General features: G+C 70.6%; 46 protein-coding genes and 12 pseudogenes (1 of these 58 cut by a window edge). 16 read left to right on the top strand and 42 right to left on the bottom strand.

The window, feature by feature from the left end; translation table 11 throughout:
* The 5 genes and pseudogenes from crcB to M878_RS95380 all read right to left on the bottom strand — a co-directional run.
* On the bottom strand, window positions 1-250 hold the 5' portion of the coding sequence (gene crcB, locus M878_RS87065; protein WP_023552918.1) for a fluoride efflux transporter CrcB. The gene continues 212 nt to the left of window position 1, outside the view; 250 of the gene's 462 nt are visible here — the first part of the coding sequence; the start codon lies at window positions 248-250; its stop codon lies off the left edge, out of view.
* Window positions 251-338: 88 nt separating this feature from the next.
* Window positions 339-1,310, bottom strand: a complete 972-nt coding sequence (locus M878_RS87060) for an SMP-30/gluconolactonase/LRE family protein (protein ID WP_023552917.1) — start codon at window positions 1,308-1,310, stop codon at window positions 339-341.
* A gap of 122 nt (window positions 1,311-1,432) precedes the next feature.
* Window positions 1,433-1,720, bottom strand: coding sequence for a helix-turn-helix transcriptional regulator (locus M878_RS87055; RefSeq protein WP_023552916.1), 288 nt, complete (start codon window positions 1,718-1,720; stop codon window positions 1,433-1,435).
* 189 nt (window positions 1,721-1,909) lie between these two features.
* Complete coding sequence (locus M878_RS87050) at window positions 1,910-3,472, bottom strand: glycosyl hydrolase 53 family protein (RefSeq protein ID WP_023552915.1); 1,563 nt, start codon at window positions 3,470-3,472, stop codon at window positions 1,910-1,912.
* Between the two features lie 109 nt (window positions 3,473-3,581).
* Window positions 3,582-3,740 (bottom strand): annotated as a pseudogene (locus M878_RS95380) (Beta-galactosidase C-terminal domain); the annotation flags it as partial.
* Between M878_RS95380 and M878_RS87045 the strand changes: the two are divergent.
* A pseudogene (locus M878_RS87045) lies at window positions 3,733-4,158 on the top strand (LacI family DNA-binding transcriptional regulator); the annotation flags it as partial. The pseudogenes M878_RS95380 and M878_RS87045 overlap by 8 nt on opposite strands.
* A 219-nt stretch (window positions 4,159-4,377) precedes the next feature.
* On the opposite strand, the gene M878_RS87040 reads toward M878_RS87045, so the two are convergent.
* Both M878_RS87040 and M878_RS87035 read right to left on the bottom strand, forming a co-directional pair.
* Window positions 4,378-5,061: a response regulator gene (locus M878_RS87040; RefSeq protein ID WP_023552912.1), complete on the bottom strand. Its 684-nt coding sequence runs from the start codon at window positions 5,059-5,061 to the stop codon at window positions 4,378-4,380.
* Window positions 5,058-5,930 carry a sensor histidine kinase gene (locus M878_RS87035; protein WP_023552911.1) on the bottom strand — a complete coding sequence of 291 codons (873 nt, stop codon included), beginning with the start codon at window positions 5,928-5,930 and terminating at the stop codon, window positions 5,058-5,060. Before M878_RS87035 ends, M878_RS87040 begins: the two co-directional genes overlap by 4 nt.
* Window positions 5,931-6,070: 140 nt before the next feature.
* On the opposite strand from M878_RS87035, the gene M878_RS87030 reads away from it, so the two are divergent.
* The 4 genes from M878_RS87030 to M878_RS87015 all read left to right on the top strand — a co-directional run bounded on the left by M878_RS87030 (window position 6,071) and on the right by M878_RS87015 (window position 10,051).
* Window positions 6,071-6,778: an ABC transporter ATP-binding protein gene (locus M878_RS87030; protein WP_023552910.1), complete on the top strand. Its 708-nt coding sequence runs from the start codon at window positions 6,071-6,073 to the stop codon at window positions 6,776-6,778.
* The gene (locus M878_RS87025) at window positions 6,775-9,087 is read left to right on the top strand and encodes an ABC transporter permease (RefSeq protein WP_023552909.1); all 2,313 of its coding nucleotides are present in this window, start codon (window positions 6,775-6,777) and stop codon (window positions 9,085-9,087) included. Before M878_RS87030 ends, M878_RS87025 begins: the two co-directional genes overlap by 4 nt.
* Window positions 9,088-9,216: 129 nt before the next feature.
* A complete protein-coding gene (locus tag M878_RS87020) occupies window positions 9,217-9,567 on the top strand; it encodes a VOC family protein (RefSeq protein WP_023552908.1) in 351 nt (116 codons plus the stop codon).
* Window positions 9,568-9,652: 85 nt separating this feature from the next.
* Window positions 9,653-10,051, top strand: coding sequence for a MarR family winged helix-turn-helix transcriptional regulator (locus tag M878_RS87015; RefSeq protein ID WP_023552907.1), 399 nt, complete (start codon window positions 9,653-9,655; stop codon window positions 10,049-10,051).
* 136 nt (window positions 10,052-10,187) lie between these two features.
* Here M878_RS87015 and pqqB read toward each other — a convergent pair whose 3' ends face one another.
* From pqqB to M878_RS86970, 8 genes are all read right to left on the bottom strand, one after another.
* A complete protein-coding gene (gene pqqB / locus M878_RS87010) occupies window positions 10,188-11,084 on the bottom strand; it encodes a pyrroloquinoline quinone biosynthesis protein PqqB (protein ID WP_023552906.1) in 897 nt (298 codons plus the stop codon).
* A gap of 62 nt (window positions 11,085-11,146) precedes the next feature.
* On the bottom strand, window positions 11,147-12,259 hold the full coding sequence (locus tag M878_RS87005) for a hypothetical protein (protein WP_023552905.1): 1,113 nt from the start codon (window positions 12,257-12,259) through the stop codon (window positions 11,147-11,149).
* Between the two features lie 115 nt (window positions 12,260-12,374).
* A complete protein-coding gene (locus M878_RS87000; RefSeq protein ID WP_023552904.1) occupies window positions 12,375-12,773 on the bottom strand; it encodes an SseB family protein in 399 nt (132 codons plus the stop codon).
* A gap of 709 nt (window positions 12,774-13,482) precedes the next feature.
* The gene (locus tag M878_RS86990) at window positions 13,483-14,190 is read right to left on the bottom strand and encodes a GntR family transcriptional regulator (RefSeq protein WP_023552902.1); all 708 of its coding nucleotides are present in this window, start codon (window positions 14,188-14,190) and stop codon (window positions 13,483-13,485) included.
* Window positions 14,187-14,738, bottom strand: coding sequence for an isochorismatase family protein (locus M878_RS86985; RefSeq protein ID WP_023552901.1), 552 nt, complete (start codon window positions 14,736-14,738; stop codon window positions 14,187-14,189). Before M878_RS86985 ends, M878_RS86990 begins: the two co-directional genes overlap by 4 nt.
* Complete coding sequence (locus tag M878_RS86980; protein WP_023552900.1) at window positions 14,735-16,249, bottom strand: purine-cytosine permease family protein; 1,515 nt, start codon at window positions 16,247-16,249, stop codon at window positions 14,735-14,737. The genes M878_RS86985 and M878_RS86980 overlap by 4 nt, the downstream gene beginning before the upstream one ends.
* Window positions 16,250-16,317: 68 nt before the next feature.
* Window positions 16,318-18,021 (bottom strand): purine-cytosine permease family protein, encoded by a 1,704-nt coding sequence (locus M878_RS86975; RefSeq protein WP_023552899.1) that lies wholly within the window; start codon window positions 18,019-18,021, stop codon window positions 16,318-16,320.
* A gap of 70 nt (window positions 18,022-18,091) precedes the next feature.
* Window positions 18,092-19,342, bottom strand: coding sequence for an MFS transporter (locus M878_RS86970; RefSeq protein ID WP_078630493.1), 1,251 nt, complete (start codon window positions 19,340-19,342; stop codon window positions 18,092-18,094).
* A 46-nt stretch (window positions 19,343-19,388) separates the two neighbouring features.
* Between M878_RS86970 and M878_RS86965 the strand changes: the two genes are divergently transcribed.
* Entirely contained in the window at window positions 19,389-20,150 is a 762-nt protein-coding gene (locus M878_RS86965; RefSeq protein ID WP_037730257.1) for an AraC family transcriptional regulator, read from the top strand.
* Window positions 20,151-20,737: 587 nt separating this feature from the next.
* Entirely contained in the window at window positions 20,738-21,811 is a 1,074-nt protein-coding gene (locus M878_RS86955) for an NAD(+)/NADH kinase (protein ID WP_023552896.1), read from the top strand.
* Window positions 21,812-21,870: 59 nt separating this feature from the next.
* On the opposite strand, the gene M878_RS86950 is transcribed toward M878_RS86955, so the two are convergent.
* Window positions 21,871-22,941, bottom strand: a complete 1,071-nt coding sequence (locus M878_RS86950) for a hypothetical protein (RefSeq protein WP_245238292.1) — start codon at window positions 22,939-22,941, stop codon at window positions 21,871-21,873.
* 67 nt (window positions 22,942-23,008) lie between these two features.
* Window positions 23,009-23,530 carry a peptide-methionine (S)-S-oxide reductase MsrA gene (gene msrA / locus M878_RS86945; RefSeq protein ID WP_023552894.1) on the bottom strand — a complete coding sequence of 174 codons (522 nt, stop codon included), beginning with the start codon at window positions 23,528-23,530 and terminating at the stop codon, window positions 23,009-23,011.
* A 377-nt stretch (window positions 23,531-23,907) separates the two neighbouring features.
* Between msrA and M878_RS86940 the strand changes: the two genes are divergently transcribed.
* Complete coding sequence (locus M878_RS86940) at window positions 23,908-25,611, top strand: carbohydrate binding domain-containing protein (RefSeq protein ID WP_023552893.1); 1,704 nt, start codon at window positions 23,908-23,910, stop codon at window positions 25,609-25,611.
* A gap of 26 nt (window positions 25,612-25,637) precedes the next feature.
* Here the strand turns inward: M878_RS86940 and M878_RS86935 are convergent.
* The 3 genes and pseudogenes from M878_RS86935 to M878_RS000000100585 all read right to left on the bottom strand — a co-directional run.
* A pseudogene (locus M878_RS86935) lies at window positions 25,638-26,099 on the bottom strand (GNAT family N-acetyltransferase); the annotation flags it as partial.
* A gap of 236 nt (window positions 26,100-26,335) precedes the next feature.
* Window positions 26,336-27,352 carry a hydroxyacid dehydrogenase gene (locus tag M878_RS86930; protein WP_023552890.1) on the bottom strand — a complete coding sequence of 339 codons (1,017 nt, stop codon included), beginning with the start codon at window positions 27,350-27,352 and terminating at the stop codon, window positions 26,336-26,338.
* Window positions 27,353-27,435: 83 nt separating this feature from the next.
* A pseudogene (locus M878_RS000000100585) lies at window positions 27,436-27,654 on the bottom strand (Gfo/Idh/MocA family protein); the annotation flags it as partial.
* A 455-nt stretch (window positions 27,655-28,109) separates the two neighbouring features.
* Here M878_RS000000100585 and M878_RS49875 point away from each other — a divergent pair.
* Entirely contained in the window at window positions 28,110-29,129 is a 1,020-nt protein-coding gene (locus tag M878_RS49875) for an NAD-dependent epimerase/dehydratase family protein (RefSeq protein ID WP_209445589.1), read from the top strand.
* 133 nt (window positions 29,130-29,262) lie between these two features.
* Window positions 29,263-30,486 carry a hypothetical protein gene (locus M878_RS000000100580; protein WP_245238291.1) on the top strand — a complete coding sequence of 408 codons (1,224 nt, stop codon included), beginning with the start codon at window positions 29,263-29,265 and terminating at the stop codon, window positions 30,484-30,486.
* Here M878_RS000000100580 and M878_RS86920 read toward each other — a convergent pair.
* Window positions 30,405-31,235: a TetR/AcrR family transcriptional regulator gene (locus tag M878_RS86920; RefSeq protein ID WP_023552886.1), complete on the bottom strand. Its 831-nt coding sequence runs from the start codon at window positions 31,233-31,235 to the stop codon at window positions 30,405-30,407. The two genes, M878_RS000000100580 and M878_RS86920, sit on opposite strands and share 82 nt — an antisense overlap.
* Window positions 31,236-31,472: 237 nt before the next feature.
* On the opposite strand from M878_RS86920, the gene M878_RS86915 reads away from it, so the two are divergent.
* On the top strand, window positions 31,473-33,188 hold the full coding sequence (locus M878_RS86915; protein ID WP_023552885.1) for an MFS transporter: 1,716 nt from the start codon (window positions 31,473-31,475) through the stop codon (window positions 33,186-33,188).
* A gap of 155 nt (window positions 33,189-33,343) precedes the next feature.
* Here the strand turns inward: M878_RS86915 and M878_RS86910 are convergent, their stop codons facing one another.
* From M878_RS86910 to M878_RS86885, 5 genes are all read right to left on the bottom strand, one after another.
* A complete protein-coding gene (locus tag M878_RS86910; protein ID WP_023552884.1) occupies window positions 33,344-33,538 on the bottom strand; it encodes a hypothetical protein in 195 nt (64 codons plus the stop codon).
* A 57-nt stretch (window positions 33,539-33,595) separates the two neighbouring features.
* The gene (locus M878_RS86905) at window positions 33,596-34,399 is read right to left on the bottom strand and encodes an IclR family transcriptional regulator domain-containing protein (protein WP_023552883.1); all 804 of its coding nucleotides are present in this window, start codon (window positions 34,397-34,399) and stop codon (window positions 33,596-33,598) included.
* A gap of 93 nt (window positions 34,400-34,492) precedes the next feature.
* Window positions 34,493-35,443 carry a quinone oxidoreductase family protein gene (locus M878_RS86900; RefSeq protein ID WP_031226934.1) on the bottom strand — a complete coding sequence of 317 codons (951 nt, stop codon included), beginning with the start codon at window positions 35,441-35,443 and terminating at the stop codon, window positions 34,493-34,495.
* A 636-nt stretch (window positions 35,444-36,079) separates the two neighbouring features.
* The gene (locus M878_RS86890) at window positions 36,080-37,699 is read right to left on the bottom strand and encodes a type 1 periplasmic-binding domain-containing protein (RefSeq protein ID WP_023552880.1); all 1,620 of its coding nucleotides are present in this window, start codon (window positions 37,697-37,699) and stop codon (window positions 36,080-36,082) included.
* Window positions 37,700-37,704: 5 nt separating this feature from the next.
* Window positions 37,705-39,873 (bottom strand): hypothetical protein, encoded by a 2,169-nt coding sequence (locus M878_RS86885; protein ID WP_023552879.1) that lies wholly within the window; start codon window positions 39,871-39,873, stop codon window positions 37,705-37,707.
* Window positions 39,874-40,084: 211 nt separating this feature from the next.
* Between M878_RS86885 and M878_RS95360 the strand changes: the two are divergent.
* Window positions 40,085-40,327, top strand: a pseudogene (locus M878_RS95360) (DUF7873 family protein); the annotation flags it as partial.
* 483 nt (window positions 40,328-40,810) lie between these two features.
* Here the strand turns inward: M878_RS95360 and M878_RS86875 are convergent.
* From M878_RS86875 to M878_RS86860, 6 genes and pseudogenes are all read right to left on the bottom strand, one after another.
* Window positions 40,811-42,148, bottom strand: a complete 1,338-nt coding sequence (locus tag M878_RS86875) for a cysteine desulfurase (protein ID WP_078630491.1) — start codon at window positions 42,146-42,148, stop codon at window positions 40,811-40,813.
* Window positions 42,135-43,514 (bottom strand): family 2B encapsulin nanocompartment shell protein, encoded by a 1,380-nt coding sequence (locus M878_RS86870; protein WP_023552876.1) that lies wholly within the window; start codon window positions 43,512-43,514, stop codon window positions 42,135-42,137. Before M878_RS86870 ends, M878_RS86875 begins: the two co-directional genes overlap by 14 nt.
* Window positions 43,515-43,760: 246 nt before the next feature.
* Window positions 43,761-44,126: pseudogene (locus M878_RS000000100575) on the bottom strand (hypothetical protein); the annotation flags it as partial.
* Window positions 44,069-44,242: a hypothetical protein gene (locus M878_RS86865; protein WP_158692834.1), complete on the bottom strand. Its 174-nt coding sequence runs from the start codon at window positions 44,240-44,242 to the stop codon at window positions 44,069-44,071. The pseudogene M878_RS000000100575 and the gene M878_RS86865, both read right to left, overlap by 58 nt.
* Before the next feature lie 296 nt (window positions 44,243-44,538).
* On the bottom strand, window positions 44,539-45,021 hold the full coding sequence (locus M878_RS49865; RefSeq protein ID WP_023552874.1) for a DUF6114 domain-containing protein: 483 nt from the start codon (window positions 45,019-45,021) through the stop codon (window positions 44,539-44,541).
* Window positions 45,022-45,106: 85 nt separating this feature from the next.
* Window positions 45,107-45,730, bottom strand: a complete 624-nt coding sequence (locus M878_RS86860; protein ID WP_023552873.1) for a DUF6230 family protein — start codon at window positions 45,728-45,730, stop codon at window positions 45,107-45,109.
* 314 nt (window positions 45,731-46,044) lie between these two features.
* Between M878_RS86860 and M878_RS000000102020 the strand changes: the two are divergent.
* A pseudogene (locus M878_RS000000102020) lies at window positions 46,045-46,523 on the top strand (winged helix-turn-helix domain-containing protein); the annotation flags it as partial.
* Here the strand turns inward: M878_RS000000102020 and M878_RS95345 are convergent.
* The 8 genes and pseudogenes from M878_RS95345 to M878_RS86835 form a co-directional block, all read right to left on the bottom strand.
* Window positions 46,524-46,689, bottom strand: a pseudogene (locus M878_RS95345) (IS5 family transposase); the annotation flags it as partial.
* Window positions 46,683-46,946 (bottom strand): acyl carrier protein, encoded by a 264-nt coding sequence (locus tag M878_RS86850; protein WP_023552871.1) that lies wholly within the window; start codon window positions 46,944-46,946, stop codon window positions 46,683-46,685. The pseudogene M878_RS95345 and the gene M878_RS86850, both read right to left, overlap by 7 nt.
* 18 nt (window positions 46,947-46,964) lie before the next feature.
* Window positions 46,965-48,197, bottom strand: a complete 1,233-nt coding sequence (locus tag M878_RS86845) for a beta-ketoacyl-[acyl-carrier-protein] synthase family protein (protein ID WP_031226925.1) — start codon at window positions 48,195-48,197, stop codon at window positions 46,965-46,967.
* Window positions 48,194-48,496: a 3-oxoacyl-[acyl-carrier-protein] synthase III C-terminal domain-containing protein gene (locus M878_RS000000101545; RefSeq protein WP_023552869.1), complete on the bottom strand. Its 303-nt coding sequence runs from the start codon at window positions 48,494-48,496 to the stop codon at window positions 48,194-48,196. Before M878_RS000000101545 ends, M878_RS86845 begins: the two co-directional genes overlap by 4 nt.
* Before the next feature lie 236 nt (window positions 48,497-48,732).
* Window positions 48,733-48,858: pseudogene (locus M878_RS000000101540) on the bottom strand (3-oxoacyl-ACP synthase); the annotation flags it as partial.
* Window positions 48,859-48,905: 47 nt separating this feature from the next.
* Window positions 48,906-49,229: a ketoacyl-ACP synthase III gene (locus M878_RS000000101535; RefSeq protein ID WP_023552868.1), complete on the bottom strand. Its 324-nt coding sequence runs from the start codon at window positions 49,227-49,229 to the stop codon at window positions 48,906-48,908.
* A gap of 6 nt (window positions 49,230-49,235) precedes the next feature.
* Window positions 49,236-50,444 carry an aminotransferase class I/II-fold pyridoxal phosphate-dependent enzyme gene (locus M878_RS49850; RefSeq protein WP_209445588.1) on the bottom strand — a complete coding sequence of 403 codons (1,209 nt, stop codon included), beginning with the start codon at window positions 50,442-50,444 and terminating at the stop codon, window positions 49,236-49,238.
* A gap of 514 nt (window positions 50,445-50,958) precedes the next feature.
* Entirely contained in the window at window positions 50,959-52,155 is a 1,197-nt protein-coding gene (locus M878_RS86835; RefSeq protein ID WP_023552866.1) for a GNAT family N-acetyltransferase, read from the bottom strand.
* 442 nt (window positions 52,156-52,597) lie between these two features.
* On the opposite strand from M878_RS86835, the pseudogene M878_RS92565 reads away from it, so the two are divergent.
* Window positions 52,598-52,852, top strand: a pseudogene (locus tag M878_RS92565) (hypothetical protein); the annotation flags it as partial.
* Window positions 52,853-52,941: 89 nt separating this feature from the next.
* A pseudogene (locus M878_RS86825) lies at window positions 52,942-53,184 on the top strand (RICIN domain-containing protein); the annotation flags it as partial.
* Window positions 53,185-53,537: 353 nt separating this feature from the next.
* Here the strand turns inward: M878_RS86825 and M878_RS95340 are convergent.
* Window positions 53,538-53,696 (bottom strand): annotated as a pseudogene (locus tag M878_RS95340) (preprotein translocase subunit SecY); the annotation flags it as partial.
* Window positions 53,697-53,927: 231 nt separating this feature from the next.
* Here M878_RS95340 and M878_RS86820 point away from each other — a divergent pair.
* Window positions 53,928-55,304, top strand: coding sequence for an MFS transporter (locus M878_RS86820; protein ID WP_023552863.1), 1,377 nt, complete (start codon window positions 53,928-53,930; stop codon window positions 55,302-55,304).
* An 89-nt stretch (window positions 55,305-55,393) separates the two neighbouring features.
* On the opposite strand, the gene M878_RS86815 is transcribed toward M878_RS86820, so the two are convergent.
* A partial coding sequence (locus tag M878_RS86815) for a PucR family transcriptional regulator (protein WP_023552862.1) occupies window positions 55,394-56,003 on the bottom strand: 610 nt, incomplete at its 5' end.

Raw genomic sequence — 56,003 nt, 5'->3', positions numbered from 1 at the left:
CGGCCCACACCTCGGTGATGAGCACCATGAAGACCCCGATCACCGCGCAGCCGCTCACGTTGGTCCAGAAGGTCGCCCAGGGGAAGGCGCCGGGCGGCGTGGGCCAGGCGAGGGTGAGGCCGTAGCGGGCGCAGGCGCCCAGGGCGCCGCCGAGGGCGACCACCGCGACTACGGGTGCCTGGGTACGCCACTCGGACCGCCGGCGCGGCGTGGGGCGGACTCGGAGGCTCTCGGCTTCCGGGGCTGTCATGCGCTCACGTCTCCTGTTCGGCCGGGCCCTGGGGGTGCTCGGCCTGCCCCGCCGGGTGATCACGGCCGGGCACCAGCCTACCGCCGGGTCAGCGGGCGCCGGGCCGCGCGCAGACCGCGACGCCGGGCTCCCGGAGGCTGCCGAGCACGAGGTGGCCGCCGGTCGCGCAGACGGCGGTGACCATGCGGAAGCCGGAGCGGCGGCGGACGAGATGGCCGACGGTGCGGCCGTTGTCGTCGAGGGCCACCACCCCGATCGTTCCGCTCGGGCGGTACGGCGCATGGACGGCGGCCCGGGCGGCGGCGCCGCGCATGCCGGGCGGGGTGCGGTGCAGGAGGTCCAGCGGCGGGACCCGCGGACTGGCGAGCGCGACCCAGATCGGGCCGTCGGCGCCCTCGCGCCAGATGTTGTCCGGCATACCGGGCAGCACGGCGAAGAGGTCGGTGTGGCCCGCGTGCGGGCCGGTGAGGTGGTAGCGGGTGAGACGGCAGGCGCCGGTCTCGGCGATCACCAGGAAGGAGCCGTCGCCGCCGACCGCCAGCCCGTTGGCGAACTGCAGCCCGTCCAGCAGGACTTCGGGTGCGCTGCCCCCGGGCGGCAGGCGCAGCAGCCGTCCGGTGCCGGTGTGTTCGACGATGTCGCCGATCCAGTGCTCCAGTGGGTAGCGGCGGCTGGAGACGGTGAAGTACACGGTGCCGTCCGGCAGGGCGACGACGTTGCTGCAGAAGCGGAGCCGCTCCCCCGCCGCCGAGTCCGCGAGGACGCGGACGGTGCCGCCGCCGGGGCCGGGACCGGGGTCGACGCGCAGCAGGCCGCGTTCCGCGTCGCACACCAGCAGACCGCCGTCCGGCAGCGGTTCGAGTCCGAGGGGACGGCCGCCGGTCTCGGCCAGCACCTCCACGCGGGCCGTCCGCGGGTCTCCGAGGTCGTGGAGGCGCAGGATCCGGCCGTCCCGCACTCCGGTCAGGACGCGCCCGTGTGCGTCGGCCACCACGTCCTCGGGGCCGCGGGCGCCGAGGGAGACGTAGTGGAGCGGGACGAGTGCCGTCGGTCGGTCCATGTGCGATGCCCTTCGCCGTCAGCCGGCCTCTCCCGCCGGTAGGCCGAGTGTTCGCCGAGTCCTCCCCTCCCTTCATCCTGCCCCGCTCCGCCCGGTCCGACCCCGGCTCACCAGCGCTTTCCTCACCACCCCTTCTCGAACACGCGCGCCACCTCGGCGATGCGGATCTCGTCGCGCCGGTAGTAGGTACGGCAGCGCAGGCGGCGGGTGCGCAGCACGCCGAGCCGGGTGAGGAAGTCCAGGTGGGCGCGGGCGGTCCGGTGGCGCACGCCCAGCTTGGCGGCCACGGCACGCGCGGTGACTCCGGTCTCGGCGGGATCGCGGCGACCGGGCGCCGAGAAGTGGGCCGCGGGGTCCTTGAGCCATTCCAGAATCGTCTGCCGCATCCGGCCCGAGGGGGTTCCCATCATCCGTCCGCCTCCGTCCCTGACCTCCTCGTACGCAGTGTTCCCACTGTGGACCGGGCGACGCCGCCGCGTCCGGCACTCCGTGACCGTTGTCCGGTACCGAACGGCCGTGCGACCCGGGGGGGTGCATATGCCCCCGGAAAATAGGGGAGGCCCGGCCGCCCCTTGCGCCCGGGCCCCCTCAGCTGTGGCTCAGCGGTGGCTGAACCACGTCATGGAGGAGAGCGCCTTGTCGTCGTAGCCGAACAGGGCCTGGTTCTCCCAGCCGTTGCCTGAGGTGGCGTCGGTCGGGTCCCAGCCGTTGCCGCTGACGGCGGTCCAGGTCGCCTCCCAGTAGAAGACGCCGAGGCCGCGGCCGTTCGGGACGGCCTCGACGATGCTCGCCACGTCGTTCATCCACTTGGTCTGGCCGGCCACGGTCGCCGGGTAGCCGGAGACCAGTTCGGCGGTGGTGTCGATCTGGTTCTCCAGCGAGTCGTTGTTGGCCAGGGTGAAGGGATAGGCGGTCTCGGCGACGAAGACCGGCTTGCCGTAGCGGGAGGCCGCGTCGTCGATCGTGGTCTGGAAGTCGGACAGCGGACCGTGCCAGTAGCCGTAGTACGACAGGCCGATCGCGTCGAACTTGACGCCGTTGGACACCGCGGTGTCGAACCAGGACTTGGTGCCGGCGTCGTCACCGCCCTTGGCCAGGTGCAATGCCACCACGGTGGACGAGGAAACCGCCTTGGCCGCGTCGTAGCCGGAGTTGAGGAGCCCGGCGAGCTGGCTCCAGGTGGACGTCGATCCCTCGGACCACAGGATGCCGGCGTTGATCTCATTGCCGATCTGGACCATGTCGGCGGTAGTGCCTTGAGCCTTCAAGGCGTTCAACACGTCGTACGTGTGGTTGTACACGTCTGTCTTGAGTTGACTGTATGTATGGCCCATCCAGGTGGCCGGTTTGGTCTGGGCGCCGGGGTCGGCCCAGGTGTCCGAGTAGTGGAAGTCGACCAGGAGCTTCATGCCCTGAGCCTTGATGCGCTTGGCCATCGCGAGGACGTGCGTCTTGTCGTTGAAGCCGTCGGCGGGGTTCACCCAGACCTTCAGGCGGGCGTAGTTCATGCCGTACGACTTCAGGATGGCGAGCGCGTCGCCGGTGGCACCCGAACTCGTCTTGTAGACACCGCCCTTGGCCTCGCTCTTGGCGAGGGAGGAGATGTCGGCGCCGTGGATGGACGAACCGGTGGTGCCGGACGTGAAGGTCACATCGTCGACATTGATCCAGTTGCCGGCGTTCGCGTCACTGTTGATGCTGATGGTGCACTGGTTGTTCGTCACCTTGATCGGCGTGACGATACGGATCCACCCACTGGACGATATGGGCAGATCGGTGCGCTGCTCCGCGCTCCCGCAATTCTTGAGCGCCATGTACGCGGCGTTCTGCCCGCCACTGGAACGGACCCACACGGTCAAGGTGTAGTTGCCGTTGGTCAGGCCCGACAGGTACTGGTACGTCTCGACCTTGTAGGCCGAGGACGAGTACTGGGTGAGGCGGTAACTCCCGCTGTGGCCGCCGGACTCGGTGTACGAGGCGCCGGTGTCGCCGTACTCGGACCAGCCGCTGGGGGTGGCGGTGCCGGTGCCGTCGGACTCGAAGCCACCGTTGGTGAGGGTGCTCGCGGCGGAGGCGGTCCGGGCGGGCAGAACGGTGAGGGCGAGCCCGGCGGCGAGCGGCAGCAGCAGGCCCCTGATGGTGCGTCTGGGATGGAACTTCATCGTCCGTCGTCCCTTCGACTGAACGGGGAGGGGTGTCCGCCAGTGGGGGCTGGAGGAGAACCCCTCCGCCCGCGGCTCTCGTGGCACACGCGGACGGAGGGGAGCCGGCTCAGCCGTCGAGTCGTACGACCCGGACGGCTCCCGCGGGGACCGGAAGGCGGCCCGCGGCGCGTTCGCCCGTCAGCAGCTCGGTGCCGGGCGTGTCCAGCGGCACCTTGGTGTCGCCGGCGGTGTGGTTGATCGCGAAGAGGTAGGTCCCGGACACCCCGGGTGGTGTGGAGCGGCTCGCCGGGTACAAGGAGGTGCTGGCCGAGGCCGGCATCGGGGTCGACGGGAGCCTGATCGTCTCCGGTGACTACAGCCGGGCCAGCGGTGAGGCGGGTGCGGAGCGGCTGCTGGCGCAGGCCCCGGACATGGACGCGGTGTTCGTCGCCTCGGACCTGATGGCGCAGGGCGTGCTGGCGGCGCTGCACCGGGCCGGGAAGCGGGTGCCGGACGACATCGCTGTCGGCGGCTTCGACGACTCCCCGGCGGCGACGGCCGTCACCCCGGAGCTGACCACGATCCGGCAGCCGTGGGACCGGATCAGCAACGAGATGGTGCGGGTGCTGCTCGCGCAGATCGGCGGCGAGGAACCGGCTGCGGTGATCCTTCCTACGGAGTTGGTGCGGCGCGACTCGGCTTGAGCGGGAGCGCCCACGGGGGTGCGGGGCGCGTCACGGGTTGCCAGAGCGTGAGCGCCCACAGAGGTGCCGGGCGCCTCGCGGGTTGCCTGTAAGGGCCGTCGGGCGTCTGCGGCGCCGTTGTGGCTGGTCGATCCCCCAAGTTCTCGGCTTCACTCGAACCCGGGGGACCCCCATCGCGGCCGAGCCGCATGTTCAACACAGCCTCGCGGCCCTTGGGCGCTACCGCGCCCCCGGCCGGACCAGCCCGGTCTCATAGGCCAGGACCACCGCCTGGGCACGGTCGCGTAGGCCCAGCTTGGCGAAGATGCGGGCCACGTGGGACTTGACCGTGGCCTCGCTCAGGGTCAGCTCGGTGGCCAGCTCTGTGTTGGACAGGCCTCGGCCCAGCAGGGTCAGCACCTCGCGCTCGCGGGGGGTGAGTGCGGCCAGGCCGACGGGGACGGTCACGGCCGTCCGCTCGGCCTCGGCCGCGTACCGCTCCACCAGGCGCCGGGTGATCTGCGGTGCCAGCAGGGCGTCACCGGTGCCGACGAGCCGTACGGCCGCCGCCAGGTGCTCCGGGGTGACGTCCTTGAGCAGGAAGCCGCTGGCCCCCAGCGACAGGGCCGTGTAGACGTAACGGTCCAGGTCGAAGGTGGTCAGCATCAGCACCTTGCAGTCCGGGGACTTCTCCAGGATCCGCCGGGTGGCCTCCAGGCCGTCCATGACCGGCATGCGGATGTCCATCAGCACGACGTCCGGAGCGAGTTCACGGACGGCGGCGACCGCTTCCGCTCCGTCGGCGGCCTCGCCGGCCACCTCGATGCCTCGGGCGGTGAGGATCAGCCGGAAGCCGGTCCGGATCAGCGTCTGGTCGTCGGCGATCAGCACCCGGGGCGCCCGCTCGGGCGCGTCCCCCGTCATGGGCGGTCCAGGGGAATGCGGGCGCGGACGCGGTAGCCGCCGCCGAGTCTGCGGCGGGCGTCCAGGTCACCCCCGTAGACGGCGACCCGCTCGCGCAGGCCGAGCAGGCCGCGGCCGGTGCCGGCGGCCGGGCTTCTCGGCGCAGCCCGAGGTTTCGGCGCGGCCGGGGCCGTGCCGGTCAGCGCGCTGGGGCCGGTGTTCAGGACCTCGACGCGCAGGGCGTGGTCGGCGTACCGCACGGTCACCTCCGCCTTGCCGCCGTCGCCGTGCCGGAGCACATTGGTCAGGGCCTCCTGGATGATGCGGTAGGCGGTCACGTCGATGCCCTGGGGCAGCGGGCGCGGCTCGCCGGAGATACGGACCTCCACCGGCAGCCCGGCGAACGATATCCGGTCCACGAGCGGGCCGAGCCGGTCGAGGCCGGGCTGGGGGGTGAGGGGCGTGCTCACCGCGTCGGCGCCGCCCGATCCCTGGCCGGGGTCGGTGTCCGAGCCGTCCTGCGCGGGGGCCAGCAGCCCCAGCAGATGTCTGAGGTCCGTCATCGCGCCCCGGCCTGCGTCCTCGACGGCTCGCAGTGCCTTCGCCGCCTCGTCCGGCATCGTGCCCAGCACCTCGCGCGCGGCGCTCGCCTGGACGACCATGAGGCTGACGTTGTGACTGACGATGTCGTGCAACTCGCGGGCGATCCGGTCACGTTCGGCCGCGATCGCGGCCTCCGCCGCGCTCTCCCGCTCCCGCTCCAGCAGCCAGCCGCGCTCCCCGACCGCCGCCTGCCAGCGGCGCCGGATGCGCACCAGCGCCGCCGTCAGCCCCAGAACGGCCGCGCACACCACCGCGAGCGCCGCCGCCAACACGTCATACTCCCCCATGGCCTTGATATTCGCAGACGGCACTGACATCCGCATCGGCCTGGGGATTCAGCCTCCTGCATCCCCAGGATGAGGCGCCGGCCGGGATGCCATCCAGGGAGGGATGCCCCAGGCCCGCTCTCCCGCTTAGCGTCCTGTCCATGGTCACCGAGGTGAGAACGGGAGACACCGTCGTACGGCTCGACGGTGTGCGCAAGGAGTACGGCGAGACGGTCGCACTCGACGGGGTGTCGCTGGAGATCCGCGCCGGGGAGGCGGTCGCGGTGATGGGCCCCTCGGGGTGCGGCAAGTCGACGCTGCTCAACATGATCGCCGGGCTGGACCGGCCGACGGCCGGCGGTGTCGTCGTACACGGCGAGAACGTGGGTGAGCTGAGCGAGAAGGGGCTCGCACTGTACCGGCGGCGCCGGATCGGCATGATCTTCCAGTTCTTCAACCTGATCGATGATCTGTCGGCCCTGGACAATGTGGCGCTGGCCGCACAGCTGACCGGCACTCCGGCCCGGCAGGCCCGGCGGCGCGCCCTGGAGCTGTTCGAGGAGCTGGGCATCGCGGACCGCCGCAACGCCTATCCGGCGGTGCTCAGCGGTGGTGAGCGGCAACGGGTCGCCGTGGCACGGGCGTTGATGAACCGGCCGGCCCTGCTACTGGCCGACGAGCCGACCGGCGCGCTGGACAGCCGGGCCGGGGAGCAGGTGATGGATCTGCTGATCGACCTGAACCAGATCGGCCAGACGCTGGTCATCGTCACGCACGACGAGCATCTTGCGCAGCGCTGCGCGAGTCGCCTGGTGCAGCTGGCGGACGGGCGGGTCACCGGTGAGCACACCCTGGAGCCGTCGGTATGAGGGCGGTGTGGAAGGCCGCGCGGGCGGCCGTGCGCAGGCGGAGACTGCAGACGCTGGTGATCTGGCTGGTCACGCTGGTGTCGACCGGGTCGATGGTGGTCGCGCTGGGGCTGGTGGACGCGGCGTCGGCGCCGTTCGACCACGCTTTCGGCAAGCAGCACGGGCCGCATGTGGTGGCAGCGTTCGACCGGGGCAGGGTGTCGGACGCCCGCCTGGTGGACGCGGCCCGGGAGCCGGGAGTGGAGGCGGTGGCCGGACCGTTTCCCCAGGCGTCGATGGAGATTCCGCGCGGGGCGGGCGACTTCGGCCTCGGCGGCGAGGTCACCGTGGTGGGCCGGCCGGGGCCCGGCGGCCCGGTGGACCGGGTGGACCTGTGGGCGGGCCGGTGGCCCACCCGGCCGGGCGAGATGGTCCTGAACCGGGAGTCCGACTGGACGGCCGACGACTTGGGCAGGACGTTCCACGTGCCGTCGGGGCCCACACTCAAGATCGTCGGGTTCGCCTTCGACCTGAGCCACTCCGCCGACGTGTGGGTCGCCCCGGTGCAGATCCAGGCTCTGCACCCTACCGGCACGCAGATGCTGTTCCGGTTCCGGGACGCCTCGTCGGAGAGTGCGCTGCGCACGGAACTGGCCAAGGTGACCGCGGGGCTGCCGAAAGGCACCTTCGCCGGGTCACAGTCGTATCTGTCGCTCAGACACCGGATCGGCAGCAACGCGCGCGCGTACGCCCCCTACCTGATGGCGTTCGGCATCCTCGGCATCCTGGTGGCGGTGCTGATCGTCGCCAATGTGGTGGGTGGTGCGGTGGTCTCCGGTTTCCGGCACATCGGCATCCTCAAGGCACTTGGCTTCGCGCCAGGGCAAGTGCTCGCCGTGTACCTGGTGATGATCTCCGTACCGTCTCTGCTGGGCTGCGCGCTCGGCACGCTCGCCGGGAACCTCCTGGCCCATCCCTTCTTCCAGTTCGTGTTCACCGGGCCCAGCTCGGGAGTGTTCCACGACAGCGTCGGCATCGCGCCCTGGGTGAACGTGCTCGCCCTGCTCGGCATGCCGCTCGTCTGTGTACTGGCCGCGCTCGGCCCTTCGGTGCGGGCGCAGCGGTTGTCGGCGGCGCGGGCCATCAGCGCGGGCAGTGCACCGCGTGCCGGACGGGCGCTGGGTGTCCAACGGCGCCTGGCCAGTGCCCGGTTGCCCCGGTCGGTGAGCCTCGGCGCGGGACTGCCGTTCGCCCGTCCGGCGCGCAGTGCGCTCACGCTGGCCGCCGTGGTTCTGGGCGTGACGACGGTGACGTTCGCGACCGGCCTGGCGGCGACGATGACCGCGTTCGGGCACGGGAAACGTGTCTACGACGTCACCGTGTACGTCGGCAATTTCCGGCACGGCAAGGAAATCAAGCCCGTGCACACCGATCGGCAGCTCCAGTCGCTGCTGGGTTCGCTGCCGGGCGCGACCCGGGTGACCGCACGGTCGGACGACGATGCGCTCCTGGTCGGCACCACCCAAGTGGTCATGTTCGAGGGCCGGCGCGGAAACGTGCCCCTGGACAGCGTGCTCACCGGCGGCCGCTGGATGCACCGCACCGGAGAGGTCGTGGCCGCGTCTGCGTTCATGCGCCGGAACGGAGTGCGCCTCGGGGACCATCTGCGACTGCGGCAGGCCGGCCGCGAAGCGGAGGTGACCGTCGTCGGCGAGACGATGGACGACAACGACCGGAAGATCACCGGTGCCTGGCCGACGGTCACCGCCCTGATGCCTGACGCGAGGCCCATCGCATACCACGTCCTGCTGCGCGAGGGCACGGAGGCGGACCAGGAGGCCTACGCGCGCGCGGTCCGGGCCGCCGACCCTGGTCTGTCCGTCCAGCTGAGCGGCCCGAACAGCGTCACCGCCACCATCGTCGGTTCCGCGACCGCCCTCACCCTGGCGCTGTCCCTGGTCGCCTCCCTCGGGGTGTTCAACACGGCCGTGCTCAACACCCACGACCGGCGCCGCGACCTCGGCATGCTGAAGTCGATCGGCATGACCCCGCGCCAGGTGACGGTGATGACGGTGACGTCGATGGCGCTGCTCGGCGTGATCGGGTCGGTGCTGGGCATCCCGCTGGGCATCGCCGCCTACGAGGTGGTCGTCCCCCGGATGGCCGCTGGGGTCGACATCACCCTGCCGTCGTACATGACAGACGTCTGGCACGCGCCGACCCTGACGCTCCTGGCCCTCGCAGGTCTCCTGATCGCCGTCATGGGCGCCCTGATCCCCGCCCGGCGGGCGGCCCGTCTCACCGTGGCGGAGGTGTTGCACAGCGAATAAGCGAATGACGGCACCGTGCGGAGCCCGCAACCGGTCAGGATCGAAGAAGCCGGAGCGGGCTCCCCGGTCCTAGCGTGAAGTGCGCCGACGGGACACCCGTCGGACCACGCACCACGAGGAGTGAGTTTCATGAGCGCAGGCGTGCAGACGATCATCTACCCCGTCAAGGACAAGGACCGTGCCAAGGCCCTGTTCACCGCCCTGCTGGGTGTCGAGCCGTACGCGGACCAGCCCTACTACGTCGGCTTCAAGGCCGAGGGGCAGGACGTCGGCCTCGACCCCAACGGGCACGCTCAGGGCCTGACCGGGCCGGTGCCGTTCTGGCATGTCACCGATCTCCGAGAGCGGCTCGCGGCTCTGCTGGCGGCGGGCGCCGAGGTCGTCCAGGATGTGCGGGACGTCGGCAACGGGCGGCTGATCGCCTCCGTGAAGGACCCCGACGGCAATCTGATCGGCCTGCTCCAGGACCCCGCCGCCTGAGCACCTGCCACCCGCGGCCGGCCCCGCCTGCTCCCGCACTAGTTGCACACTCAATGATTGGCCGGATCGGTGCTACGGTGCGGGTATGGCAGTCAAGACGGCCGACGCCCGGCTCGAGGAACGGTGGCGGGACATCCTCGCCGTGCACGCGCACACGATGTGCGAGATCGACCGGGCCCTGCACCCGCACGGACTGGGCGCCAGCGACTTCGAGGTGCTGGACATCCTGGCCACCGAGTCGCCCGCGGAGGGCGACCAGTGCCGGGTGCAGAATCTGGTCGGTCGGGTCCATCTCAGCCAGAGCGCGCTGTCCCGGCTCATCGGCCGGCTGGAGAAGGACGGTCTGGTGGAGCGCTCGGTGTGCGCGGAGGACCGGCGCGGGGTGTGGGTGGCCCTCACTCCGAGGGGCCGCACGCTGCACGCCGAGGTGCAGCCGCTGCAGCGCGCCGTGCTGGAGCGCATGCTCACCGGGCAGGAACGGTAGAGACCGGGCAGGAACGGTAGAGACCCGGCAGGAACGGTAGAGACCCGGCAGGAACGTCAGAGACCCGGCAGGAACGGTAGAGACCCGGCAGGAACGTCAGAGACCCGGCAGGAACGTCAGGGACCGGACGGGAACGTCAGAGCAGCAGCTCGGCCCCGTCGGGCAGGACCTCGATGCCCTCCTCGGCGATACGCGCGCGTGCCGGTGACTCCGGGTCGAGCAGCGGGTTCGTGTTGTTGAGGTGGGTGTAGACGCGCCGTGCGCCCGGGTGACGGGCCAGGGCCGCGAGCGTGCCGTCCGGGCCCGTGACCGGAAGGTGTCCCACGGCGGCCTGGCCGGCGCCGGACCGCACCGCCGTGCTCATCTCGCCGGCCGCGAAGAAGGTGCCGTCCAGCAGGACGCAGTCGGCCTCGGCGCACAGCTCGTCCAGCTCCGGGCTCCAGGCGCCGACGCAGGGCGCGTACACCAGCACTCCCCCGCTGGACAGGTTCTCGATGCGATACGCCGTCACCCACGGGCCCGCGGGCCCGAACCCTTGCGTCGGCACGTACTTGGGGATCTTCACGCCCACCGGATGGGCCGTGACCACCAGTCCGCCGGCCAGCACGAATCCGCCGTCGGCCAGGCTGTCCGCCCACTCCCAGGGGGCGTAGCGGTCCAGGGCGGCGCGGGCCGGGCCCAGGACGGCGCGGACGGGCGGGGCGGCGTAGACCTTCAGGCCCGCCGCTCCGCGCAGCTCGGCCAGGCCGGTGACATGGTCCGCCTCGGCGTCGGTGAGCAGGACACCGCGCAGCGGGGTGTCCCGGGGGCCGGGGCCGGGCCACAGCGCCGGAGTGGCGCTGAGCTGGGTACGCAGATCGGGCGAGGCGTTCAGCAGCCACCAGTCGCGGCCGTTGCCGGTGACGGCGGCGCACTCCTGGGTGCGGGAGGGCAGCTTGCCGTCCCGGGCGGCCGTGCACAGCGAGCAGGCGCAGTTCCACTGCGGGAAGCCGCCCCCGGCGGCGGTGCCCAGCAGGACGACCCTCACGACCATCGGCTCCTTACACGCGCGCGTGGACGATTCTCCGCTGGGATCTTCCCGCCGCAGGCCGTGGACTACCCGGCGGCGGGGGGCAGTTCCGGCCGTCCTTCGCCGGGCCGCCGGTCCGCAGGGCGCGCGGGCGGGATCGGGCCGCCGGGGAAGTCGCGGGGGCCGGTCCACAGCGCGGGTACGGCGTCGCAGCGGCGGCACAGTTCATAGGCGATCGCCTCGTAGTTGACCCGCCAGCCCTGGAAGTGCGGCCAGGCCTCCTCAGGCGACCGCTCGGCGTGGAACCCGGCCGACTCCAGCATGTCCACAGCCGCGTCGAACTCGGCGAAGGACAGCAGGATCGTCGCGTCCGGCGACGGGTCCGCGTCGAAGGGGATGCGCAGCGCGCGGGCGATGTCGCGCAGGGCGGTGAAGCCGGCCCGCAGCACCAGCCGGGCCTCCGGCGGAGCGAGCCGAGGGTCCAGGGCCAGCTGCATCGCCGCCGCGTCCATCACGGCGACCAGCCCGACCAGCCAGCTGCGGTGCGGGCGCGGGGAACGGAAGGTCAGCAGGACGGGGTACGTCGAGTGGCTCTCGCCCATGTCCGAGGCGAGCCGCTCCCAGGCCCGGTACAGCGCCGGCAACGCGGTCTCGGTGTCGACCAGCCACTGCCGGGCGAGGATCTCCGGCCCCCACGCCGGCTCGCCGGCCCGCGCCTGGAGCAGGGTGACCTCCAGTTCGCGGCGGTTGTAGGCGGCGTACAGGGTGGGCAGGTAGGCGATCTGCAGGGCGATCAGGACCGGGCCGGTGGCCGCGGCCACGAAGTCGAGCACCGACAGTTTCAGCCGGGCTCCGCTGGCGAAACCGAGCGTGAACAGGCTGGACCCCGCCTCCCGGAACGCGATGGTCCAGGACAGCGGGGACAGCGAGTACAGCAGGAGGCCGAAGCCGAGCAGGGCACCGGCGAGCCAGCTGGCGAGCATGGCGATGAGCATCAGCGGGGCGAGCCACGTCTGCGCGCGGTCCACCGCGTCGTAGCCGCCGCGGAGGGCTGTGAGGCGCAGGAGTCTGCGCAGGCTCCACCACAGGCGGAAGACCAGCGCGGAGTAGAGGCCTCTGGGTACCACGAGCGTGCGGAGGATACTGGTCAGGACCAGCACCAGGACTAGTGCCCCTGCCGCGCCGACGATGTGTTCCATGGGCTCATTTTTGTCGCCCACGGGGGTGGGAGTTCTCGGCTTCGCTCGACCCGGGGAACCCCCGTCGCGGCGGAGCCGCATATCGTCACAGCCCCGCGCCCCTTCAGGGCGTTGGTCACCGGGCCAGCAGCGTGCGTACCCCCTGTGACGTGAGCGTCAAGGCGTGGGTGGAGTTGCCGTCGATGGCCAGGGAGAGGTCCTCGTCGGGCCATTGGGAGGCGAGGGCGCCCAGGGGTATGAGGCGGTAGTGGGAGACGAACGGCAGCAACTCGGCCATCTCGCCCTCCGTGGTGAACACGGGGACGACCGGCTCGCCGCCGGGCTGTTCGAGAACGGGCAGGGCCACGGACGTGGCGTCCGCGCCCTCCCTGCCGACCGCGTCGTCCGGCACAGGGACGAGCACGTCACTGTGGGCGAGGACGTCCAGCGCGGCCTGGTCCTCGGCGTTCTCGGCCAGCGCGTCCAGCGCCTGCTGGGCCGGCGTCGGCAGGTCGTCGTGTGCGGATGTCTCCATGGCATATCCCCAGGTAGCGGCGGTCGTACGGGCCACCCGGGGGCGGATCCGCGCCCGGGCGTGCTCGCGGCTCGCGTACCCGGTGGGCCGCGGGACATGCGTGCGGACCTGCGGGAGATCCGGTGGTGGTCCGGTCCGCGTGGTCGCTGGGACGGTGCAGCCCACATGGTCGTGTGGGGTCGCGGAGTGCCAGGAGGGCCGCGGCGGTGGCAGTGGCGTCGAGGGTCAGCTTCGGGTTGGCTTGTACGAGGGGGTCGCAGCCGGCGGGGAGGGCACCGGCGCCGTGGCAGGCGCCGGTGAGCGCGGCGATGGTGTCACAGTCGCCGCCGACGGAGGTGGCGGGCACGGACTGCCGGGTGGCGAGGCTGGTGTTCACCAACTGGTAGTCACACGGTCGCAGAGTTGGTCATCCGGCAGGGCACACCCGGCCGTTCCCGCAGCCCGTACGATCCGTTCGGCCGCGTCGACGGCGGCCACCGCCGCGGCACGGGCCGGGCGACACCGGTGTGGTGGGTGACCCGGCTCGTTTCGTGGAAGGGCCGAGCAGGTGGAAGGGCCGACCAGGTCGACGCCGCCGCACGCACGCATGTCCTGCTCCCAGGCCACCAGGCCACCAGGCGCCGGGCGAGTACCGTCGGGGCGATCCGGACATTCCGTTCCCGGCCGGCCGGACGTGGCGTAGCGGGTCGGGCAGGCACTCTGTGGCGGGTCAGCCGAACGTGAGCGTCAGTTCGAAGTGGTCGGGGTCGAGGAGGCTGACGACGTGTTCGACGAAGGAGCCGTCGGCCGCCCGGCTGGTCCGCCGCGTCTGCAGGAACCAATCCCCCGGCGCGCGCCGCAGCAGCTCCGCCTCGTGGGTGTCGACCGGCCGCCCGGAGACCCGCTGTTCCCCGTGGTCGGGCCGCAGCCCGGCGCGTCGCAGCAGTTCGGTGGGCGGGTCCTGGCCGAAGCCGTGGGCGGGCAGCTCGCGGATGCCGGGCACCGGCGGCAGGAAGCTGCGCTCGTACGAGACGACGGTGGCGTCCGTGACCAGCTCACAGGTCCGTTCCACGCACACGAACACGTCCTTCTCCAGGCCGAGTTCGGCGGCGAGGGCGCCGTCTCGGGTCTCGCGTACGGCGAGGGTCCGTACAGTGGTGCCCGCGCCGTGCACGGCCCGGGGGCGGGCCCAGCCGAGCCGGTCGTCCGGGGGGCGGGCGTCGAAGCGGACGTAGGAGCCCTTGCCGGTGCGGGTGGTGATCAGGCTCTCCTCGGTGAGTTCGGCGAGGGCCGCGCGGATGGTCGTACGGCTGACTCCGAACCGCTGGGCCAGGGCGTGTTCGCCGGGCAGCGGCTCGCCGGCCGGGTAGCTGCCAGCGCGGATCTCCTGGGCCAGGATCCGGCTGATCCGCTGGTGCTTGAGCGGGACGCCGGTCATGGTCCGGCCGCCGCGAGCAGGTCGCCGACGGTGGTGACACGGACGAGCGGCCGGTACAGTTCCATGATCTGCAGGGCCTTGAGGTGGGAGTCGTCGTCCACACCCGCGCAGGCGTCCGCGACCACCAGCACCTCGGCGCCGGCGTCGGCGGCGGCCAGGGCGGTGGACAGCACACAGCAGTCGGTGCTGACACCGGCCAGGACCAGGCGGCCGTCCGGGGCGACGCGGGCGGCGAGTTCCGGGGTCCACTTGCCGAAGGTGGTGGCGTCCACGACGTGCACGGCGCGGTCGGCGAACTCGTCGGAGAGACACCACAGTTCGGCGTCCGGCGGCTGCAGGGCGAAGGTCCAGCGGTCGTAGTAGGCGCGCCAGGCTCCCGCCGGGTTCGCGGGGGCGAGGAAGCGCGTGAAGGTGACGCGGTCGGCGAAGGCCGGCAGAAGGCTGTGGACGCCGGCCGCCGCGTCGGCGTACCGGGGGGTGGCCCAGGGGCTCGCCGGGTCGGCGAAGACACGCTGCATGTCGATGACGGCGAGGTGTCCGGCGATCATGGGTTCAGCACCCCCTCGTCGGTCACCGGGCCCGGTTCCCGCGCCTCCTGCGCGCGGACCCGGCCGCGGCCCGTGAGCAGGGTGCCGAGGAAGGCGAGGGCCAGCGCGACCAGGACGCCGAGGTTGGCGTAGGCCCAGGCGCCGGACTTGCCGCCGAGGCCGAGCGGGCCGAGGAGGTAGCCCTGCCAGGTGAGCCAGCTGGCGGCGGTGTTGGTGACCAGGCCCCAGCCGACGGCCGTGGCGGCGAGGGTGAGGAGCAGCGGCGGCAGCGGGATGTCGCCGTAGCGGCCGTGCGGACGGTAGAGGTCGCCCTCGTCGTAGTCGCGGCGGCGCAGGGCGAGGTCGGCGAGCATGATGCCGCACCAGGCGGCGATGGGGACGCCGAGCGTGGTGAGGAATCCCATGAACTGGCCGAGGAAGTCGCCGGCGAAGAACACGATGTAGACCGAGCCGGCGATCATCAGGACACCGTCGACGAGGGCGGCCAGATAGCGCGGGACCGGCAGGCCGGCCGAGAGCAGGGCCAGGCCGGAGGAGTAGATGTCGAGGACGGCGCCGCCGACCAGGCCGAGGACGGCGACCACGGCGAACGGCACCAGGAACCAGGTGGGCAGGATCGTGGTGAGCGCCCCGATCGGGTCGGCCGCGATGGCCTTGCTCAGCGTCCCCGAGGAACCGGCCAGCAGCAGGCCGAAGACCAGCAGGAGCAGCGGGGCCACGGAGGCGCCGAAGGCGGTCCAGCCGATCACACCCCGGCTGGACGAACTCCGGGGCAGATAGCGGGAGTAGTCGGCGGCAGCGTTGACCCAGCCGAGGCCGAAGCCGGTCATCATGAACACCAGGGCACCGATGAACTGCTGCGCGGATCCGGCCGGGAGGGCGCTGACGGTGGCCCAGTGGATGTGGTCGGCGACGAGGGCGACATAGACGACGGTGAGGGCGCCCGTGATCACGGTGATGGCCGTCTGCAGCCGCATGATCAGGTCGAAACCCATGACGCCGCCTACGACGGTCAGCGCGGCCACGACCATCAGGGCGACCACCTTGGTCCCGGTGCCGCCGCCCCAGCCGAGGCGGCCGAAGACGGTGGCGGTGGCCATCGTGGCGAGCGCGGTGAGGACTGTTTCCCAGCCGACGGTGAGCATCCAGGAGATCACGGACGGCAGCCGGTTGCCGCGCACCCCGTACGCCGCCCGGCTCAGCACCATCGTAGGTGCCGAGCCGCGCTTGCCGGCGACCGCGATGAACCCGCAGAGCAGGAACGACACGACGATGCCGAGCACGCCGGCGGCGAGGGCCTGCCAGAAGGAGATGCCGAAGCCGAACGCGAAGGCGCCGTAACTCAGGCCGAGGACGGAGACGTTCGCCCCGAACCAGGGCCAGAACAGCGTGCGCGGGGCGCCTTTGCGCTCCGCGTCCCCGATCACGTCGAGTCCGTGTGTCTCCACCTGTAGCGGGCGGCCGGTGGATCTGCCGTCGGTACCGTCGACGGGGTCCTGCGGTTGCCTCATCGCCGAGCCACCTGCCTTGCCTGTCCAGACGTGACCTGTCTAGACGTGTCCGTGCACGCCCGTTCACGCTAGGCCGGGCCACGGGGGGCGTCAAGGAACACCACCGCTCCCCCGGTCTTGCACCTGTCGTGGCAGTCCTTCTCCAGGCTGCAGCACAGCGAGCAGATCGCGCCCTGGTGGAAGGGGCAGCCCGCCATGTCCGGCCGCTCGAAGCCGGTCGCGCACACCGAGCAGGTCAGGACGGCCGCCGAGGGCAGACCATCAGGACCGAGCAGCGGCTCGTCGAGGCCGTCGGCGCGGGCGATGTAGTACGCGCCCTTGGTCAGCACCGCGCACAGCGGCGAGAGCACCATGGCCAGGAACAGCGCGATGAACGGTGAGAACGCCTTGCCGTAGGCGCCGAAGGCGTCGAAGTACGCGGCGATGGAGACCGCCGACGCGATCAGCATGGAGCCGAAGCCGACGGGGTTGAAGTGGTACAGATGGGCCCGCTTGAACTCGATGTACGACGGGCTCAGCTTCAGCGGTTTGTTGATGACCAAGTCGGCGACCACCGCGCCGATCCAGGCGATCGCCACGTTGGAGTAGAAGCCGAGGACGGTGTTGAGGAAGCCGAAGACGCCGCCCTCCATCAGGGCGAGCGCGATGCCCACGTTGAGGAAGATGTAGACCACACGGCCGGGGTGACGGTGGGTCAGCCGGGAGAAGAAGTTCGACCAGGACAGCGAACCGGAGTACGCGTTCGTCGAGTTGATCTTTATCTGGGAGAGGATGACGAAGAACGTGGCCAGCCCGAGGGCGACGGGCGCGGCGAATGTGCTGAACCCGTGGACGTACTGCTGGATCGGCTCGTTGGCCTTGGCCAGGCCGACACTTCCGGCGACGGTGAAGGCGAGGAAGGCACCGCCGATCTGCTTCAGGGCGCCCAGCACCACCCAGCCGGGGCCCGCGCCGAGCACCGCCGTCCACCACTGCCTGCCGTTCCCGGCCGTCTTGTCGGGCATGAAGCGCAGATAGTCGACCTGCTCCCCGATCTGCGCGATCAGCGACAGCGCGACGCCCGCGCCCGCCCCGACGCCGAGCACGCTGATACCGGCTCCGGTCGGCGAGTCACCGGCGAAGTGCGTGAACTCCGCGAACCTTCCCGGGTCTTGGACGGCGATGGAGACGAACGGTGCGACCATCAGGACCAGCCAGACCGGCTGGGTCCAGACCTGCATCTTCGACAGCGCGGTCATGCCGTAGACGACGAGCGGAAGGATGATCAGCGAGCAGACGAGGTAGCCGACGGGGAGCGGGATGTGCAGGCCCAGTTCGAGGGCCTGGGCCATGATGGAGCCTTCGAGGGCGAAGAAGATGAAGGTGAAGCTCGCGTAGATCACCGAGGTCAACGTGGAGCCCAGATAGCCGAATCCGGCGCCGCGGGTCAGCAGGTCCATGTCGATGGAGTACTTCGCCGAGTAGTACGCGATCGGGATGCCGGTGAGGAAGATGACCAGGGCCGCGGTCAGGATCGCCACCATCGCGCTGGAGAAGCCGTGGGAGACGGCGATCGAGCCGCCGATGGCGAAGTCCGCGAGATAGGCGATGCCGCCGAGGGCCGTGGTGGCCACGACGTACGGCGTCCAGCGCCGGAAGGACTTGGGCGCGTAGCGCAGCGAGTAGTCCTCCAGCGTGTCGTTCTGGGTCCACCCGTTGTACGTCCGGCCGCCCGGTGAGGACGGCGGGGCGGGTGGCGCCTCTTGCGCCTGCTGGTCGACGGTGTCCGTCACGGCTGCTCCCCTTCCTGCGGTCCGCCCCGGTGGGTGCCGAGGCGTTGCAGGGAAGGTTCGCGCCGCGCCATTACTGCGCCGTTTCACCGTCTTTACGGCGGCGGACACGATGCGCCGGGGCTCCCGCCGGGAGCACTTCGGCATGCTCTGCGGGCAGGTCGGCCAAGGGCCGCGGGGCGGCAGGCTCGGGCAGGGTGCGCAGCAGCAGCCAGCACAGCACCGGCATCAGGACGAGCGGGGCGAGTGCGGTCCGCAGGGACGTGGCGTCGGCGAGCCGGCCGATGAGCGGGCTCGTCAGACCGCCGACGCTGACGGCCAGACCGAGGGTGATCCCGGCGGCCGTGCCGACCCGGGACGGCAGATAGTCCTGGCCGAGCGTGACCTGGAGGGAGAACGGCACATACAGACCGGCGGAGGTCAGCGCTATGCACCCGTACAGCGCCGGGCCGGGGACGAACACGACGCCCGCGACCGCCATGACCGAGACCAGATAGGACCAGCGGCACACCGTGACCCGGTCCCAGCGCTCCGCCAGCGCGCCGCCCAGCACGGAGCCGACGGCGCCGCCGAGATAGAGCAGGAACAGCGCGGCGGTGCCGGCGGCCGCGCTCCCGCCCAGCCGCTGCTCGGCGTACAGGGAGAGGAAGGAGCTCAGGCCGATGAACACGATCGAACGGCACGTCACGGCCAGCGACAGCTTCACGAACGACGCCTTGTCGTCGCCCTGGCCGGGCGGCGCCGTACCGGCACGTGCGGCCGGCCGTCGTCCCGGTGTGCGCAGTACGACCAGGCACAACGCGGTGCCGACGAGGGCCGGCAGCACCAGCAGCGGGGTCCGGCGCAGCCCGCCCGTGCCCACGACGGCGGCGACCAGGAGCGGGGCCAGGGCGAAGCCCACGTTGCCGCCCAGCGAGAACCAGCCCATGCCGCTGTGCTCACCCCGGGCCGCCTGCCGGGCGACCCGGGCGGACTCGGGGTGGTAGGCGGCCACGCCGATCCCGGACAGCGCCACGCACAGCAGGGTGAGGCTGTAGGCGCCGCCGAGTCCGCTCAGCGCGATGCCGACGCCGGCCAGGAGCGTACTGACCGGGAGCAGCCAGGGTGCCGCCCGGCGGTCGGTGAGGGCACCGAAGAACGGCTGCGCCACGGACGACAGCAGGGAGGCGGCCAGGACGACGCCGGAGGAGGCGGCATAGCCGTAGCCGCGCTGGGCGACGAGAAACGGGATCAGGGACGCCACGGCGCCTTGGTAGACGTCGACGCAGGCATGCCCGACGGACAGCAGGGTGATCGATGTGTTGTTCCTTCGCACCCCCGTCATGCTCCGGCCCCGCCAGGCTGTCGTACTTCCGATAAGCTGCCACAGGATGACGGAAATCCGCCATATGCCGACGGCTCCGACACACACCCGGCGGCTGGCACCCCGAGCGGCGATCGAGGCCCACCGGCACGACGACCACCAGATCGTCTACGCAGGCCGCGGAGTCGTGGCCGTCACCACCGGCGCCGGTTCCTGGGTCGCCCCCGCCACCCGCGCCATCTGGGTGCCGGCCGGCACGGTCCACGCCCACGAGGCGCACGGCGAGCTGGAACTGCATCTGATGGGGCTGCCGGCGACGGAGAACCCGCTGGCCCTGGACACGCCGACGGTGCTGGCCGTGGGTCCGTTGCTGCGCGAGCTGATCATCGCCCACACCAGTACACCGGATGACGGCAGTCCCGAACGGGCCCGGCTGCGCGCGGTGTTGCTCGACCAGCTGCGGGCCTCGCCGCAGCAGCCGCTGCATCTGCCCACGCCCGACTCGCCTGTGCTGCGCACGCTGTGCGGCATCCTGCGCGCCGATCCGGCCGACGACCGCACCCTGGCCGAGCTGGGCCGGGAGGTCGGGGCGAGTGACCGTACCCTGTCGCGGCTGTTCCGCCGGGACCTCGGGATGACGTTCCCGCAGTGGCGCACCCAGTTGCGGCTGCACCACGCGCTGGTCCTGCTGGCCGAGCGGACGCCGGTGACCACGGTGGCGCACCGGTGCGGCTGGTCCTCGGCCAGCGCCTTCATCGACGTGTTCCGCCGCACCTTCGGCCACACGCCGGGCACCCGCCCGACAAGCGCCGACGGGCCGTCCGGCTGACCCGCGTCCCGGGTGCGCCGCCGGGTCCCGGTCGCCCCTCGACGGAGCGCACCCGGCGCGTCGCCGGTCCGGCGGCTCCTCGGCGGAGTACCCCGGGTGCGCCGCCGGTCCGTTGGCCCCCGACGGAGTACCCCGCGTACATCGCCGGGTCACAGTCGCCCCTCGACGGAGCACCCCGCGTGCGCCGCCAGTCCGTTGACCCCCGACGAAGTACCCCGCGAACATCGCCGCCCCGGTCGCCACTCGACGGAATACCCCGCGTGCATCGCCGCCAGTCGGTTGGCCCCCCGACGAAGCGCCCCGCGTGCGCCGCCGGTCCGTTGGCCCCCCCGACGGAGTACCCCGCGTACATCGCCGCCCCGGTCGCCCCTCGACGAAGCACCCCGCGTGCGCCGCCGGGTCACAGTCGCCCCTCGACGGAGCACCCCGCGTACATCGCCGGGTCACAGTCGCCCCTCGGCGAAGCGCCCCGCGTGCATCGCCGGTCCAGTGGCTCCTCGGCGGGGTGCTCGTCGGCGTGGCGTGTGCCGAGGCTGGGGGGTGCGCGGTGAGGATGGCGAGCGGGAGAGGCCGGCTGGGAGGCGGATATGACGGTGAACCGTATCGGCCTGGTGGTGCACGGCGGCCGCGCCGAGGCCGTGGCCGCCGCTCACGCGGTGCGCGCGTGGTGTGCGGAACACGCCGTGGGGTGCGCCGACATCGACGTGTGGCAGGAGGGGGCGCGGCACAGCGCCCGGGAGGAACTGGACGCCGCAGGCGATCCGGATCTCATCGTCACCCTCGGCGGCGACGGCACCTTTCTGCGCGGCGCCCGGCTGGCGGCCGAGAACGACGCCCTGGTGCTCGGCGTCGACCTCGGCCGGGTCGGCTTCCTCACCGAGGTCCCGGCCTCGGCGGTGCGCGCGGCGCTGGACGCGGTCCGGTCCGAGCGCATCACCGTCGAGAGCCGGATGCTCCTCACCATGCGGGCGTCGTGCCGCCTGGAGGTGCCCGCGCAGATGGAGACCCTGCTGAAGTACGGCCGCGGGCCGATGCTGCCTCCGCCCCGGGTGCGGGTGGAGTGCGAGACGGGGGACAACTGGGGCGTCGCGCTGAACGTCACCGCACTGAACGACGTCGTCGTGGAGAAGCTCGCCCGGGACCGGCAGGTGTCGGTCGGTGTCTATCTGTCCGGCCGGCTCCTGGCCTGCTACTCGGCCGACGCGCTGCTGGTGGCCACGCCCACGGGCTCCACGGCGTACAGCTTCGCCGCCGGCGGCCCGGTCGTCTCGCCGCGCGCGGCGGGTCTGGTCTTCACGCCGGTCGCCCCGCACATGGTGTTCAACCGCTCGGTCGTGGCCGCCCCCGACGAACCCGTCGCGCTGCGCGTCCTGGAGCGGTCCGGGCAGGCCGCCGTCAGCATCGACGGCCAGCTCCGGGGCGTGCTGAGCCCCGGGGACTGGATCGGCGTGTACGCCGCACCGCGCCGGCTGAAGGCGGTCCGGCTGGGCCCGACGGACTTCTACGGCCGACTGCGCGAGCGCATGAACCTCACCGACGCGCCGGCTGCCCTCGCCGACGGCGAGGCCGCGCCCCTGTGGCCGGTGACCTCACCTCCGCCGGGCGACCTGGCCCACCTCGCGCTGCCCCCGGCGCCTGGGGACGGCCCTCGGCCGCTGTGACGTCCTCAGCTGAGGGCGGCCAGGCCTGCTGCGGGGCGTGATACGCGGTTCTGCCCGTTTTACGACAGACGGCTGCCGGTGTCGTCCACGGTCTCGGGTGCGGCCTCGGCTGCGGTAACGGATCCGCGGGCACGGACGAGCGCCCGCAGCATGACCGCGCCCGCGGCGACGGCGGCGACGTGCAGCACGGCCGCGACCGCGAGGTTCTCCGGCAGGGCCGTACCGGCGGGGTGGGCCAACGCCACGTACAGGACGAACGGCAGCTGCCAGCCGCTCCACGCGCACAGCGACCCCGTCCCCAGCCAGCCGAGCGTCAAGGGGATCCAGTGGCGCAGCCGGGCGGGCCGGCCGCGGCCGACGGTCCAGGTGGCCGCCGCGGCGGTGAGCCCCCACAGCCCCCACAGGCCGGTCAACAGCCGCTCGCCGACGCCCCGTTGTGCCGGATGCGCGACACCGGCCGTACCGCCGAGCGCCCAGTAGGCCCATACTGCCCCGATCACCGCACCGGCGCCCACTGCCCACCGCACCGGGCGGGCGAAGCCGCGGCCCGCGTCGCCGACCCGGCCGGCGAACACCTCCGGCCGGCGTCGTCGTAGGTGCGCGGGCAGGGCGACCGCGAGACCGAGTCCCATGCCCACGAAGCTCGTCTGGATCAGCACGGCTTCCCAGCCCGGCATGGCCGGGCCACCGTCGTGCCGGTGCCGTGGCGCGCCGTCCGGCAGCCCCAGCAACGAGTCGAGTACGGCGTACGGCAGCAGGGGGACGAGGAAGCCCGTACCCACCCAGGCGACGCCCGCGACCCACCGGACCGGCAGGCGCAGGCCCCAGGGCCGTACCAGGGCCAGCGCCACGGCGATGCCGAGGCCGGCCATGCCGATGGTCGCTGTGTTGAGCGCGACCCAGCCGGCCAGGCCGAAGCCGTCACCGATGGGCAGCACCCCCGCGATCGCGCCGACCACCCATGAGACCTTGATCAACGCGTACGGCGTCATCACCGCCGCCGCCGCGTACGCCGCCAGCCGACCCAGCCGGTCGAAGTGGTCCCCTGAGCCCAACCGGTCCACCGAGTCCCCCGTCTCTCCGCAGGCACCGCGCTCGTGCGGCTGCCTCCGCAGACCCAGACTCGTCACCGGGCGGACCGGTCACATCCCGCGCGGGTCGGATCGCGCTCCCCCGTGCGGCGGAGACAGGGGTGGTTCAGTTCGTCGTCGCCGGCCCTCGCCGCGGCAGCTTCCAGTTCGGGCGCGGGAAGTGGCAGGTGTAGCCGTTGGGATAGCGCTCCAGGTAGTCCTGGTGCTCGGGTTCCGCCTCCCAGAAGTCACTCACGGGCTCCACCTCCGTGACCACCTTCCCCGGCCACAGCCCGCTCGCCTCGACGTCGGCGATCGTGTCCAGGGCGACGCGGTGCTGTTCCTCGTCGCCGTAGAAGATCGCGGACCGGTAGCTGCGCCCGATGTCGTTGCCCTGGCGGTCCCGCGTGGTCGGATCGTGGATCTGGAAGAAGAACTCCAGGATGTCGCGGTAGCTCGTAGCCGTGGGGTCGAAGAGGATCTCGATGGCCTCGGCGTGGTCGCCGTGATCGCGGTACGTCGCGTTCGGCGTGTCGCCACCGCTGTAGCCGACGCGCGTGGACACCACGCCCGGCTGCTTGCGGATCAGATCCTGCATGCCCCAGAAACAACCGCCGGCCAGTACGGCCCGCTCGGTTCCCACTGCCATCGGTCACTCCCTGACGCTCGAGCCCGGCGCGGTCGTCAACATGCCGGTTTCACCGGTCACCCAGCCTAATACCGCCCGCGAGCAACCAACCAACGGCCACCGCGGGACGTCACGACCGGCCAGTCGCCGGACGTCGCCCGCTGCCGCCGGGGCGGGCGGGGCGGGCACGGCCCGGCCAACTCGCCCTCGCCGCGACCGAGTTCCGCCCTGCGTGACGGCGGGACAGGCATCGTGAATCCACCTGGTTGAAGTTGGTCTAGTCCTCTTGACGGGGCGGCGCGGCGGCTGTTTGGTATGTACCAACGCGGGCCCGGCACGGCACCACCCCACCACCCCACCACCCCACGCCCTAGAGGCACCCCGAGAGGGGAACTGTCATGCACCTGGCAAGATTTGGCGCTTCCGTCTGCGCGCTCGCGCTCGCGGCCACCGGCGTCGCCGTCGCTCTGGCACCCGCCGGCAGCGCCGCGACGAGCAGCGTCTACTCCGTGGCTCCGTATGTCGACATGTCGAACAGTCAGGAGGGCATGCTCGACACCGCCGTCACCGGACACCATCTCAAGGCCTACACCGCGGCCTTCGTACTCGGCGAAGGCTGCAACCAGATCTGGGGCGACACGCTCCCCATCGGCAACGACTCCTACACCGACCCCGAGATCGCCAAGGCGAAGTCCGAGGGCGCCTCCGTCATCATCTCCTCCGGCGGCGCGAGCGGTGAGCCGCTCGCCTGGACGTGTTCCACCCAGAGCAGCATCGACGCCGGATACCAGGCCATCATCAACGACTACGGCGTCACCCAGCTCGACTTCGACGTCGAGGGTGCCGCCGTCGCGGACACCGCGGCCGCGGCCCGCCAGATGCAGGCGATGAAGGACCTCAAGGCGTCCAACCCGGGCCTGCAGTTCTCCATGACGCTGCCGGTGCTGACGACCGGTCTGACGGGCGACGGCGTCAACATCCTCAAGGCCGCCAAGAACGCGGGCATCAAGATCGACGTGGTCAACGTCATGGCCATGGACTACTACGCGGGCACCGGCACCGAGATGGGCCAGGGCGCGGTCGACGCCGCCCGGGCCACGCTGGCGCAGATGCAGTCCGTCGACTCCTCGTACACCTACGCCAACCTCGGGATCACCCCGATGATCGGCAAGAACGACGACGGTTCCACCTTCACCCTGGCCGATGCCCAGACGGTGGAGAGTTTCGCGGCGCAGAACGGTGTCGGGCGGCTGGCGTTCTGGTCGGTCAACCGGGACCAGCCGTGCAGCGGAAGCGCCAACTCCCTTCCCACCTGCAGCGAGATCAGCCAGAACAGCCTCGCGTTCACGGACGCGTTCGTGCCCTATGAGGGCAGCACGGGCGGGGGCGGAGGCACGACCAGTGACTTCTCCCTGTCCCTGGCGCCCGGCTCCGCCTCGGTCGCGCAGGGCGGCTCCGCCACCGCGACGGTCTCCTCGGCCGTCACCTCCGGCAGCGCCGAGTCCGTCAGCCTCTCCGCCTCGGGCGCGCCCTCGGGTGTCGGCGTCTCCTTCAGCCCCGCCTCGATCACGTCCGGCGGCAGTTCGACGCTGACGGCGACGGTCGGGTCGTCCGTGGCCGCGGGCACCTACCCGATCACCGTCACCGGCACGGCCGCCGGCGGCAGCCACAGCGCGACTTTCACGCTCACCGTCACGTCCGGTGGGGGCGGAGGCGGCGGGGGCTCGCTGACCAACGCCGGGTTCGAGACCGGCAGTCCGAGCCCCTGGACCTGCACGGGCGGCAGCACGGTGGTCTCGGCCCCGGTCCACACCGGCAGCCACGCCCTCCAGGTCACGCCCAGCTCCAGCGGCACCGGTGAGTGCGACCAGACCGTGACCCTGTCCCCCAGCCACAGCTACACGCTCACCGGTTGGGTCCAGGGCCCCTACGCCTACATCGGGGTCAGCGGCGGCGCCACCGCCAGCACGTGGTCGAACAACACGAGCTGGAACCAGCTGACGGTCAACTTCACCACCGGCAGCAGCGGAACCGTCACCGTCTACGTCCACGGCTGGTACGGCCAGTCCGACGTCCACGCCGACGACTTCGCCGTCACTTAGAGCCCACTGCGCGCGCGGCCGGGAGGTCAGCCCTTCAGGGCGTAGAACTGCATCGGCGAGTCCGGCTGGAAGCCGATGCGGGGATGGACGGGCGCACCGGCCGCGGTCGCGTGCAGGGTTGCGCGGGTCAGGCCGGTGGCCCGGGCGCCCTCGAAGTGAGCCTTGCGCGTGACCGCCTCCGTGTAGCCACGGCGCTGCCACTCCGGGGGGGTGGCGACGAGCACGACGAAGAGACGGCGGTCGGCCTCCACCGTCGCGGCGCACGTCACCGGGACGCCGTCCCGCACCCTCAGGTAGGCGTGCACCTCGTTCTTCCACAGCGTGGAACCGAGGAGACCGTCGCGGCCGGCTTCCAGCGGGAATCCGTAAGCGCGGGAGTTCAAGTCGGCGTACGCCCGCAGCTGTTCGTCGGTGGTCACGCGCACGAACGTCAGATCGGGCTGGGACGGCTCGGGCAGGGGGATGACGCTCCCGGCCATGCGGGACCCGCCAGGCATCACCGTCCGCTGGGCCGACTGCCGGTTCCCCTTCTGGAACTGCGTCACCCTGACCGAGGCCGACGCCGACGTGGCGCTACGCCTCGAACCGGCGCACCACGACATCACCGCTGCGGTCGTCCGCAAGGTTCACCGACTCGACGACCACCCGAACCGGTACGAGCATGTACATCTGATCAATGGTCAGACGTCCACGCTTCCGACGTCACCGCGGCGAGTTGCGTCGCTCAGGCCAGGTGTGACAGGGCCTCGCGGGTGACCGCGCCGAGCAGTGGCTCGCCCGTCACCCACCGATCGACCTCCGCCACCGCGTACCGTCCGAGCCGCTGCACCTCACTGCCCTGTGCACCGGCGATGTGCGGGGTGACCAGCACGTTGGGCAGGGAGAGCAACGGATGGCCGGGCGGCAGCGGTTCGGGGTCCGTCACATCCAGGTACGCCTCCAGCCTCCCGGACGCGCACTCATGGGTCAGCGCCTCCGTGTCGACGATGGCGCCCCGGGCCGTATTGATGAGCACACCGCCGTCCGGGATGAGCCCCAGCATCGCGGCGTCCAGCAGCCCGGTCGTCTCCGGCAGCAGCGGCGCGTGGACGCTCACCACCGCCGACCGACGGCACAGCTCGGCCAGTTCGACCCGCTCCGCGCCGAGGCGGCGTGTCTCGTCGTCCGTCACATACGGATCGGTAAGGAGCAACCGGTGGCCCGCGTCGGACCGCCGTAGAGCGGCCAGCACGCCGCGGCCGATGCGTGAGGCGCCCACGATACCCACCGTGCTGCCGTCGGCACCGGAACGGTATTCGGAAGCCGGCCAGCCGTCTTCGTAGCGGGCCGCCATGGTCAGGGTGCGCCGGGTGGCGAGGGCGATGAGGGCCAGCGTGTAAGCGACGACGGGGCCGGCGTTGGCGTCGGCGGCCGACGACACGACGATGCCCCGTTCCCATACCGCGTCGCTCACCAGCGACTTGACGGTGCCGGCGGCGTGCATCACCGCGCGCAGCCGGGGCGCCCCGGCCAGGACGTCGGGCGTGAGCCGGGGGCAGCCCCAGCCGCTGATGAGGATCTCCGCCTCGGCGAACTCGGCGGGGAACATCGCCCGCGGAGCCGAGCCCTCCTGGACGGGAGCGAGCCGGACGCGGGCGGAGAGGCGTTCGCGCAGCTCTGCGGGGAGCACCTGGCCGACGATGGAGGGGTCCATGACGCAGACCGCCACGGGCAGGTCGGGGCGGTCGGGGCGGGCAGCCATGTGGTGTGGTCCTCTTTCGGTTCGCATTTCGGTCGTATTGCAGTCGTATGTCAGTCAGCTTTTGACCATAGAGGCGTCGTGGAGGCCGAGGGGTAGTAAGGGCCCATGTCGAGCAGCGGGCCGCCGCCCGGCTGGTGGTAGAACTCCGGGTCCGGGTGCCACTTCTCGTGGCCCGCGCTGGTCATGAAGGCGGTGGCCGCGACCGGTCGGCCGACCAGTCCGTCATCAACTGCCCTGCGTGCGGCCTGAGTTCCCGCACCGAGGACGGTGTCGGGCGCGCAGCCGACCCGCAGTCCCGCCTCCCGCGGACCGGTGACGGGGGACGATGACCGCGCAGATCTCCTGGCCGTGCCGGGCGGCCGATCACCGCGGGGGCGAGCAGGAGGACGGCCGGCCGTTCGCCGCGCAGATGACGGACCAGCGGGGAAGGCTGCCGTAGCGGACTGCGTAACGGGCCGCCTGCCAACGCGTCCCGCGCCGTTCGCCGGACGGCGGATTCCCCAGCATAAAGTCCGCCGCCCGCAGGGGGAATGACACGTAAAACGCGTCCACATGCGGAACGATAACCGCCGCTTGGTTCAGCAGTTCAGCGATCACCCAGGGCCGTTGCCGCCGATTCACCTCGCTGTTAGACTCCTCGGGTCTTCTGGGCCATTTGGCTTCGTGCGCCCATCGAGCGCACCGCACGATCTCGGCCACATTTCACAGAGCACCGCCTTGAATAACCGGGTACCACGTACCAACAAGGGGTATTCTCATGTCGGATGACGCGCGCGACGGGGCCGACACAGGTACGAACGTCGTGGTCACCGGTGCGGCGGGTTTCATCGGATCCCATCTCGTCGAGGAGTTGCGGCGGTCCGGAAAAAACGTGGTGGGGATTGACCGGAAAACCGGTTGGCCGGAAGTCGAGATCTCAGCGTCGGACGGACTGGGATACCTCCGTACGATTCGAAGAGATCTTGTCTCAGCCGATCTCGATATCTGTCTGAAAAACGCCTCCGCGGTTTTCCACTTAGCCGCGTTACCAGGCGTCCGGCCGTCCTGGACGCAATTTCCCGAGTATCTGCACTGCAATGTGCTGGCCACGCAGCGCCTGCTGGACGCCTGTGTCCGCCTGGGCGTCCCGCGCGTGGTCGTGGCCTCCTCCTCCAGTGTCTACGGCGGTGTCGCGGACGGCGCGATGAACGAGGACGACATCCCGCACCCGCTGTCCCCCTACGGGGTCACCAAGCTCGCCGCCGAACGGCTCGCCCTCGCCTTCGCCGCGCGCCCGGACGCCGCGCTCTCGGTGACCGCTCTGCGTTTCTTCACGGTCTACGGCCCCGGCCAGCGCCCGGACATGTTCATCTCCCGGGTCATCCGCGCCACCCTCGGCGGTGAGCCCGTCGAGATCTTCGGCGACGGCGCCCAGATCCGTGACTTCGTCCATGTCTCCGATGTGGTGCGCGCGCTGCAACTGGCCGCGACTGCCCCCGCGTGCGGCGTCCTGAACATCGGCACGGGCCACGCCGTCTCGGTCAACGAAGTCCTCGCCCTCACCGGGGAGTTGACCGGTCTGGTGCCTGACGCCCGGTACGGCCCGGCGCGCCTCGGCGATGTGCGCGCGACCACGGCCGATGTCGGCCGCGCCCGGCTCCGCCTCGGTTTCCGCGCCCGCACCGACCTGCGGACGGGGCTGGCCGCACAGATCGAGTGGACCCGGCGGTCGCTGGCCGGGACACCGCCACGGCAGGCCGCCTCGTCCGTCGGGATGACGCCCACCCGCCGGTCGTAGCCGGCATGTGCGGTCTCGTGGGATTCACCGACGCCGGTGGCGGGCTCGATGCTGCCCGCGCACGGCCGAGCGGATGCTGGCCGCCGTCGCGCACCGCGGCCCGGGCGGCTCCGACGGGTGCCGTCACCGAGGTGTGACCTTCGCGCACTGCGCGCCGGCCTTCAGCGACCCGCCCCGCGGCCGCCAGCCGTTCCTCTCCGCGAGCGGCGTCACGGCCCGCGTCCTCAACGGCGAGATCTACAACCACGCCGAGCTGCGCCACGCGCTGCCCGCGGCCGGCACGGCGCTGCGCACGGACAGCTACACCGAAGTCGTCGTGGAACTGGTGGAACTGTACGAGCGGCACGGCCTGGACATGCTGCACCGGGTGCGGGGCATGTTCGCCTTCGCCCCGCACGACACGCGGGCCGGCACCCTCGTGCTGGCCCGCGATCCGGCCGGGTCGCTGTGGCAGAGCCCGCCCGTACGCCTCAACGAGCCGCTGCCGGTCCGTGGCCGCCGACGCTCCGGCGAATCGTTTCTGACGCATCATGTGCGCAAGACGATGGCCCGGGGGTTCCGTCCGACGCCGCCCTGGTCGGTCCCGGTGCGGCAGGTGCTGCCGGACGGCACGACGGTCGCGTCCGGGGCACGCTCGCCGAGCAGAAAGGAGCAGCTGGACGCGCTGCTGGAACGCGTCGCGAGACGGTCGAGGCCCATCCGAACGCCCCCTGGTGCGTTTCGTCGGCATGCAGGGGTCGTCGGCGCGGGAGGAGGCCGGTCCGTACGACAGCTGCGGGCGCTGCTGCGCCGGGCGGCGGACCGGCTGCCCGCGCTGGGGCTCCGCGGTCTGTCCCTGCCCGGCCCCGGCAAGCCCCGCACGCTGAACGCGGCGATCGACGTGGCCGAGTTGCCCGGCTGCGCCGGTGTGGGCTGTGTCGAGGTGCTCCAGGTGCTCGGCGAACACTCCCCCGCACGGATCAGCGACCTCGCCGCCCGCCGCTTGGCCCCGAGCACGGTCAGCGGACTGATCGGCCAGATGATCACCTCGGGGCTGGTGGCGCGTGACATGGACTCGGCCGACCGCCGGGCCTCCGTCGTCACCCTCACCGACGCCGGGCGCGAGAAGCTCGCCGCCTGGACCACGCCCACGAACGCCGTATCGACGGCGCGTTGGCCGCCCTCGACGACAGCGCCCGGGCGGCCATCACGGACGCACTGCCCGCTCCGTTCCAGCTCGCCGAGCACCTCGGCGAGCCGGCCGACGGCGCCACGGCGGACTGACCGAAGCGGGGATCAGCCGGAGTCCGGAACCCCGCCGGAGTCCGGAACTCGGCCGGTGTCAGGGCTCGCGGAGGCCGACGAGTCCGGCAGGTAGCTCGCCAGGCCGCGCAGGATGATCTCCAGGCCGATGTCGAAGCGCTCGTCGGAGGAGTCCGACACGATCAGCCCGGCCAGGGCGCGCAGATGGGGAAAGTCCGTCGCGGGCAGGGACGCGAAGTAGTTCCGCATCTCGTCGGCCATCTCGCGCCAGTCTGGGCGGGCCAGTGACGAACCGTCACCGCCGCCTCCGGCGGCGCGGTCCTGCCACATGCCCTCCTCCAGGACGAACCCGTCGATATAGGTGGAGATGAGGTCACCGGCCTCCGCCGCGATGCGGTCGGGCAGCCCGGCCGTCCGGAAGACGGCGAGCAACGTCTCGACGTGGGGCAGCAGTTCGGCGGTGAAGGGGACATGGGCCATGGAGATCCGGGCCATGTCCCGGTGGGACCGCAGGCGCCGCCGTCCGGAGCGGGCGTAGTCCCGCACCTGCTCCTGCCATCGCTCCGGGTCGGGTTCGGGCATCTCGAAGCCGTCGAAGAGCCGGGTGTACATCAACTCCAGGAGGTCGTCCTTGGAGCGGACATGGGCATAGAGGGCGGAGACCGCGACCCCCAGCTCGGCGGCCACCTGACGCATCGACAGCCTGTCGAGGCCCTGGCGGTCCAGCACGGTGAAGGCGGCCTCGACGACCCGTTCGCGCGACAGCGGTGTGCGCGCGGGGACGACGTGGGCGCGAGCGGGACGTCCGCGTTCCCAGGGGGACGGCGGAGGAGGTGTCGGGGTACCGGCGGCCGCGTCACTCATGACCACAGTCTAAGCGTCGGGAGAACAGTGTTCTCCCTCGGCGAGCGGCGTCCACAGGGATGGCGAGGCAACGAAGACGCGATATATCTTGTCCGACAGCCAGGGATTGCGCTATATCTTAATGAACATCGTTCTTCTGGTGAGCACTGTTCTGTTAGGGTGAACAGCGTTCTCTGGATGCCATCAGCCCACCCGCGCGCGGCCCACCGCCGCGCGGCCCTTTCACGAGGAGTTCCGATGTCCACCACCGGTGTCGCGTCCGCCGAGGCGCCGCTCACCGACTCACCAGCGCCCTACCGGTGGCGCTGGGCTGCGCTCTTCGTGATCCTGGCGGCCGAGGTCATGGATCTCCTCGACGCCGTAGTCACGAACATCGCCGGCCCCTCCATGCGGGCCGACCTCGGCGGCGGTGCCTCCACTCTGCAGTGGCTCGCCGCCGCCTACACGCTCTCGATGGCCGTCGGGCTCGTCACAGGGGGGCGGCTCGGGGACATTCACGGGCGGCGCCGGATGTTCCTGGTGGGAGCTGCCGGCTTCACCCTTGGTTCGCTGCTGTGCGCGCTGTCCGTGTCGCCCGAGATGCTGATCGCCGCACGCGTGGTCCAGGGCCTGTTCGGCGCGGTGATGCTGCCGCAAGGCCTCGGCATGATCAAGGAGATGTTCCCGCCGAAGGAGTCGCAGAAGGCCTTCGGCATGTTCGGACCGGTCATGGGACTGTCCGCGGTGTGCGGGCCGATCCTGGCGGGCTGGCTCGTGGACGCCGACTACTTCGGCACCGGCTGGCGGATGATCTTCCTGATCAACCTGCCGCTGGGTACCGCGGCCTTCCTCGGAGCCCTGCGCTATCTGCCGAGGGGCAGGTCCGGCAGCAGGCCGCGCCTGGACATCCCCGGCATGCTCCTCGTCTCACTGGGCGCACTGCTCATCATCTTCCCGCTGGTCCAGGGCCGTGAGTACGACTGGCCCCTGTGGACGTTCCTGATGATGGCCGCCTCGGTGGTCGTCTTCGCCGCCTTCGGCACGTACGAGTCGCGCCGCAGCAGGGCCGGTCGGGACCCGCTGGTCGTGCCGAGCCTCTTCCGCAAGCGTGGATTCAGCGGCGGTATGACCCTCGGGCTGGTCTTCTTCTCGACCATGCAGGGCTTCATGCTGGTCTTCAACCTGTACACCCAGATCGGCCTCGGCTATTCGCCGCTCAAGGCGGGCCTGGTGATGGTGCCCTGGTCGGGCGGCATGATCGTCGGCTTCGGCGTCGCTCAGGGTCTCACCCGGTTCGGGCGAGCCGTGCTGCAGGCGGGCGCGCTCGTCATGGCCGTCGGCGTATTCGGCGTGTGGCTGACCCTCGACCTGGTGGGCAGCGGCGTCGGCCCCTGGCAGCTCGTGCCGTCCCTGCTCGTCACCGGCATCGGTATGGGCCTGCTCATGGCGCCGTTCTTCGACATCGTGCTCGCCAGCGTCGAGCCGCACGAGACGGGCTCGGCATCCGGCACGATGACCGCGGTGCAGCAGCTCGGCGGCGCGTTCGGCGTGGCGCTCCTCGGCACCGTGTTCTTCGGTCTGCTGGGCGGCGGGATCGCCACCGCCGTCGACCACCACGCGGACGGCCTGCGCGGGCAGTTGGCCGCCGCGCACGTCGCACCCGCTGCTCGGGAACGCATCGTGGCGGACCTGCGCCGTTGCGCCTCGGACCGCGCCGTCGCCAAGGACCCCGCCGCGACCCCGGCCTCCTGTACCCGCCTGGAGAATGACACCCGGTCCGCCGTGACCTCACCTCAGGCCGGCGCGCGAATACCCGCCGCGCTGCAGGCCACCTCGTCATCGGCCTTCCGGAGCGGTTTCGGCACCGTCATGCGGACCATCCTGTGGATCGTCGACGGCATGCTCGCCCTGACCTTCCTGCTCGCCTTCCTCCTGCCGCGCCATGCACGCCCCGAGGGGTCCGCGGGGCACTGAGCCCCGGCCGCATCAGCCTCCGCTTCGGCGAGCGGGACGGCCGGGCACCACTGGGGAGTGACTGCCCGGCCGTCCCGAGGGGACAGGCGACGCCCCGGCAGCAGCGTTCTCCAGAAGGGGTCGTCCACAGCAACTGTGCTGCAGAAGGCGCCCTTTCAGCCTCCCCTGACCTCGGGGTTGGCGCAGTGGGCCAGTGACTCGCCGAGGAGGAAGCGGCCGGCCTCGAAGGCGACGATCCGGGCGGCCTTGTGGGCGACCTCGCGGCTCGCGCCGGCGATGTGCGGGGTGAGGACGACGCCCGGGGCGGACAGCAGGCGCGAGCCGACCGGTACCGGGTCGACGGGGAACACGCCTATGAGTACTTCGCGCAGATGCGCGAGTAGGGGAGAGAAGGTGACGACGGGTGATCAGTCGGCCGGCCAGGCTCCGCCGAGTCGGCTGAGTGCGGCGGCCGCCGTGATGGTGGCGTAGATGTAGTGCAGCGGAGCCTGGGGCATGACGTCCATGGGCTTGAGCAGCAGAACCGCGCCCCAGATCGAGCCGTCCCAGAGGACTGGGGCGGCGACGGAGTTCCACTTCGCCATGCACTCCTGGTACCCCAAGGCGTACCCCTGGTCGCGGATGTCGACGAGCGAGGCGAGCAGCTCGTCGCCGTCCCGGATGACGCCGGGACCGGCTTCCTCCGGGACCGGATCGGCGGCCACCCGCTGCTGGATCTGCTCGGGCAGGAAGGCGAGGATCGTCCGGCCCGAGGCGCCGGTGCGCAGCGACCGGGTGACCGAGAGGACGTCACGCGGCGTCATGCCGAGCTCGACGAGATCGGAATCCCCCACGGCCATGTCCAGGCACTGTCTGCCCGCGATGCCGAACGGGGCTCTCATGTACAGGAAGACCAAGCCGTCGTCGGTCGCCCTGCGCAGGCTCTGCAGGACCTCGGTGGCCTCGCTGCCGGAGAGGTTGTCCTCGGCGAGTGCGTGGAGCCCGAGATCGCCGACCGTACTGCCGAGCTGGTAGAGGCCTCGGTCGATGCGGACGAAGGTGTTGTTGTAGGTGCCGGCGGTGAGCATGCGGCCGGTGGTGGAGTCGTCGAGATCGGCGGTCTTGGCGATCTCGGACAGCCGGTGGGCACCGGGGCCCAGCGTGATGAACGCCTGCTGCACCCGCATGAAGCGGTCGGCGTAGCTGGTCCCGGTTCCACGCTGTCCACTCATCAGCCGTACCCCCTTCGATGCGCCCGCGCCCGTCCTCCTGGGCTTCGGTGGCACACGGTGCCGGTGCCACCCCACACGGGGGGTACAAGACTATTACGTGGTGGGGTCGAGACTGAACTTGCCCGTTCCCGTACGACTGTTGAGCACTCCATGCACCTTTGCCGCGTCGGCCAGCGGGTGGATCCCACCAGTCACGATCTTGAGCGTGCCGTTGGCTACGGCGTCGAAGAGCTGCCTCATGGACGCGGCCAGCGGGAGCGTCCGGTCGGAGTACAGATGGGGGAGCCAGAAACCGGCGACAGTGATGGACTTCTGGAGCAGCGTGTGTACGGGGACGTCGGCGAGCTGCCCGCCGGCGAAGCCGTACACGACGAGCCTGCCGCGCGGGCCGACTGCGTCGAGGGTCTGGCGCAGCGTGGCGCCGCCGGTCATCTCCAACGCGGCGTGCACCGGCCCTCCCGCCGCATCGAGGATCCGCTCGGCCAGGCCGTACTCGTCGGAGGAGTCGACGGCAGCCGTCGCCCCGAGTTCCAGGGCCAGCCGACGCTTCTCGTCCGTGCCGGCGAGGGCGATGACCCGGGCGCCCGCCCGGTGCGCCAACTGAACGGCCAGCGTGCCGACGCCGCCGGCCGCGGCGGGGATGACGACGGTCTGCCCCTTGGTGATCTGGGCGACCGTGAAGAGGAGGTGGTACGCGCTGTTTCCCTGCAGTGCCAGCGGCACCGCCTGTTCGTCGGTGACCTCGTCGGGAATCTCCCATTGCAGCCTGCGGTGGACGGCCGCCTTCTGCGCGTAGCCGCCGCCCCGGGTCAGCGCCACGACGCGTTTGCCGTCCGGTGTGGTGCCGACGACCTCGTTGCCGGGGATGTAGGGCAGCTCGACCGGTGCGAGGTAGGTGTTTCCCCGGGCATGGACATCTGCGTAGTTGACACCCGCCAGCCGCACGTCCAGCAGGTTTTCCCCGCGTGCGGGCTCGGGGTCGGGGACGTCCTCCAGTCGCAAGACCTCGGGGCCGCCGAATTCCCTCATGACAATGGCGCGCACAGCACTCCTATCGATGCAGGCCGGACCTGTACCCACGACAGGCTAGGACATCCGCCTCACGCCCCCGACCTGGGCACCTTGCCTTATGCATCTTTCTCACGAGGTGAGAAAGGGCGGCCCATTTCTCACTCGGCGAGAAGGTTCGGCCTTGAACTTCTCGCGAGATGAGAAGCGAAATAAGCGGGTTGCAATTGACCCTTTCAGCGAGACATAGTGATCCCGCCTCGTTTGCCAGGCACTTTCCCCACTGCCGGCCGTCACGGGGGTGCGGCCGGCAGTGGGGGATACGGGCAGCAGGGGTGACCCTGTGGTGCGGGGCGCTGGTCAGCGTTCGGAGCGCGGCCCACGCGGTGCTGCTGCCCGCGGGGCGGACCTGGACAGTGAGCCGGCGGACCTCCGTGGTCTTCGCCGGATCCTGTGGTTCTTCGCGCAGGGCGACGAACGCGCCGTCGGCGCGGGCCTGAAGATCCAGGACGCGATGCTGGGCGGCGGGGACGAGCCGGGAAGCCGTGCCCCGGGCGCCGGGCTGTACGGGGTCGGTGGTTACCACAGCTTCTCCCGCCGTGTGGATCTTATAGGGACGCTGTGACAGTCCGGCCTCACGATGGCGCGAGCCACCGGTCGAGGTGGGGCATGTCAGGGGGTGCGGCTGGGGATGACGCAGTTCTTCGGTTGTTCCTGGCCGGTGGGCCAGCCGAGGCCGACGAACTGCAGCCTTCCCGGGCCCTGTCGGCCCGGATCCAGCTCGACGACCGCGACCGGCTTGTCGTACGGATTGCCGCCGCTGGTCAGGCAGATCAGGCCGCTCGTGCCCTGCACCCGGTGCCGGGACTGGAGTTGTGGCCACTCCCCGCTCACATCCTCCAGGCTCGGCACCTTCGTGGCGTCGCCACTCTGTACCTGGTGCAGGGCCGTGCCGATGGTGACCAGGCCGTCGTACACGAGCATCGTCCGGGAGTCCTCCAGAGTCGGGGTGGAGCCGAGGTTCGTCCCCTGGTGGAGCGTGTTCTGGATCAGCTTGTTCAGGTTGTCCAGGGCCGCCTTGGGCTCGGTGAGGTACTGGGGCAGTTCGTCGGCCATGGGCTTGCGGTGGTGGCTCGCTTCGAACTTCTCGCCCCAGGCGGCCAGTTCGGTGCTCCAGGCGTCCGGGTGCGCGGGGGCGGCGTACTGCACCGTCACCTTCGCCTTGCCGTCGGCGCCGCGCAGCTGCGCCCAGTCCTTCTCCGACATGGTCTGTCGCAGCGAGGCGCCGTCGGCACCGCTGATGATGGTGTAGTGCCGGTTCTCGCAGCTCAGCTGAGCGAGCTTGAGGGCGAAGAGCCTCAGGTGCAGTGCGCGCCCCGCGAAGTAGACGGTGTCGGCCTCGGTGTCGCAGATGTTGTTGGCTATCTGGGTGAACTGGTTGCCGGTCGAACCGGCCTCGTCGATCGCCGGGGAGGTGAAGGACATCGCGGCGGGACCGGGCGGCCCCGTCTCCTTGATCCCGTTGAACGCCTTCGCCAGCGAGTCGACGTAGCCGTCCGGACGCGTGTCGTAGACCAGCACCGTCCTGCGGTCCTCCCGGCCCTGTTCACCGTTGAAGTCGGCCAGCGCCTGGGCCGCGTCGTGGTTGGTGGGGATGATCCGGGCCAGGCCGGGGAACTGCGGGTTCGCCATGCCGTCCGCCGCGTCCGCGTTCGAGATCTGGTCTCCGGTGATGCGGGAGGCCAATACCGGAATCCTGTGTTCCGTCAGCCGCCTGACGGCCTGCCGCGTGGCATCGAGGCTGAGGTTGAAGCCGGTGACGGCGCGCAGCCGGTCCTTGGGCGAGTCGGCCATGCGCAGCAAGGTGTCCACGACCGTCGACTGGTGCCGGTAGTCCTGCCCGGGGTTGGCCAGCACCAGCCGGATCCTCGGCGGTTCCCCCTCCCCCTCGTTGGCCTCCAGCTGCCCCAGATACGCGCCCTGGAGGTCGCTGCGCATCTGCCGCCGCAGTCCCGCCATGTCCGACTGGAGCGGCAGCATCATCGCCACCGTCACATAGGGCTGGCCTTCGATCTTCTTGTTCTCCTGGGCGATGGCACGGGCCACGTCACCGATCTCCGGTGTGCCGAAGTCGTAGCCCGCGCCGTTGACGCCGATACACTCGCCGTCGATCCGCTCGACCCCCTCTGCGCAGGTGTCCGGCCTGCTCAGGACGGACCAACCGAACAGGCTCCCCGCCACGACCGCCGCCGTGACCAGCAGCGTGTAGAGGATCTTCTGCCATCTGGGCATCCCCGTTACCTCCTTCGCCCGAGCTGTTCGGTGCAGGCGCAGCGCAGCAACGGCTGCTCGTTCTCCGCCAGGGCGCTCCAGTCGGTGGCCGTCCTGCCGAGCTGCCCGGCGCCGTCGAACTCCATGATCGAGAGCAGGTCCAGGAGCTTGGCCAGCGTGCGGGCGGTCTCCCTTCCGGTCGGCCTGGTCCGCTCCTCGCACAGCCACACCGCGTGCAGCAGCTGGTCGACCGTGCGGCGCAGCGCCGGTCCGTCCACCGCCACCAGGCCCTGGGCGCGCTCGCGACGGGTGTCCGCGCCGCCCGGATGCGGCGCCTGCGCGATCTCCAGCAGCTCCGCGCACCACTCCTGCGGACGACCGGGCAGCGTGGCGGCCAGGTGACGGACCACGTCGTCCACACCGCCGGACACCAGGTGGTGGTTCATCCGGTGGGCGATGACCGATCCGAACGCCGCGCCGCTCGCCGCCCCCTCCTCCGCCGCGCGTCCGGTGTAGTGGTCCCGCAGCAGATGGTGGTCGGCGTACCAGGCGGCGCCGTCGGGGCGCAGCCCGTACAACCGGTGCACCAGCAGCTGACGCAGCCCGAAGTCGCCAATGAAGTGCCGTTCGCAGCTGGGCCAACCGGTGTCGGTCAGCAGCTGCCCCACATGATGCGCCGTCAGGCGGTGGACCCGGGCCGACTGATGATGGCGGAGCAGGACGTCCGCGCACTCCGTGTCGTGCGCCACCGACAGATGGGTGAGCAGATCGAGCCACTGGTCGTGGTGCTCGGCCGGCAGCCGTACCGGCAGTTGCTCCAGTATCAGCTCCTGCAGAAGTACGTCCGCCACAGGCCGCTCGGAGTCGCCGCTGCCCGGGAATCGCAGCGGGGCGTCCAGGATGTCCCGGTCATTGGCGTCCGCCGGCATCCGGAAGGCGGCGGCAGCGGCGGCCAGCCGGATCACCGTGTGCGGCCGTCCGCCGCTCAGCCCTGCCACGGCGGCGTCGATACGGCGGCGGTTCGTGCCGCCCTCCGGTTCCGCACGCCGCTGTCTGCGCTCGGTCTCCAGGCGGAGCTGGTCACCGGTGAGCAGCGGCATACGCAGCAGGAGCACCCCGTCGGCCAGCGGCGCCCGGTCCGCTGCCGAGTCCGTGCGCCGGGACCATGAAGGCGGCACGCCGTCGGTGGGCCGGAACTCCGCCGGGGACGGCACCTCCCGCGGCGGCAGTCCCCCGTACAGGAAGACGCCGCCGTCCGCCCGGCGCGCTGTGCCCACGATCACCACGCGGTCGCGCTGCCCGCCGCGGCGGTCGCTGAGCACGGCGCGCAACAGCTGCTCCCCCAGCGGTGACTCGGCGCGGTCCAGCAGCACCGCCGGGCGGCCGACCCGGCGCAGCCAGCCCAGCGCTCCCGCGTACGCCGCCTCAAGGTCCTCGCGCAGCGCTCTGAAGAGGAAGCTCTCCGCCAACTCCCGTTCCTCGCCGTCGGCCTGGAAGTCAGCGGCGAGATCGCGCAGCCCGTGCTCGGGCTGACCGCCCGCGCCGGGGTACGCGCCGTAGATCCGCGCCAGTTCCGTCCGGCCCCGGGGCGCCAGGCTCGCGAAGAGGCCGTCCAGCAACGCGTCGGCGACCGAGGCCGAGTACGGGTCCAGCGTCTGCCCGGACAGGGTCGTCAGCAGGTTCCGGATGGCTCCGCGCAGCGCACCCCGCCAGAAGTCGCCTGTCCCCAGGCCGGGAAGGCGCTGCTTCTGCGGTAATTCCCCGTACCGTTCGACCTCTGCCGCGACCGCGTCGGGGGTGGCCGCCGTGACGCCGGTCGCGATCATCGCGAGGCCCGCGAAGAGCCGTGGAAAGGCGAACGAGCCGCCCGTGCCCTGCCAGGTGCCCAGCCGCCGGGCGGCCTCGGCCAGGGCCTCGGTCGCGGCCGAGCGGGCGCCCGGCTCCGGTGCCGCCCGGTCCGCGTACACCGGCGAGCCGCAGTCCACGTAGATCACCGGCACCTTGGTGGCGAAGCGATCCCGTACCGCGCGCAGCAGTCGCCCCTTGCCCATGCCCGGGCCGCCGGTGAGCAGCACCACGGGCAGGTCGGGGCCGTACAGCGGTTCCCGTCCGCCGCCCGAGGGTGACCGCCCGAGCAGGCGCGCGAAGAAACCTTCTTCACCGAGGAGTCTTTCGAACCCCAGGTCCTCACACACGGATCCCCCATGGATGCTCTCCCGCCCAGGAGCAGGTGATCGTTGTGGTGAAAGGAGATTAGTGGAACATAGAGCCTTCTGTTCGGACAATGGTGGTTACAGGAAACGTAGTTGGCGATGATGGGCGCAGTGGTCCGGGAGGGGTCCCGAGACAGTGGGGTGGGCGGTGCGGGGCACCTATGGATCTGCGGCAACCTCTGGGCGCTGGGCGATAAAGAAGTCGCTCCAGGACATCACCGCGGCGCACCACAAGGTGCAGAAGCCGGCCCTGCTGACGGGCATCTCGCGTATGTACCAGCCGAAGGACGAGGAGGGTGAGCAACTGCCGCCCGAGTCCACGCGGGTACAGGTGCAGGCCGCCCACGTGCTGCGGGAGATGTCAGCGTCACTCACCCGGCTCTTCGATGTGACCGCCGCCAAGGACTGGGCGAACTGCGCGGCCCGCGCGGAGGTGTACTACGAGGACGTGCCCACCCCCGTGTGCGAGCGCGGGGGTGGGCAACAGGTGCGGGCCGGATTGAGGACCGGTGCGTGCGATGAGCGCAAGCTGACACTGAAGTTCAGCCTGAAGACACGGAGACAGTGAAGGTTCGAGCCCTTCCCCCGGCACAGCATGTGCAACGCGCCGGGGTAGCCCAACTTGGCAGAGGCAGCCGCGGTCGATCTCAGACTCTCGCTCCAGTCTCAGCATCGCCGCCGATCGCCGGATCGACCGAGGCCGGACGAACGTCGTCGGATGCGAGTTCGACTCTCGCCTGCACCTCTCTCCTGGTGCGGTAGTTCAAAGGAAGAACACGACGGCATGATGACTGATCCGACCTCTTGAACGCCGCCGGCGTGCGCAATTGGGTGGCATCCCCAGGGGACCGGGAGCTGGATACGACTCCCGGGCCCCGCCACATCCACCGGCTCCGGCCGGGGCCACCGAGCGCCCGGCCTAGGCGGCCCGCAGCTCCAGTAGCGACGCCACCAGCCGGTCCACCTCCTCCCTCGTGTTGTACAGCGCCAACGACGCGCGGGCCGCCGAATCGAGGCCGTAGTGAGCCAGCGCCGGCTGGGCGCAGTGATGGCCGGCCCGGATCGCGATGCCGTCGCCGTCCAGCCAGTCGGCGATCTCGGTCGGGCTGTGGCCGGGCAGGGTGAAGGTCAGTACGCCGATCCGCTCGGCCGCCGGGCCCAGCAGTTCGAGGCCCGGAACCTTGGCCAGGGCCTCCTGCGCGTAGGCCGTCAGCTGGGTCTCGTAGTCCGCCACCGCCTTACGGTCGAAGCCTGTCAGCCAGTTGAGGGCGGACAGCAGGCCGGCCACGCCGGAGATGTGGCCGGTACCGGCTTCGAAGCGGTGCGGGACCGGGGCGTATGTCGTACGGTCGAAGCTCACCGACTCGATCATGTTGCCGCCCGACTGCCACGGCGCCATGGTCCGGAGGATCTCTGGCTTGGCGTACAGGGCGCCGATGCCTGTCGGGGCGTAGATCTTGTGGCCGGAGAAGGTGTAGAAGTCGGCGTCCAGGTCCGTCACGTCGACGGGGAAGTGCGCCACTGCCTGTGCCCCGTCCACCAGCACTTTCGCCTGGTAGCGGTGCGCAAGCGCCGTCATCTCCCGCACCGGTGGAACGGTGCCGAGGACGTTCGAGGCATGGCTGAGGACCACGAGCCGGGTCCGCATGGAGAGCAGATCGGCGTACGCGTCCTGGTCGATGCCGCCGTCCGGCCGCAGGGGTACGGGCACGACGCGCGCTCGTGTCTCCTTGGCGACCCGTTGCCAGGGCACGATGTTCGCGTGGTGCTCCAGCACCGGCACGAGGACGTCGTCTCCAGGGCCGAGGTTTGCTCGCCCCCAGCTCTGTGCGACCAGGTTGATGGCCTCGGTCGTTCCCCGGACGAAGACGATGCTCTCGGGCGAGGGCGCGCCCAGAAACTGCGCGACCGCGGCCCGGCCAGCCTCGTACATTTCCGTCGCCTCGCGCGCCATGGTGTGCGCGCCCCGGTGGATGTTGGAGTTGGCAGAGGCGTAGAACGCCGCCAGCGTCTCGATCACCTGCCGGGGCTTCTGTGTGGTGGCGCCGTTGTCCAGCCAGATCAGCGGGTGACCGTTGACCGTCCGGTGCAGGATCGGCACGTCCCGGCGAGCCACTTCGGGCGAGAAGCCCTGGGAGGTACCGGACGGCTGGGGAGCGGCAGGGGCCATGGCCTGACCGGTGAGTTCGGGAGACCCGCGAAGCCCGGACAGGCCGGGCGGCGCGGGGACTCCGGCGGCAACGTCAGGAGTAGTCATGGTACTTGGACACCTCGACGTTCTGGAGCACCGCGAGCGCGTCCTCCACCAGCACCGCCGCGTTGAAGTACGCCGTCATCAGGTACGACGTGATGCCCTTCTGGTCCACGCCCATGTTCTTCATCGCCAGGCCCGGCTCGACCTCGTCGGCGACGTTCGAGGGCCGCAGTCCCACCACGCCCTGCTCGGCCTCGCCCAGACGCATCAGCAGGATCTCGGTGGTACCCACGCCCACGCCTCCGGAGAACCTCACCTTGTCGGACGGCAGCAGCGGCACTCCGCGCCAGGTCAGCAGCGGGCTGCCAAAGCGGTTCTCGATCACCGGGGGCACGCCCCGGCGTGTACATTCGCGGCCGAACGCCGCGATCGCCTTCGGATGGGCGAGGAAGTAGGCGGGCTGCTTCCACACCCGCGTCAGCAGCTCGTCCAGGTCGTCGGGGGTCGGCGCGCCGGTGCGCGTCTGTACGCGCTGCCCGGGAGCGACGTTGTTGAAGAGCCCGAACTCCGGGTGGTACAGCATCGAGGCCTCCTGCCGCTCGCGCAGGGCGTGCACGGTGAGGTTGGCCTGGGCCCGCGTCTGGTCGATCGGCCCGTTGTAGAGGTCGGAGACACGTGTGTGCACGCGCAACACTGTCTGTGCGAGCGTCATGTGGTACTCGCGGGGCGTGTCCTCGTAGTCGACGAACGTCCCCGGCAGGTCCGGCTCACCGACGTGCCCCGCCGTGAGGTCGACGGGGACCTCGGCACCGGCCATGACGTCGGCGCCGGCGACGTACGTGTCCAGCGCACCCCGTAAGGTCTCGTCCCGCTCGCTGAGCCGGGCGAGCTCCGCGCGCTCCAGGCAGAGGGCGACGCCGGCGGTCAGCGCCTGCACCCGGTACGGCATGGCCTCGGCGCGAGTCCACACGCCGAGGTCGAAGAACTGGCCGTCGCCGATGACGTCGAGGAGCGCGTCCGCGCCGTACTGCCCGGCCGCACGCTTCTCCGCGCGCCCGTGCACGATCACCCACAACCGGTCGGCCGGGGCGCCCTCCTGGGCCAGCAACTCGCCCGGCTCGAAGGTCACCTGCGTGAACGCGCCGGCCAGTTCCTCCAGCAGCGTGTCGTCCGCCTCTCGCAGATACGGCAGTTCGCGGAGGTCTCCTGCGATGACGCGCGGCGTGACGTCGTCGGTCGTGCTGATGCGGTCGTCGCCGAGGACGTACGTACGGCGCCGGTTGACCCGGTAGACGCCGGACTCGACGTCCACCCAGGGCAGCGCGCGCAGCAGATAGCGCGGCGTGATGCCGCGCATCTGCGGTGTCGTCTTGGTGGTGTTGGCGAGTTGCCGTGCGGCATCCGGGCCGAGGCTCAACCGCTCGTTCATGAAGAACTCCTCGCAGCTGGGGGATGGGAACGAGGAGCGATCGTCTTCCTGTCACCGGCTGACCACAAGAGGGGATTTATCTACTGATGGCGGGAATCATCCGCTATACGAAACTTGCCGGAATCTCACGAGCACCCGATCGACCCTGGTAGCCACAGGTCGCGGCACGCGGAGATGACAAGACAAGTCCTATCGGAACTGGGGCGGCCGCAGCGCCTAATCGTCCATAGAAGGCCGAACTTCATCTCATATGAATGCTTTGTGAATCCCAAAGGGGCAGTTATCAACCCCGTCCCCCCATGCCTTACGACCGGGCCAAGGATCCGGCGGTCGGAAAGGGATTCCCCGGTTTCCGCCCTGCCCTGCCTTTCGAAGCACTTTCTCCAGCAGCGTGAAGGATCTGGGCGTCCCGCTCGGCTGCGGCTTGCCCTCCTCGTGACCCACGACGCGGTAACCGGCGTGCCGCTAATAGGGGTTGAGCTGGGCGTTACCGGCCAAGCAGTCCAGGCGCGCACCAGTCCGTCCCACCGCAGCCACCCGGCGTTCCACGGCGCTCAGCAACAGCCTCCGGGTGCCCGCTTCATCGCCTGCGTCGGCGTGTACCGATCCTGCTCCACGTCCTCGCGCAGCTCCTCGGACAACTCTTGCCTACAGAGGCGGGTGCCGGCGTACTCCTCCTCCAGCTCCGCCCGCGCAGCCGCGGACAGGTTGGCATCGTTCTCCCGCATGTGGCCGCGCGTCAGCACACCCGCGGCGGCTCCCCTCCCTGCCGATGCGCCTTCTCCTGTGCCTGCTCCGTTTTCATCTGCTCCCTTTAGGGCCGGCTGCCGCGCCGGAGCCGGGGCAGCGTATCGGCCACCCACCGTGTGGCCGGGTACAGGGCCAGGACCCGCCGGCCACGGCCAACGCGCAGGCAGGTGGCCGGGGTACGCGGCCGAGCGCCGGAGCGGTCCTTGTCGTGCGGCCCTGGTGGTGGCGCTCGGGCTCGTGGTCGCAGGAGTGCGCGGTCCGGCCTGCACGGCCGTCAGGTGTCACTTCGGCCCTCTCCCGCCGGAACCGGTGCGGCCGTGCGGTCACCGGGTGGCGTCGACGGCTCGTCGGCCGTGGGCGGCATCCAGGCACAGGCCAGGGAGCCGCCGATCAGGCCGGAGGCTGCGCCGAGGAAGAGGCCGCCGAAGTTCGCGACGGGAAAGGAAATGACGGCGAGGAGGAGGGTGGCAATCCCGGCGAACGCACGAAGGTGGGGGCCGTACCAGAGCGCGACACCCAGCGCCAGGAGCAGAGTCCCGATCACCAGGGATCCGGCACCCGACGTGGTCGACAGGGCGAGTGGAACCCCGCCCAGGTCCAGGTTGGCGTAAGGCCAGTAGAGGATGGGCAGACCGGCTGCGAACGTGAACACCCCTGCCCAGAAGGGGCGTTCGCCACGCCAGGTTCTGAACGTCCGCCTGAACTCCACTGCGGTGGAAAGCAGTTCACGTCGTCTGTCGAAGGGTTTGATGATCACGCGTCCTGTCCTGATTCAGTGATGCCATGGCCCCGCGAGGAGGAGGGAGGCCCGGGCCTGCGGCCCCTGCGCACGGGCCGCCGGGTCAGGGGCACGGATGGCTGCCGTGCTCGAGCCGCAAGCGCAGACCCGGAACGCTGAACGTGCCGGCGGAGACCGTGACGGCACTCACTCGCAGGTCGGTCAGGGTGGTCGACAGAGCTTGCTGGCCCACCCCGTCAGGGGCGAAGAACCGCGAGTTCCTGTCTTGGGGCTCGACCGACCCCTTGGCCAGGGCGCCCTGAGCGACTCCGATGTCGAGGCCGCTGAAATTCGCGCCATCGGCGGACTCGGCCGTCGCGTCGATGAACAGGTCCGACGCCTCGGCCGGCCGGTCGTCACCGCCGGTGAGCCGCAGAGTCTGTGTGCCCAGCACCGGGATGTCGACGAGAATGGACTGGCACAGCCCCCTGACCGTCGCGTGCCGGAACCCGTTGACCACGACGGGTACGAGTTCATGTTTCTTGGTCACGTCGACCATGCCGTAGAGGCTGAATCCACGGGCGGTCAACGAGTCGGCGGAGACCTGAAACCTCTGACCGGAGATGAAGAACGAGGCGGCGAGCACTCCTTGCGCCATGGCGATGCCGACCGTCGCGCACGCTGCGACGCCGGACACCAGGACCACCGCGAAGCGCCTCCAGCGGGTTCTCCCGGCGCGGTGCGACATCCCGTCTCCTTCAGTGGTGAGGTGAACCCGCCCGTGCCGGACGAGGGAATATATGCCCTTTTTGTCCGGTGATGGATCCTAGGGTTCCGGGTGCAGCAACCGACTGCACTCCAAGTCCGCCGTACGAGTGACGCAAGTCTTGCTGGGCTCTTCGGGCGACAGTGACTTGGAGCCAGTCGGGTGACACGAGGGTTGCGTCCACGGAAGTGGCGTACGGGTTCGACCTGATCCGGGGGTTTGCTCCGTCATCGGGGTGGAGTCCGCACAGACGAACGGCCACCGGCTGATCTTCGAGGTGTCGAAGCCCGAAGGAGAGTGAGCGGTCGGTGGAGCGGTGGCGCCGGGCCTGGCGCGAACGCGGGGAGGCCGGGGTCCTGTCGAAGGGCTCTCCAGGCCGCCCGAGACTCAGTCCGGCGCAAATTGCCAGGCCGGAGCGGGAGTTGGAGCGTGGCCCGCTCGCCCATGGCTGGGCGGACCAATGGTGGACCCTGGCCCGGGTGAAGACGCTGATCGGTCGGCTGTTTCACGTCTGGTACATGGTGGAGCGCACCTGGCGCCTGCTGTAGCGGCACGGCTGGTCGTGGCAGCAGCCCGCCCGCCGGGCGATCGAGCGCGACGAGGATGCGGTCGAGCTGTGGAAGAAGGAGGTCTGGCCGCGGGTAAAAGTACCGCGGCAGCGTGCGACGGCTGGATCGTTTTCGAGGACGAAGCCGGGCAGGCGATGACGCCGCCGCGCGCCAGGAACTGGGGCCGCAAGGGCCATACCCCGGTAGTGCGGGTGCGAGGCCGGGGTGATGTGGATCTTGGTGGTGAAGCCTCCTCGTGACCGGCCCAGGCCGTGGTCGTCGGGTTCGGACACGGATACGGCCTGGTGGCTCTTCCTGGACCTGTCCGTCGCGGCGGGCGCCTGCGGCGTGTTGATGGGCCCGGCAGGTCGTGGAGTCGACGTTGATCACTGAGGAAGGGACGCGCCTTGGGTGAGATCGGCAGGGAGCTTGCTGTCGATGAACTGCGCGATGCTGCCGACGGTGTCGCTGGCTTGGATGTCGCCGTCCTCGACGGTGATGCCGAAGTCGCTGTTGACGCGCAGGCTCAGTTCCACCAGGGCCAGCGAGTCGATGTCGAGCTGTTCCAGGTTGCTGTTGGGGGTGATGGTTTCGAGGGGGACTTCGGCGACGCGGCTGACCAAGTCGGCGAGGCGGTCGAAGGCGGACATGGTTCTCCTTGACGGGGTTCAGGGGGCGGCGAGGACAAGCACGCTGTTATGGCCGCCGAACCCGAAGGAGTTGCTGACGGCGTACGTGCCCTGGTGGGGTCGGGGCGCGTGGGTGACGAGGTCGATGTCGCAGGCCGGGTCGACTTCGCGTGTGCCGGATGTAGCGGGGATCTGCTGCTTTTCCAGGGTGAGGGCGGTAAGTGCGGCCTCGATTGCCCCGGCCGCGCCGAGGGCGTGGCCGAGCGCGCCCTTGGTCGAGGTGATGGCGGGGTGGTGGGGGAAGAGGCGGGTGAGCAGGCCGGCTTCGATCCGGTCGTTGGCGCGTGTTGAGGTGCCGTGTGCGTTGACGTGGGTGATGTCGGCCGGTGTCAGACCGGCCCGCTGCAGGGCCTGGCGCAGGGCCTTCTCGGCGCCGTGGGCGTCGGGGTGGGGTGCGGTCGCGTGGTGGGCGTCGGTAGTGGAGGCGTGTGCCAGCAGCAGGGCGTGGATATGGGCATCGCGGGCGGTGGCATCCTGGGGCCGTTCCAGCACGAGCGCGGCGGCGCCTTCGGCGATGACGAATCCGTCCCGCTGCCGGTCGAAGGGACGTGACGCCAGGTGGGGTTCGGGGTGGGTTGACAGGGCTCTGATCTGGGCGAAGCCCGCGACTGCCATGGGGGTGATGCCGGCCTCCGCGCCGCACACGAGGGCGATGTCGCAGCGGTCGGTGGCGAGCAGGTCTTGGGCAAGGCCGATGGCGTCGGCGCCCGAGGCACAGGCGGTGGAGACGGTGAGGCTGGGACCGCGGGCGCCGAAGTACAGGCTCAGGAACGCGGCTGTCATGTTGATCAGCGAGGCGGGATGATGGTACGGCGAGACGGCCCCGGGCCCCTGAGCAGCAAGTACCTGGTGTCCCTCGGTGACGGTCTGGGAGCCGCCGGCCCCGGTGCCGGCGATGACGGCGACGCGGTCGGCGGGCCACTGCGCTGGATCGAGCCCGGCGTCGCTGAGCGCCTCGTCCGCGGCGTTGAGCCCGAAGCGGGTGACCGGGTCGAGGTTTCTGATGCCCTTGCGGAGCATGACGGGCCGTGCCAGCGGCGCGGAGACACGGCAGGACAGGCGGACCGGCAGATGGGCCAGTGCCGGATCGACGGCGGTAGTGGAGGCGCCGTCGCACACCGTCTGCCAGGTGGTGGCGGCATCGCCGCCACCTGGAGTGATCATCCCCAGGCCGGTGACCGCGACGGGCCACACGGTGCTCGTCTCTTTCATGCCGAAGCCCCCGTCGAAAACCTCTCGGCGCCGGGCTCGGACACTGCCACGGCACGCGGCCAGATCAGGGTGGTGGAGCCCCACGACAGGCCACCACCGAACGAGGTCAGGACCACACGGTCACCGGCTCGCAGCCTCCCCGAGGAGGCGAGCTGACTGAGCGCGAGCGGAATCGAGGCGGTAGCGGTGTTGCCGGTCCGCTCCAGGCACACGACGCGGCGCTCCGGCTCGATGCCCAGGACATCGCCGACGAGGGCGAGGATCCTGGCGTTGGCCTGATGGCCGACCAGCCAGTCCACCTGCCGAGGGTCCACCCCGCGGCATCGACCACGGCCCGGGCCGAGGCAGCCATGCGTTCGACCGCCTGCCGGAAGACCTGGCGTCCCTCCATCCGCAGGTGCCGGCCGTCACCGCCGCCCGTGGTGTGCGGGCGGCGGGAACCGCCTGCAGGCGTGATGACCAGCCCGGCCAGCGCACCGTCGGTGCCCAGATCAAACGGTCCGAACGTACCAGCCTCTCCCCGATCGGCAGCCTCCAGCAGCACGGCCCCGGCTCCGTCCCCGAAGACCACGGCCGTGTCACGGTCCGAGGGGTCCACCAGACTGCTCATCACATCCGTGCCGATGACCAGGACAGCGTCGGCCTGCTCGGCCGCAACCATGGCGGCGGCACAGGCCAAGGCGTACAGGAAGCCGGCACAGGCAGCGTTCACATCCCACGCGGCCACACCGCCCAGTCCCAGACGCGCCGCCACCAGCCCAGCGGCGCGGTGGCCGGGCAGGGATGGTCAGGCGACATCGTCGCGACCACGACCGCCTGCACAGGATTGGTGGCCTGCTCAATCAACGGTGCGGCGGCCGCCACCGCCAGATCGGAGGCCGCGGTGCCGGGAGCCACGCGCCTGCGCTCACAGATGCCGGTCCGGCGCTCGATCCACTCCCCGCTGACACCGAGACCGGCGCCGATCTCCTCGTTGCTGACCACGTGCGCGGGCAGCCAGCCACTGATACCGCGCAGTGTCACCCCACGCATGACCGATCAGTCGCCCCTCGCCTCGGCCACTGCCGCGACCAACGCGTCCGCGACCATGCCCAGCTGATGCGGCTGATGATCGGCGGTGACGGTCATCCGCAGCCGGGCCCGCCCGATGCCGACGGCGGGGTAGACAACGGGGAAGACGTGGATCCCCTGAGTGCTCAGCTTGTGAGCCGCCCGGACGCACGTCTCTTCCTCTCCCGTCACCACCGGAACCACATGGTCGCTGCCCAGGACATCGATGCCCTGGGCCCGCATGCGCTCGCGCAGCAGCCGGGAGTTCTCCGCGAGCCTCTCCCGCAGTTGCGGCTCGCTGCGGGAGATGCGCAGCGCCGCCGTCGCCGCGGCGACCAGCACGGGAGACAGGCTCCCCGAGAACAGCCGCGACCTGGCCAGATCCCTCAGCCACTGCATGACCGCGGCGTCTCCCGCGATGAACCCGCCCTGCACGCACAGTGCCTTCGACAGCGTGCCGACATGGAAGTCGACCTTCACGCCCTGGACTTCTGTAAGCCCCCCGCCCGTGGCGCCGAAGCAGAATTCGGAGTGCGCCTCATCCAGCACGACGCGGGCACCGTACCGACCTGCGACGTCCACCATGGCCTTCAGCTCGGGCACGTCACCGTCCATCGAATACAGTCCCTCGATGCACACGAGCCGCTCGCCTGTGCAAGGCACCTGCTTCAACACGGTCTCAAGATCCTCGGGATCGTTGTGGCGGAACACCCGCAACTGTGCACCCGACAGCCTCACACCATCGACGGCCGAGGCGTGTGCATGACGATCCAGGACCACTGTGTCCCCCGGCCGCATCATGCCGGCGATGAGCCCGAGGTTGGCGGCATAGCCGCTGGAGAACAGCGCGGCATCGTCCTGCCCGCAGTGCTGGGCCAGATCTCGTTCCAACGCACCGTGTAACGGCGTGGTCCCACACGCCAGCGGAGCCCCTCCGGAACCGGCACCGTAGGACTCCAACACCTCGCGAACGGCCTGAGTGATCTCCGGACGCCCGGCCAGACCCAGGTAGTTGTACGACGCCATGTTGATGACGTCCTGCGTATCCCCGGTGTCCGCACGGAGCATCGCCCCCACCGCGCCCGGCAGCCCGCAAAGCGGTCTGCCGTAGACCTGGTTGCTCTGCCGGCCACGCCACCCGACGTAAGCACGCGCGGTCTCGGCAATGCCTGATGATCGCGCGATGAATCCGTCCATGGCCTGCCGGCGGGACGGCACCTCAGGGACATCGGTCACAACGCACATAAGGGATCTCACCTCACATCTCATTCGAGGTACCGCCCATCAGAAGAACCCGAATTGGGCGCCAGCCAGTATCGCCACACCTTCATCCCGGTCGCCCGCGACCGTCACTCCCAGAGGGGAGAGCACAGGGAGGCGCGCAGAAGCACGAACGGGACCAAGAACACCACCCTTCGCTCGGCCCAGGGACAGAGCCACTCACGGACTCCGAAGACCCAAGGGACGAACCGCCTTCGCGTTGAGCGGACGTTCGTCTCACATCGGTGTCCCAAAGTCCGAGGAAGGGACATTGTCAACGAGAAACTGACATCCGAAACCTGAGTCAATAACCGGTAGCAGCTCTCGAAGTGACAGCAACCTCTCGATGCACTGTCCCTTGGGCCGGACAAGCTGGGTCTGTCAATCGAACAAGCTGCCACGCGCCGGGGCGCCGTGCGCGCCCCGCTGCCCTGGAGGCGCTCGCCCGGCGTTACAACGAGAGTGTGCTCCTCCCCCTGGGCTCCGCCGTAGCACTGGTGCGGGACGCTGCATGGCCCGTCCCGCGCGCGTAGAGCCGGTGGGTCTGGGTGTGGACGCCACCGAGGGCCTCGGCGTGCCGGCGCGAGGCATGGTTGTCCTCCAGGACCCAGGAGTACGAGAGCTCGGTGTATCTGAGACGGAAGGCGGCGCGTTGGGCCTGCGTGAGCATGGCCGCGGCGATGCCGTGGGAACGGTGCCCCTTTGCCACGCCGATGGCAACGATGCGAACACGATCGATGCGGCGGGTGGCCCGCGCGATCCGCATCAGCCCAAGAGGCAGGCCGAAGGTGGTGAGACGGCCACGGGCTGCGCGGAGCGCCTGGTGGGCGTCTGGAAGGCACAGAAGGAAGGCGACGGGCTCCCCGTGGATCTCGGCGATCTGCAGGAGGTCGGGGCGCAGAAGGGGTTTCAGCTGTTTCACCATGTAGCCGAATTCCGCGTCGTCGATGGGGACGAAGGCGTAGTTGTGCGCGAACGTGTCGTTGTAGAGGTCCCGGACGATCGCCACATCGGTTTCTGTCTTCTTCGGGTCCATCGGCCGCACCGTGAGGCCCGGAGTGGCGAGGGCTCGTTCCGCGGATTCACGGTATTCGCTTGGAGGTTCTCCGTCGCAGGGCATCTGAATGGAATAGGAGACGAGATCCTTGGCCTTTTTGAATCCACATGCGGAGAACAGTTCCGTGTAGTACGGCGGGTTGCGTGGGAGCAGCAGGACGTGCGGCTGGTCGAATCCAAAGACCTGCAGTCCGCACTCGTCGTTGGCAGTGAAATTGAGGGGGCCGAAGGTACGGCACATCCCCTGCGCGGCGAGCCAGCCGTCCGCAGCGTCGAAGAGCGCGGCCGCAGTCTCGGTGTCGTCGATGCACTCGAAGAGGCCGATCAGTCCGCAATGCGGGTCGTGTCGCTCGTTGTAGCGCGGGTCGACGGCCGCCGCGATCCTGCCGACGACGGTGCCGTGGCGGCGCGCGAGGAAGAGACGGACCGTGGCCACCCGGTGGTACGGATTGCGGGCCGGATGCAGGAAGGAGCGCCGCTCCCGCTCCAGCGGGGCCACCCACAGCGGGTCGTCGAGGTAAAGGTCGTACGGGAGCCGGATGAAGGCCGTCAGGTCGGGGCGTTTGCCAACCGGTGTGACGATGGTGCTCATGAGACGCGGTCCGGGAGGGTGCGCCGGACCCTCGCGCGTCCGGGGACAGGCGAGGGTGCAGTGGGGACAGGTCGGAAGTCGGAGACGACCGACGGCACGGCGGGCTCATCTTCCGCCGCGTCCGGTGCCGACGGCTGGACCAGCGTCAGCCAGCACGTTTTGGTATCTGCCACGGCGAGCGAATGTACGCGGACTACTCACAGAGTCTGGAAGTTACTGCCGTTGTCTCACACCATCGAGTGAGACGTGCCCCAGAGCATCTACCCGTTGGCATGCGGCTACGCGGTGAGGTGAAAGGCCGGAGAACCGCCGAGGGTTCCAACGCATCAACGACGTCGTCGGCCAAGGCCAGCCCTCATCGATGATCTTCCCCCTTGCGTACAACGAAGGCTGACCGAGAGCTCGCCGTCCAGAACCGACGTGCCTTACCTCCGATCAGCGCGGTGTCGACATGGCGTTCCTCTTCGATGCTGCCCTGTTCACGGCACCTGCCGACCAGCGGTTCCCGCATGTGGTCATGCGCCGTACCGGAACCCGCGAGATCTTCCAGGTCAACTTCAAAACTCGGCAAGGGTGGACATGGGCGGTCTTCGCCAATCACTGGCCGTCCCGCCGGGGCGAGCGCCTGGAGTCGGCTGCCTACCGCGCGGTTGTCGGGGAAACCCTCGCCTACTTCCACGAGCGCACCTCAAGGTAAGTGGCACGGATACCCGGTGCTGGTCATGAGTGGCTTCAACGGTGAGCCCTTCGACACCTCGCTGACCCAGCACGCTCTTTGCCAACGCGTACTCGAAGCTGTGCGCCGATGACTACGGAGGCGGTACCGCACCTGGCACCGCCGTGATCCAGTGGAGCTGTACCGGCAACAGCAACCAGGAACGGCACGTCGCCCCGTTGCCGTCCGGCGACTACACCATCACCAATGTCCACAGCGGACTGTTCCTGACGACGGCATCCACGTCGGACGGTGCACCGGTTTTGCTGCAGACGGACACCAATTCCACGCTGCAGCAGTGGGCGATCGACTGAGGGGCCTGAAGAAGGGCTCGTACGCCAGGACTCGGCCACCACGGTCGGGCCGACACAGTTGATCCGTGCCCTGACGGCATCGAGCCTGTGAACCGCTCCGGCTCTGAGGGAGGCTCCGACTCCCCCAGAGGATCGAGCCATGGCACGTCCGTCCGTCCCCCCACCCCGCTGAGCTTCGCGAACGTGCGGTGCGCATGGTCGCGGAGATCCGACCGAATTACCCGACCAGGTGGGCCGTCCGCAAAGCTGAGGTGCACGCCGCCGTTCCCGGGACTCTCGTTGGACGGCCCCCAGGGGGTCTGAGGGGGACGATTCGTGTCAGCGGAGGAACCCTTCGTAGTTGTGCTGCTGCTCAACGCCGCTGTTGGTACGAGCGCGATCAGTCCGAGATACAGGGAGCCCGGCCAGGTGATCCGGTTGAGCACGTAGCCGACATACTCGGCCGTCGGGCGGCCGGCCCGGATGCCCGGGATGAAGCCGCCGTACTTCTTCATGCTGTCGGCTGCCTCTTCAAGGCTGCGTCTACAACCCGCGCACGTGCACCGCGGCCCGGGAACTACGCGCCCCGCAGGCCCCAGCACTGTGGCGCCCGTTCTGCGGCTTCTCCAGCAGCGCCTTCATGGTGTGTGCGCGCACTCCGAAGCCCGAAACTATGGTGTCCCACCACATACGCCTCTGACCTGCACGTTCCTACGGTGTGGCGACACGCAAACGTCCCCGTCGAACGCCAGGAAGTGGTGCCGATGTCGTCGCCCACAAGCGCTCCACCAGCCCCGTCCAGACTCCCCCGTATCGTCGCCGCCAGCCTCATCGGCACCACCATCGAGTGGTACGACTTCTTCCTCTACGGCTCCGCCGCCGCGCTGGTGTTCAACAAGCTGTTCTTCCCGGACTCCGACCCGCTCGTCGGGACGCTGCTGTCGTTTCTGACGTATGCCGTCGGGTTCGCGGCCCGCCCGTTGGGGGCACTCGTGTTCGGGCACTACGGCGACCGGCTGGGGCGGAAGAAGCTGCTGGTGCTGAGCCTGGTGATGATGGGCGGGGCGACGTTCGCCATCGGGCTGCTGCCCACGCACGCCACGGTCGGGGCCGCCGCACCCGTGCTGCTGACCACTCTGCGGCTCGTCCAGGGGTTCGCGCTGGGCGGCGAGTGGGGCGGTGCCGTCCTGCTGGTGTCGGAACACGGGGACGCGCGGCGGCGCGGGTTCTGGGCCTCGTGGCCGCAGACCGGCGCGCCGGCGGGCCAGTTGCTCGCGACCGGCGTGCTCTCGCTGCTCACCGCCGTACTCTCCGACGACGCCTTCGGGACATGGGGCTGGCGGATCCCGTTCCTGCTCTCCGGGGTGCTCGTGCTCATCGGTCTGTGGATCCGGCTGTCCGTCGACGAATCGCCCGTGTTCAAGGAGGCGTTGGCGCAGGCCGAGTCCCGGCGGGCGGAGGAGCCGGAGAAGCTGCCGCTCGTCTCCGTGCTGCGCCACCACTGGCGGGACATACTGGTGGCGATGGGCGCCCGCATGGCCGAGAACATCAGCTACTACGTCATCACCGCCTTCGTCCTCGTCTACGCCACCACATCGGCCGACGTCTCCAAACAGACCGCGCTCAACGCCGTACTCATCGGCTCCGCCGTGCACTTCGCCGTCATCCCGGCCTGGGGGGCGCTGTCCGACCGGGTCGGGCGGCGGCCCGTGTACCTGCTCGGCGCGGCCGGTATCGGTGTGTGGATGTTCCCGTTCTTCTCGCTCGCGGACACCGGCTCGTTCGGGTATCTGGTCCTGGCCGTCACCGTCGGGCTCGTGCTGCACGGCGCCATGTACGCGCCCCAGGCCGCCTTCTTCGCCGAGATGTTCGCCACCCGGATGCGGTACTCGGGCGCGTCCATCGGCGCTCAATTCGCCTCGGTGGCGGCCGGTGCACCGGCCCCGCTGATCGCCACCGCCCTGCTCGACGACTACGGCAGCTCCACCCCGATCGCCCTGTACGTGATCGCCGCCTCGGTGCTGACCCTGGCCGCCGTGGGTGTGGCGCGGGAGACACGCCACCGGGACCTGGCCCGTGTCGAGGGTGAGGGCGGCGAGTCCGCCGGTACGAGTCCCACTGCGGAGGCGCGGACGGTCTGACCGGCGGTGCTCACCCGCGCGTGCCCCCTGGCCCGGCTGTCCTGCACGCACCCTTTCCCCGGCCCCCGTACGGCACATCCGTACGGGGGTCAGCGTCTGTCCGGGGACGCCAACCGGTGGAGCCGCAGGGCCAGTTGGATCTCCAGGGCGCGGGCCGGGGTCTGCCAGTCCTCGCCCAGCAGCCGGCCCACCCGCTCCAGCCGCTGGGCGACGGTGTTCACGTGGACGTGCAGCGCGTCCTTGGTGCGGGCCGGGCTCATCCCGCAGGCGAAGTAGGCGTCCAGGGTGCGTAGCAGTTCCGTACCGCGTCGCTCGTCGTAGGTCACGACCGGGCCGATGGTGCGGTCGACGAAGCCGCCGACGTCCCGTTCGCCCGCAAGGAGCAGGCCGAGGAAGCCGAAGTCCTCGGCCGCCGCGCCGTCCCCGGCGCGGTTCAGCAGGCGCAGCGCGTCCAGACAGCGCCGGCCCTCGGCGTAGGCGGCGGCGACGGTCTCGGGGTGCGTGGTGAGGCCGGTGACCGGGGCCGAGGCGCCGACCGTGACGGGTTGGTGGACGGCCGTGCCCAGCTGGCGGGCGGTGCGGCGGGCCAGGTCGGTGGCGCTGTCGTCGACGGCGAGCGGCAGCAGCAGGACGGTTCCGCCGTCACGGGCGGCGGCCAGGCCCTGCCGGGTCGCGGCGAGGTGCGAGGCGGCCGACCAG

The organism is Streptomyces roseochromogenus subsp. oscitans DS 12.976, from assembly GCF_000497445.1.
In the GTDB taxonomy this organism is placed as follows: Bacteria; Actinomycetota; Actinomycetes; order Streptomycetales; family Streptomycetaceae; genus Streptomyces; species Streptomyces oscitans.
Note: the sequence above shows the minus strand (reverse complement) of the source record. Positions and strands in the feature narration are given on the sequence as shown.

Bases quoted from the DNA above. Each gene is read 5' to 3' on its own strand.
- M878_RS87025 (WP_023552909.1), top strand. From the start codon at position 6,775: ATGAGGGCGGTGTGGAAGGCCGCGCGGGCGGCCGTGCGCAGGCGGAGA.
- M878_RS87055 (WP_023552916.1), bottom strand. From the start codon at position 1,720: ATGATGGGAACCCCCTCGGGCCGGATGCGGCAGACGATTCTGGAATGG.
- M878_RS86940 (WP_023552893.1), top strand. From the start codon at position 23,908: ATGCACCTGGCAAGATTTGGCGCTTCCGTCTGCGCGCTCGCGCTCGCG.
- M878_RS87030 (WP_023552910.1), top strand. From the start codon at position 6,071: ATGGTCACCGAGGTGAGAACGGGAGACACCGTCGTACGGCTCGACGGT.
- M878_RS87050 (WP_023552915.1), bottom strand. From the start codon at position 3,472: ATGAAGTTCCATCCCAGACGCACCATCAGGGGCCTGCTGCTGCCGCTC.
- M878_RS86820 (WP_023552863.1), top strand. From the start codon at position 53,928: ATGTCGTCGCCCACAAGCGCTCCACCAGCCCCGTCCAGACTCCCCCGT.
- M878_RS86845 (WP_031226925.1), bottom strand. From the start codon at position 48,197: ATGAAAGAGACGAGCACCGTGTGGCCCGTCGCGGTCACCGGCCTGGGG.
- M878_RS86860 (WP_023552873.1), bottom strand. From the start codon at position 45,730: ATGTCGCACCGCGCCGGGAGAACCCGCTGGAGGCGCTTCGCGGTGGTC.
- M878_RS86915 (WP_023552885.1), top strand. From the start codon at position 31,473: ATGTCCACCACCGGTGTCGCGTCCGCCGAGGCGCCGCTCACCGACTCA.
- M878_RS86870 (WP_023552876.1), bottom strand. From the start codon at position 43,514: ATGAACGAGCGGTTGAGCCTCGGCCCGGATGCCGCACGGCAACTCGCC.
- M878_RS86920 (WP_023552886.1), bottom strand. From the start codon at position 31,235: ATGAGTGACGCGGCCGCCGGTACCCCGACACCTCCTCCGCCGTCCCCC.
- M878_RS86890 (WP_023552880.1), bottom strand. From the start codon at position 37,699: ATGCCCAGATGGCAGAAGATCCTCTACACGCTGCTGGTCACGGCGGCG.
- M878_RS86985 (WP_023552901.1), bottom strand. From the start codon at position 14,738: ATGATCGCCGGACACCTCGCCGTCATCGACATGCAGCGTGTCTTCGCC.
- msrA (WP_023552894.1), bottom strand. From the start codon at position 23,530: ATGGCAGTGGGAACCGAGCGGGCCGTACTGGCCGGCGGTTGTTTCTGG.
- M878_RS49850 (WP_209445588.1), bottom strand. From the start codon at position 50,444: ATGGACGGATTCATCGCGCGATCATCAGGCATTGCCGAGACCGCGCGT.
- M878_RS87035 (WP_023552911.1), bottom strand. From the start codon at position 5,930: ATGGGGGAGTATGACGTGTTGGCGGCGGCGCTCGCGGTGGTGTGCGCG.
- M878_RS86930 (WP_023552890.1), bottom strand. From the start codon at position 27,352: ATGGCTGCCCGCCCCGACCGCCCCGACCTGCCCGTGGCGGTCTGCGTC.
- M878_RS87015 (WP_023552907.1), top strand. From the start codon at position 9,653: ATGGCAGTCAAGACGGCCGACGCCCGGCTCGAGGAACGGTGGCGGGAC.
- M878_RS86875 (WP_078630491.1), bottom strand. From the start codon at position 42,148: ATGACTACTCCTGACGTTGCCGCCGGAGTCCCCGCGCCGCCCGGCCTG.
- M878_RS86980 (WP_023552900.1), bottom strand. From the start codon at position 16,249: ATGAGGCAACCGCAGGACCCCGTCGACGGTACCGACGGCAGATCCACC.
- M878_RS86990 (WP_023552902.1), bottom strand. From the start codon at position 14,190: ATGACCGGCGTCCCGCTCAAGCACCAGCGGATCAGCCGGATCCTGGCC.
- M878_RS86970 (WP_078630493.1), bottom strand. From the start codon at position 19,342: ATGACGGGGGTGCGAAGGAACAACACATCGATCACCCTGCTGTCCGTC.
- M878_RS86965 (WP_037730257.1), top strand. From the start codon at position 19,389: ATGACGGAAATCCGCCATATGCCGACGGCTCCGACACACACCCGGCGG.
- M878_RS87000 (WP_023552904.1), bottom strand. From the start codon at position 12,773: ATGGAGACATCCGCACACGACGACCTGCCGACGCCGGCCCAGCAGGCG.
- M878_RS86850 (WP_023552871.1), bottom strand. From the start codon at position 46,946: ATGTCCGCCTTCGACCGCCTCGCCGACTTGGTCAGCCGCGTCGCCGAA.
- M878_RS49875 (WP_209445589.1), top strand. From the start codon at position 28,110: ATGTCGGATGACGCGCGCGACGGGGCCGACACAGGTACGAACGTCGTG.
- M878_RS000000101535 (WP_023552868.1), bottom strand. From the start codon at position 49,229: ATGCGTGGGGTGACACTGCGCGGTATCAGTGGCTGGCTGCCCGCGCAC.
- M878_RS86955 (WP_023552896.1), top strand. From the start codon at position 20,738: ATGACGGTGAACCGTATCGGCCTGGTGGTGCACGGCGGCCGCGCCGAG.
- M878_RS87060 (WP_023552917.1), bottom strand. From the start codon at position 1,310: ATGGACCGACCGACGGCACTCGTCCCGCTCCACTACGTCTCCCTCGGC.
- M878_RS86835 (WP_023552866.1), bottom strand. From the start codon at position 52,155: ATGAGCACCATCGTCACACCGGTTGGCAAACGCCCCGACCTGACGGCC.
- pqqB (WP_023552906.1), bottom strand. From the start codon at position 11,084: ATGGTCGTGAGGGTCGTCCTGCTGGGCACCGCCGCCGGGGGCGGCTTC.
- M878_RS87005 (WP_023552905.1), bottom strand. From the start codon at position 12,259: ATGGAACACATCGTCGGCGCGGCAGGGGCACTAGTCCTGGTGCTGGTC.
- M878_RS87020 (WP_023552908.1), top strand. From the start codon at position 9,217: ATGAGCGCAGGCGTGCAGACGATCATCTACCCCGTCAAGGACAAGGAC.
- M878_RS87040 (WP_023552912.1), bottom strand. From the start codon at position 5,061: ATGACGGGGGACGCGCCCGAGCGGGCGCCCCGGGTGCTGATCGCCGAC.
- M878_RS86905 (WP_023552883.1), bottom strand. From the start codon at position 34,399: ATGAGTGGACAGCGTGGAACCGGGACCAGCTACGCCGACCGCTTCATG.
- M878_RS86865 (WP_158692834.1), bottom strand. From the start codon at position 44,242: ATGCGGGAGAACGATGCCAACCTGTCCGCGGCTGCGCGGGCGGAGCTG.